At 72.6% G+C, this 56,666-nt stretch carries 50 protein-coding genes and 1 pseudogene (2 of these 51 running past the window's edge); 24 read left to right on the top strand and 27 right to left on the bottom strand.

Features of this window, described 5'->3' with window-relative positions:
* Both ettA and ACNF49_RS16270 read right to left on the bottom strand, forming a co-directional pair.
* Positions 1-971, bottom strand: partial view of an energy-dependent translational throttle protein EttA gene (gene ettA / locus ACNF49_RS16275; protein ID WP_357980678.1) — the 5' portion only. The gene continues 694 nt to the left of window position 1, outside the view; the window shows 971 of its 1,665 coding nt (coding positions 1-971); its start codon is at positions 969-971; its stop codon lies off the left edge, out of view.
* Positions 972-1,954: 983 nt separating this feature from the next.
* Complete coding sequence (locus ACNF49_RS16270; protein WP_482944228.1) at positions 1,955-2,572, bottom strand: TetR/AcrR family transcriptional regulator; 618 nt, start codon at positions 2,570-2,572, stop codon at positions 1,955-1,957.
* A gap of 129 nt (positions 2,573-2,701) precedes the next feature.
* Here ACNF49_RS16270 and ACNF49_RS16265 point away from each other — a divergent pair, with 129 nt between their 5' ends.
* Positions 2,702-3,181: a carboxymuconolactone decarboxylase family protein gene (locus ACNF49_RS16265; RefSeq protein ID WP_482944227.1), complete on the top strand. Its 480-nt coding sequence runs from the start codon at positions 2,702-2,704 to the stop codon at positions 3,179-3,181.
* Positions 3,178-3,390 carry a hypothetical protein gene (locus tag ACNF49_RS16260; RefSeq protein WP_357980686.1) on the top strand — a complete coding sequence of 71 codons (213 nt, stop codon included), beginning with the start codon at positions 3,178-3,180 and terminating at the stop codon, positions 3,388-3,390. Before ACNF49_RS16265 ends, ACNF49_RS16260 begins: the two co-directional genes overlap by 4 nt.
* 105 nt (positions 3,391-3,495) lie before the next feature.
* On the opposite strand, the gene ACNF49_RS16255 is transcribed toward ACNF49_RS16260, so the two are convergent.
* From ACNF49_RS16255 to ACNF49_RS16210, 10 genes are all read right to left on the bottom strand, one after another.
* Positions 3,496-4,545 carry a GGDEF domain-containing protein gene (locus ACNF49_RS16255; RefSeq protein ID WP_482944226.1) on the bottom strand — a complete coding sequence of 350 codons (1,050 nt, stop codon included), beginning with the start codon at positions 4,543-4,545 and terminating at the stop codon, positions 3,496-3,498.
* A 1,400-nt stretch (positions 4,546-5,945) separates the two neighbouring features.
* Entirely contained in the window at positions 5,946-6,746 is an 801-nt protein-coding gene (locus ACNF49_RS16250; protein ID WP_482944225.1) for a single-stranded DNA-binding protein, read from the bottom strand.
* A 164-nt stretch (positions 6,747-6,910) separates the two neighbouring features.
* Positions 6,911-8,536: a YfjP family GTPase gene (locus ACNF49_RS16245; protein ID WP_482944224.1), complete on the bottom strand. Its 1,626-nt coding sequence runs from the start codon at positions 8,534-8,536 to the stop codon at positions 6,911-6,913.
* Positions 8,533-11,463, bottom strand: coding sequence for a dynamin family protein (locus ACNF49_RS16240; protein ID WP_482944223.1), 2,931 nt, complete (start codon positions 11,461-11,463; stop codon positions 8,533-8,535). Before ACNF49_RS16240 ends, ACNF49_RS16245 begins: the two co-directional genes overlap by 4 nt.
* 233 nt (positions 11,464-11,696) lie before the next feature.
* A complete protein-coding gene (cobA, locus tag ACNF49_RS16235) occupies positions 11,697-12,929 on the bottom strand; it encodes a uroporphyrinogen-III C-methyltransferase (RefSeq protein WP_357980700.1) in 1,233 nt (410 codons plus the stop codon).
* 79 nt (positions 12,930-13,008) lie between these two features.
* Complete coding sequence (gene speB, locus ACNF49_RS16230; protein ID WP_482944222.1) at positions 13,009-13,974, bottom strand: agmatinase; 966 nt, start codon at positions 13,972-13,974, stop codon at positions 13,009-13,011.
* 85 nt (positions 13,975-14,059) lie between these two features.
* Positions 14,060-15,127, bottom strand: a complete 1,068-nt coding sequence (cobT, locus tag ACNF49_RS16225) for a nicotinate-nucleotide--dimethylbenzimidazole phosphoribosyltransferase (protein ID WP_482944221.1) — start codon at positions 15,125-15,127, stop codon at positions 14,060-14,062.
* A 12-nt stretch (positions 15,128-15,139) separates the two neighbouring features.
* Positions 15,140-15,985 (bottom strand): sirohydrochlorin chelatase, encoded by an 846-nt coding sequence (locus ACNF49_RS16220; RefSeq protein WP_357980709.1) that lies wholly within the window; start codon positions 15,983-15,985, stop codon positions 15,140-15,142.
* A gap of 67 nt (positions 15,986-16,052) precedes the next feature.
* Positions 16,053-17,228 (bottom strand): bifunctional cobalt-precorrin-7 (C(5))-methyltransferase/cobalt-precorrin-6B (C(15))-methyltransferase, encoded by a 1,176-nt coding sequence (locus ACNF49_RS16215; RefSeq protein ID WP_482944220.1) that lies wholly within the window; start codon positions 17,226-17,228, stop codon positions 16,053-16,055.
* An 81-nt stretch (positions 17,229-17,309) separates the two neighbouring features.
* The gene (locus tag ACNF49_RS16210; protein WP_482944219.1) at positions 17,310-18,398 is read right to left on the bottom strand and encodes a GNAT family N-acetyltransferase; all 1,089 of its coding nucleotides are present in this window, start codon (positions 18,396-18,398) and stop codon (positions 17,310-17,312) included.
* Positions 18,399-18,474: 76 nt separating this feature from the next.
* Here ACNF49_RS16210 and ACNF49_RS16205 point away from each other — a divergent pair, with 76 nt between their 5' ends.
* Positions 18,475-18,882 (top strand): DUF2795 domain-containing protein, encoded by a 408-nt coding sequence (locus ACNF49_RS16205; RefSeq protein ID WP_357980717.1) that lies wholly within the window; start codon positions 18,475-18,477, stop codon positions 18,880-18,882.
* Between the two features lie 3 nt (positions 18,883-18,885).
* Positions 18,886-19,896, top strand: a complete 1,011-nt coding sequence (locus tag ACNF49_RS16200; protein WP_357980720.1) for a baeRF2 domain-containing protein — start codon at positions 18,886-18,888, stop codon at positions 19,894-19,896.
* A 21-nt stretch (positions 19,897-19,917) separates the two neighbouring features.
* On the opposite strand, the gene ACNF49_RS16195 is transcribed toward ACNF49_RS16200, so the two are convergent.
* Genes ACNF49_RS16195 through ACNF49_RS16185 form a run of 3 tightly spaced genes read right to left on the bottom strand, consistent with a single transcriptional unit; the run spans position 19,918 to position 22,617 of the window.
* Entirely contained in the window at positions 19,918-20,505 is a 588-nt protein-coding gene (locus ACNF49_RS16195) for a LutC/YkgG family protein (protein ID WP_357980723.1), read from the bottom strand.
* Complete coding sequence (locus ACNF49_RS16190; protein ID WP_482944218.1) at positions 20,492-21,889, bottom strand: lactate utilization protein B; 1,398 nt, start codon at positions 21,887-21,889, stop codon at positions 20,492-20,494. Before ACNF49_RS16190 ends, ACNF49_RS16195 begins: the two co-directional genes overlap by 14 nt.
* Positions 21,886-22,617, bottom strand: coding sequence for a (Fe-S)-binding protein (locus ACNF49_RS16185; protein ID WP_357980728.1), 732 nt, complete (start codon positions 22,615-22,617; stop codon positions 21,886-21,888). Before ACNF49_RS16185 ends, ACNF49_RS16190 begins: the two co-directional genes overlap by 4 nt.
* A gap of 84 nt (positions 22,618-22,701) precedes the next feature.
* On the opposite strand from ACNF49_RS16185, the gene ACNF49_RS16180 reads away from it, so the two are divergent.
* Positions 22,702-23,382 (top strand): FadR/GntR family transcriptional regulator, encoded by a 681-nt coding sequence (locus tag ACNF49_RS16180; protein ID WP_482944217.1) that lies wholly within the window; start codon positions 22,702-22,704, stop codon positions 23,380-23,382.
* On the opposite strand, the gene ACNF49_RS16175 is transcribed toward ACNF49_RS16180, so the two are convergent.
* The gene (locus ACNF49_RS16175; RefSeq protein WP_482944216.1) at positions 23,376-24,806 is read right to left on the bottom strand and encodes a sulfatase family protein; all 1,431 of its coding nucleotides are present in this window, start codon (positions 24,804-24,806) and stop codon (positions 23,376-23,378) included. The two genes, ACNF49_RS16180 and ACNF49_RS16175, sit on opposite strands and share 7 nt — an antisense overlap.
* Before the next feature lie 74 nt (positions 24,807-24,880).
* On the opposite strand from ACNF49_RS16175, the gene ACNF49_RS16170 reads away from it, so the two are divergent.
* Entirely contained in the window at positions 24,881-25,882 is a 1,002-nt protein-coding gene (locus ACNF49_RS16170) for an LLM class F420-dependent oxidoreductase (RefSeq protein WP_357980736.1), read from the top strand.
* Between the two features lie 34 nt (positions 25,883-25,916).
* Here the strand turns inward: ACNF49_RS16170 and ACNF49_RS16165 are convergent, their stop codons facing one another.
* Positions 25,917-27,854, bottom strand: a complete 1,938-nt coding sequence (locus ACNF49_RS16165; RefSeq protein WP_482944215.1) for an FtsX-like permease family protein — start codon at positions 27,852-27,854, stop codon at positions 25,917-25,919.
* Positions 27,851-28,528: an ABC transporter ATP-binding protein gene (locus ACNF49_RS16160; RefSeq protein WP_357980742.1), complete on the bottom strand. Its 678-nt coding sequence runs from the start codon at positions 28,526-28,528 to the stop codon at positions 27,851-27,853. The genes ACNF49_RS16165 and ACNF49_RS16160 overlap by 4 nt, the downstream gene beginning before the upstream one ends.
* 91 nt (positions 28,529-28,619) lie before the next feature.
* On the opposite strand from ACNF49_RS16160, the gene ACNF49_RS16155 reads away from it, so the two are divergent.
* Positions 28,620-29,267 (top strand): response regulator, encoded by a 648-nt coding sequence (locus ACNF49_RS16155; protein ID WP_352323489.1) that lies wholly within the window; start codon positions 28,620-28,622, stop codon positions 29,265-29,267.
* 46 nt (positions 29,268-29,313) lie between these two features.
* Positions 29,314-29,871: pseudogene (locus ACNF49_RS16150) on the top strand (DUF4328 domain-containing protein); the annotation flags it as partial.
* 46 nt (positions 29,872-29,917) lie between these two features.
* On the opposite strand, the gene ACNF49_RS16145 reads toward ACNF49_RS16150, so the two are convergent.
* The 3 genes from ACNF49_RS16145 to ACNF49_RS16135 all read right to left on the bottom strand — a co-directional run bounded on the left by ACNF49_RS16145 (position 29,918) and on the right by ACNF49_RS16135 (position 34,825).
* Positions 29,918-33,733 carry a DNA polymerase III subunit alpha gene (locus tag ACNF49_RS16145; RefSeq protein ID WP_482944214.1) on the bottom strand — a complete coding sequence of 1,272 codons (3,816 nt, stop codon included), beginning with the start codon at positions 33,731-33,733 and terminating at the stop codon, positions 29,918-29,920.
* Positions 33,733-33,999 (bottom strand): DUF6504 family protein, encoded by a 267-nt coding sequence (locus ACNF49_RS16140; protein ID WP_357980751.1) that lies wholly within the window; start codon positions 33,997-33,999, stop codon positions 33,733-33,735. Before ACNF49_RS16140 ends, ACNF49_RS16145 begins: the two co-directional genes overlap by 1 nt.
* Positions 34,000-34,078: 79 nt before the next feature.
* Positions 34,079-34,825 carry a GntR family transcriptional regulator gene (locus ACNF49_RS16135; RefSeq protein ID WP_358294820.1) on the bottom strand — a complete coding sequence of 249 codons (747 nt, stop codon included), beginning with the start codon at positions 34,823-34,825 and terminating at the stop codon, positions 34,079-34,081.
* A 111-nt stretch (positions 34,826-34,936) separates the two neighbouring features.
* On the opposite strand from ACNF49_RS16135, the gene ACNF49_RS16130 reads away from it, so the two are divergent.
* Genes ACNF49_RS16130 through ACNF49_RS16095 form a run of 8 tightly spaced genes read left to right on the top strand, consistent with a single transcriptional unit; the run spans position 34,937 to position 42,285 of the window.
* Positions 34,937-36,091 (top strand): ABC transporter substrate-binding protein, encoded by a 1,155-nt coding sequence (locus ACNF49_RS16130; RefSeq protein ID WP_482944213.1) that lies wholly within the window; start codon positions 34,937-34,939, stop codon positions 36,089-36,091.
* Positions 36,088-36,912: an ABC transporter permease gene (locus ACNF49_RS16125; RefSeq protein WP_357980760.1), complete on the top strand. Its 825-nt coding sequence runs from the start codon at positions 36,088-36,090 to the stop codon at positions 36,910-36,912. Before ACNF49_RS16130 ends, ACNF49_RS16125 begins: the two co-directional genes overlap by 4 nt.
* Positions 36,900-37,754, top strand: coding sequence for an ABC transporter permease (locus ACNF49_RS16120; protein WP_357980763.1), 855 nt, complete (start codon positions 36,900-36,902; stop codon positions 37,752-37,754). Before ACNF49_RS16125 ends, ACNF49_RS16120 begins: the two co-directional genes overlap by 13 nt.
* A complete protein-coding gene (locus tag ACNF49_RS16115) occupies positions 37,751-38,785 on the top strand; it encodes an ABC transporter ATP-binding protein (protein WP_482944212.1) in 1,035 nt (344 codons plus the stop codon). The genes ACNF49_RS16120 and ACNF49_RS16115 overlap by 4 nt, the downstream gene beginning before the upstream one ends.
* 27 nt (positions 38,786-38,812) lie before the next feature.
* Positions 38,813-39,433: an HAD family hydrolase gene (locus tag ACNF49_RS16110; RefSeq protein ID WP_357980769.1), complete on the top strand. Its 621-nt coding sequence runs from the start codon at positions 38,813-38,815 to the stop codon at positions 39,431-39,433.
* Between the two features lie 54 nt (positions 39,434-39,487).
* Positions 39,488-40,438 carry a hypothetical protein gene (locus tag ACNF49_RS16105; RefSeq protein WP_482944211.1) on the top strand — a complete coding sequence of 317 codons (951 nt, stop codon included), beginning with the start codon at positions 39,488-39,490 and terminating at the stop codon, positions 40,436-40,438.
* Positions 40,439-40,463: 25 nt separating this feature from the next.
* Entirely contained in the window at positions 40,464-42,089 is a 1,626-nt protein-coding gene (locus ACNF49_RS16100) for a serine/threonine-protein kinase (protein ID WP_482944210.1), read from the top strand.
* 46 nt (positions 42,090-42,135) lie between these two features.
* Positions 42,136-42,285 carry a hypothetical protein gene (locus ACNF49_RS16095; protein ID WP_352360647.1) on the top strand — a complete coding sequence of 50 codons (150 nt, stop codon included), beginning with the start codon at positions 42,136-42,138 and terminating at the stop codon, positions 42,283-42,285.
* 161 nt (positions 42,286-42,446) lie between these two features.
* On the opposite strand, the gene ACNF49_RS16090 is transcribed toward ACNF49_RS16095, so the two are convergent.
* Positions 42,447-42,983: a TetR/AcrR family transcriptional regulator gene (locus tag ACNF49_RS16090; protein ID WP_357980779.1), complete on the bottom strand. Its 537-nt coding sequence runs from the start codon at positions 42,981-42,983 to the stop codon at positions 42,447-42,449.
* A gap of 122 nt (positions 42,984-43,105) precedes the next feature.
* On the opposite strand from ACNF49_RS16090, the gene ACNF49_RS16085 reads away from it, so the two are divergent.
* The 4 genes from ACNF49_RS16085 (at position 43,106) to ACNF49_RS16070 (ending at position 47,490) form a co-directional block, all read left to right on the top strand.
* Complete coding sequence (locus tag ACNF49_RS16085; RefSeq protein ID WP_482945535.1) at positions 43,106-44,776, top strand: ABC-F family ATP-binding cassette domain-containing protein; 1,671 nt, start codon at positions 43,106-43,108, stop codon at positions 44,774-44,776.
* Positions 44,770-45,708, top strand: a complete 939-nt coding sequence (locus ACNF49_RS16080) for a Vgb family protein (RefSeq protein WP_482944209.1) — start codon at positions 44,770-44,772, stop codon at positions 45,706-45,708. Before ACNF49_RS16085 ends, ACNF49_RS16080 begins: the two co-directional genes overlap by 7 nt.
* A gap of 196 nt (positions 45,709-45,904) precedes the next feature.
* The gene (locus ACNF49_RS16075; RefSeq protein WP_357980787.1) at positions 45,905-46,852 is read left to right on the top strand and encodes a quinone oxidoreductase family protein; all 948 of its coding nucleotides are present in this window, start codon (positions 45,905-45,907) and stop codon (positions 46,850-46,852) included.
* 17 nt (positions 46,853-46,869) lie between these two features.
* A complete protein-coding gene (locus tag ACNF49_RS16070; RefSeq protein WP_357980789.1) occupies positions 46,870-47,490 on the top strand; it encodes a LysE family translocator in 621 nt (206 codons plus the stop codon).
* Here the strand turns inward: ACNF49_RS16070 and ACNF49_RS16065 are convergent.
* Genes ACNF49_RS16065 through ACNF49_RS16055 form a run of 3 tightly spaced genes read right to left on the bottom strand, consistent with a single transcriptional unit; the run spans position 47,481 to position 50,174 of the window.
* The gene (locus tag ACNF49_RS16065; protein ID WP_357980792.1) at positions 47,481-48,494 is read right to left on the bottom strand and encodes a PucR family transcriptional regulator; all 1,014 of its coding nucleotides are present in this window, start codon (positions 48,492-48,494) and stop codon (positions 47,481-47,483) included. The genes ACNF49_RS16070 and ACNF49_RS16065 overlap by 10 nt on opposite strands.
* Positions 48,494-49,285: a DUF2705 family protein gene (locus ACNF49_RS16060; protein WP_482944208.1), complete on the bottom strand. Its 792-nt coding sequence runs from the start codon at positions 49,283-49,285 to the stop codon at positions 48,494-48,496. Before ACNF49_RS16060 ends, ACNF49_RS16065 begins: the two co-directional genes overlap by 1 nt.
* Positions 49,263-50,174, bottom strand: coding sequence for an ABC transporter ATP-binding protein (locus tag ACNF49_RS16055; protein ID WP_357980798.1), 912 nt, complete (start codon positions 50,172-50,174; stop codon positions 49,263-49,265). The genes ACNF49_RS16060 and ACNF49_RS16055 overlap by 23 nt, the downstream gene beginning before the upstream one ends.
* Before the next feature lie 90 nt (positions 50,175-50,264).
* On the opposite strand from ACNF49_RS16055, the gene ACNF49_RS16050 reads away from it, so the two are divergent.
* Both ACNF49_RS16050 and ACNF49_RS16045 read left to right on the top strand, forming a co-directional pair.
* Positions 50,265-51,095, top strand: a complete 831-nt coding sequence (locus tag ACNF49_RS16050; protein ID WP_482944207.1) for a patatin-like phospholipase family protein — start codon at positions 50,265-50,267, stop codon at positions 51,093-51,095.
* A gap of 40 nt (positions 51,096-51,135) precedes the next feature.
* Positions 51,136-52,185, top strand: a complete 1,050-nt coding sequence (locus tag ACNF49_RS16045) for a 1-acyl-sn-glycerol-3-phosphate acyltransferase (RefSeq protein ID WP_357980804.1) — start codon at positions 51,136-51,138, stop codon at positions 52,183-52,185.
* On the opposite strand, the gene ACNF49_RS16040 is transcribed toward ACNF49_RS16045, so the two are convergent.
* Positions 52,155-53,654: a cobyric acid synthase gene (locus tag ACNF49_RS16040; RefSeq protein WP_357980806.1), complete on the bottom strand. Its 1,500-nt coding sequence runs from the start codon at positions 53,652-53,654 to the stop codon at positions 52,155-52,157. The two genes, ACNF49_RS16045 and ACNF49_RS16040, sit on opposite strands and share 31 nt — an antisense overlap.
* A 135-nt stretch (positions 53,655-53,789) precedes the next feature.
* On the opposite strand from ACNF49_RS16040, the gene ACNF49_RS16035 reads away from it, so the two are divergent.
* The gene (locus ACNF49_RS16035) at positions 53,790-55,118 is read left to right on the top strand and encodes an MFS transporter (protein ID WP_482944206.1); all 1,329 of its coding nucleotides are present in this window, start codon (positions 53,790-53,792) and stop codon (positions 55,116-55,118) included.
* On the opposite strand, the gene ACNF49_RS16030 is transcribed toward ACNF49_RS16035, so the two are convergent.
* Complete coding sequence (locus tag ACNF49_RS16030; RefSeq protein WP_352323514.1) at positions 55,115-55,993, bottom strand: diacylglycerol/lipid kinase family protein; 879 nt, start codon at positions 55,991-55,993, stop codon at positions 55,115-55,117. The two genes, ACNF49_RS16035 and ACNF49_RS16030, sit on opposite strands and share 4 nt — an antisense overlap.
* Before the next feature lie 64 nt (positions 55,994-56,057).
* On the opposite strand from ACNF49_RS16030, the gene ACNF49_RS16025 reads away from it, so the two are divergent.
* Positions 56,058-56,666: the 5' end (the start) of a phospholipase D family protein gene (locus ACNF49_RS16025; protein ID WP_482944205.1), read on the top strand. The gene runs 951 nt beyond the window's last position; the window shows 609 of its 1,560 coding nt (coding positions 1-609); it begins with the start codon at positions 56,058-56,060; its stop codon lies off the right edge, out of view.

Here is a 56,666-nt window from a genome sequence, read left to right as displayed (position 1 = left end):
GACCTGATCACCGTGGTGCCCAGACGCGGGCCCGGCGGGATCTGGATCTCCTCGAAGTCCAGCTTGCGGAACTTGTCGGCCTCGGCGGCCATCTCCTCGTACCGCTGGAGACGGGCCTTGCTCTTGGTCTGGCGGGCCTTGGGGTTGGAGCGCACCCACTCCAGCTCGTCCTCCAGGCGCTTCTTGCGCTTGGCGTCCTTCTGGCCCTCGACCTTGAGGCGCTGGGCCTTCATGTCGAGGTAGGTGGAGTAGTTGCCCTCGTAGGGGTAGCAGCGACCGCGGTCGAGCTCCAGGATCCAGGTGGCCACGTTGTCCAGGAAGTACCGGTCGTGGGTGACGGCCAGCACCGTGCCGGCGTACTTCTCCAGGTGCGACTCCAGCCACTGCACGCTCTCGGCGTCGAGGTGGTTGGTGGGCTCGTCGAGCAGCAGCAGGTCGGGGGCCTCAAGCAGCAGCTTGCACAGCGCCACGCGGCGGCGCTCACCACCGGACAGCTTGCTCACCTCGGCGTCGGGCGGCGGGCAGCGCAGGGCGTCCATCGCCTGCTCGAGCTGGCTGTCGAGGTCCCATGCGTTGCGGTGCTCCAGCTGGTCCTGGAGCTTGCCCATCTCCGCCAGCAGCTCGTCGCTGTAGTCGGTGGCCATCTGCTCGGCGATCTGGTTGTAGCGCTCGAGCATCGCCATCGTCTCGGCGACACCCTCCTGCACGTTGCCCAGAACGGTCTTTTCCTCGTTGAGCGGCGGCTCCTGCTGGAGCATGCCGACCGTGAAGCCCGGCATCAGCTTGGCGTCGCCATTGGACGGCTGCTCCAGGCCGGCCATCATCCGGAGCAGCGTCGACTTCCCGGTGCCGTTCGGCCCCAGGACACCGATCTTGGCTCCGGGCAGGAACGACAGCGTGACGTCGTCAAGGACAACCTTGTCGCCGTGCGCCTTGCGCACGCGCTGCAGCGTGTAGATGTACTCCGGCATGCTCCCTAGCTTAGAGGCTGCGCACGCAGGCTTCCGCCGCCCAGCCCCATTCACCCCCACCCTTCACCGCTCGCCCTGCACCCCCACCCCTCCACCCCCATCTCCCCCGAACACCTTGACGCCCGCACGCCGCAACCCTTGACGCCCTCACACGCCGCAACACCCATGACGGCCCAGACCCGGGCCCACCTTGAGGACGGGGCCTGTTCCCACCACCGCCCTCAACCGACCGGCGATCTCCGTCACGCCCTCTTTGCCCCAGGCATCGGGCCCGCTTTGGGGGGCGGGGGCCGTTCGCACCCCGGACCTCGCCCGACCAGGATCTCCCTCACGCCCTCTTTGTCCCCGGCCCTGGGCCCGCTTTGAGGGCGGGGGCTGTTCGCACCACCGCCCTCAACCGACCGGGATCTCCGTCACGCCGTCCTTGGCCCCTTCGCCACGGCCCCCCTTCGTCGCGGCCCTGCGGTGGTCGCCGTCGCGGTCTCCGCCGCGATCTTCGGGATGGTCTCCGCGGCGGCGAGGAGAGTGGCGGCTGCGGGCCGCAACCCTTGACGCCCTCACACGCCGCGACACCCATGACGGCCCAGACCCGGGCCCACCTTGAGGACGGGGCCTGTTCCCACCACCGCCCTCAACCGACCCGCGATCTCCGTCACGCCCTCTTTGCCCCCGGCATCGGGCCCGCTTGGGGGGCCGTTCGCCCCCGGACCTCAACCGGCCGGGATCTCCGTCACGCCGTCCTTGGCCCCTTCGCCACGGCCCCCTTCGTCGCGGCCCTGTTCGTCGCGGCCCCTGCGGCGGTCGCCGTCGCGGTCTCCGCCGTGATCTCGGGATGGTCTCCGCCGTGGGGAGGAGAGCGGTGGCCGCGGGCGGCACCCCTTCATGCCCTCGCGCGCTGGAACGTCCATGACGGCCCAGGCCTCAGGCCCGCCTTGAGGGCGGAGGCTGTTCACACCCCGGACCTCAGCCGGCCAGGGTCCCCGTCACGCCCTCCTTGGCCCCGCCGCCGCGGCCTCCCTCGTCGCGGCCTCCGTCGTCGTGGCCCCTGTGGTGGTCTGCGTGGTGGTGAGGAGGGCGGTGGCTGCGGCGCGTGCCCGTTGTGCCGGGTGGGGCGAGCGCTCGCGTACCGCCGTGACGATGGCTCCGTCCACCAGCAGCACGAACAGGTGCGCCAGCTCGGCGGCATCGGCCCGCCCGTCCCGCTCGATCAGCTCCGAGACGTACGCCCGCACGCGCTCCTTGTGCTCGGCCGCCACCCGATGTGCCGTACTGTCGGGATCCGCCGTCTCGATCATGGTGTTGATGAAGGCGCAGCCACGGAAGTCCGCCCGCGCGAACCGTTCGGCCAGGGCGTCGAAGACGTCCAGCGGATGCCCGCCCAGAGCCTCCACGCGTTCGGCCAGCCAGGCCCGCCACCGCTCGTCCCGCCGCCGCAGTACGGCCACGACCAGGTCGTCCTTGCTCGGGAAGTGCCGGTAGAAGGAGGCGCGGCCCACCCCCGAGACACTCAGGATCCGCTCGACGCCCACCGCCCTGATCCCCTCCGCGTAGAAGAGGTCCTCGGCGGCGTCGAGCAGTCGTTCACGGGCACGCGTGGGCATACCGCCAAGCTATCCCGAACTTCCCCAAAACGGAACCGTTCGGTATCGTCTTGCCCAGATGGAACTGACCAGTACCGTTTTGGAGACATCATGCCCCGCCTTCCACAACTGACAGAAGACAATGACGGTTTGCTCGACCAGACCCGCCGCCAGCTCGGCAAGGTCCCCAACCTGTACGCCGCCCTCGCCAACGGCCCAGCCGCCCTGGCCGGCTACCTCGCGATGCGCGAACACCTCAGCTCGGGCGCCCTCACCCCGAGACTGAGGGAGCAGATCGCCCTGCTGGTCGCCCAGGAGAACCACTGCACCTACTGCGTGAGCGCCCACACCATGCGCGGACGCCGTATGGGCATGTCCGACGAGGAACTTCTCCAGACCCGCCAGGGCGCTGACGACGAGCCGCACGCGGCCGCCGTCCTGGCCATCACTCAGGCGATCATGCACACGGGCGGCGCAGTGAGCGACGACGACCTGGACGCCGCACGGGCCGCCGGCGTCTCGGACGCGGAGCTCGCCGAGATCGTGGGCCACATCGCCCTGAACACCTTGTCCAACTACTTCAACCACCTTGCCCAGCCCGAGCTGGACTTCCCGGAGGTGCAGGCATGAACCCCACCTGGAGAAACGGCACGGTCGAACTCCTCGACGGCTACACGCTGACGAACTCCGAGGGCCGCCGGGTGTCGACCGTGGAAGGAGTGCGGTTCGCCATAGAGGGCGGGTATCTCAACGTCGAGGTCCCCGGCGTACCGCACATCCAGATCGTCTCGGCTCCCGCCGTCCGCCTTGTCACCTGCGACAGCGTCACCACGTCCTGACGCCCCAAGACGCACAGGCCACAAACCAAGGGCAGGCTCCTGACCCATCCCCATCAGGGGCCTGCCCGCATTCGATGAACATCGCACCGCGCTTGTCACGACACGTCACACGGCTCGCTCCTCGGGCGACGGCGGTTGTGGAGGCTGGACGACGGGGATGCAGACACGGTCCCGGCCCAGTTCCTTGGCCCGATAGAGAGCCAGGTCGGCGGCGGCCAGCAGGTCGATCAGATCGTCGCCGTGCACGCACATCAACGCGACCCCGACCGAGATCGTGATCCGGATCAGAGCGTCGTCCACCGGGATGGCCATGTGCCCGATGTGCGTACGAAGTCGCTCGGCGACCTGCCGCGCCTCCTCGACGTCCGCCCCCGGCAGCAGGACGACGAACTCCTCGCCTCCGAACCGCCCCACCACGTCGGATTCCCGCAGCTCCCTGCGCAACATGGCCGCCACCCCGGCCAGCACCTCGTCGCCGACCAGATGCCCGTGGGCGTCGTTCACCCGCTTGAAGTGGTCGATGTCGATGATCAGCAGCGCCAGCGTGTCACCGCTGCGGCGCGCCCGGAGGATCTCGGTGTCGGCCTCCCGCTGCCAGGCCGCCGCGTTGAGCAGCCCCGTCTTCGAGTCGGTACGGGCGGCGGCCTGCAACTGCGCATGCAGCAGACTGCGTTGCAGCAGGACGACCGGCGGCAACGCGAGCACCAGCAGAGCCAGATTGAGCCCGCACCCGATCGAGACCGTGACCCCGAGGCACAGCTCGACCACGTCCAGCAGGACGCTCTCCCTGTTCCACAGCACCTCCTGCCACGACCCCTCAGGATCGGACGTGTGCGCCGCGACCGCGATGAGACCGATGTTGAGCAGGGAGAACAGCACGGCAGCCGCAACCGCGTAGGCGATCGGCGGCCCACTCCCCCGCGTCAGCACCCAGGGATCGGGGACGACCCAGTGGAAGGCGACCGACGCCGTGCAGCCGGCCAGGCCGATGGCCGCCGAGCTGAACACCCGACGGTAGAGAACTGTGGCGCGCACGCGTACCTGGAGAAGGATCTGCAGCACAATCGGCGCGAAGAGGGCGTAGACCGGCGGCAGGAGCAGGGCGACCGGCAGCCACCAGGCCGACAACAGGTCACGCGAGACTCCGGCGGGCATGCCCAGACGCCTGCTGGCCTCGATGCAGACCGCCCCACATGCCATGAGAGCGGCAAAAGTCAGCAAATCCGGCCAGTGGAAATCGGTAGATCTCGTGAACAAGGCAATCGCGACGGCATCTAGGGCGACAATGGCGCACAGATACGCCACAAGCGGGCGCCGTTGCCCGAGCAATGGCCAACGACCGGCCATTCTTGACACACCGTCGCGAGACTTGATCGTGGCGTGACTGGTCGCCGCCATCTCGTCTCCTCCCTGACTAACGATGTGTAACACAATAATTGCGGAGTGTGCGTTATGCGATGGGAACCGCTACGTTGAAACGACCACGCCTGCTCACTCCGCGAGCGGGCAGTGCCGGAAAGGAGCAACCATGGTGCGGGGCGTGACCTGGACATGACCAATGCTCTAGGTATCTGACGCGGACAAACACCCCATCGGCCCCCTTCGGGGTGACATCGGGGCCATCAGCCGATGCCCCTCTCCCTCCCTCTGGCCGTCCCCTGCGCGGGGCGCCGACCCATCGGCTGCTGCCCTCCGCCCCGATCGCTTGCCCCCTGTCCGACGGCTGGTGAACCATCGGTCGTACTCCTTCATCCCCTCCATGTCGGGGAATTCGATGACCGGCGAGTCTGGGCCCACGCCATCAAGGCGTGCATCACTCCCAGGACTGCTGTCACGTCGCGCTTGCCCGCCGGTGCCTGCGGGCGCGTCGCGTTGCCACCTGAGGACGCGGTATGGCTTTACACGGTGTCGTCCGTCTTGACGCCTGCGCGTGCCCGAATCCGAGCACCGCCGAGAGGTGAGCAGCGGGGGCGGAACCCTGCCTCGCTGTTGTGCCGGACCCACACTGGCCGCCCGCACATCCTGGCGTCACCGGTAGGCGACTCCCGTAGGCGACGCCTGTCAACAGGCGGCCCAGCAGGCGCCTGGCCACCAACTTGGCCCTCAACCGGGCAGCGCACCGCCGGGCGCAATGACCATCGCGAGGCGAACCGGGGCCACTGCGCCTTTGCATGCACACGCCTCCTTTGGGTGGATTGGCATTCGCGTTGGTGTCTCGTACAGGCGGGTGAGCAGCCCGTGCAGACAGGTGGGCGACCCGTGCAGCGTGCATGCAGTCCGTGTAGGCGGGTGGGGAGCCGGCAGGTTGGGCACCGTGCCGGAGCGTGGACTTGCGTTCGGGCGGCCGACCGCCCTGCTTCCTGGGAGGGCATCCCTGGCGAGTCTTCAGGAGTGTTGAGGCAGGTTGCTCGGTTCGGGGTGGTGTGAGGCGGGTGTCTTCATGGCGGATTGAGCAGGTCGCCATGAAGACACCCGCCTTCACGGGCAGCGCCGCGTATCCGTCACGACGGAAGCATCCAGAGGTGCAGGTGCTCAGCCGTCAGGTGACGATGGTGTCAGGCTGCGGCCTTCTCCGGTGCCTGCGTCTTCGTCCGGGGCTTGCTGGACGCGCCCAGGACGCGGACCGTGGCGGCCTTGGCTGACGAACCGCGGCCCGGATGCTCTCGGGTGACCATGCCAGGAGCGATGTCGTCTCCCAGGGCGGTGTCGGGCTGGGGCTCTGGGGTGACCTCAGGACCTGGGACTGGCTGCGGGGTGGCAGCGTCGGGGGCGGTGGCCGCTATGGCCAGCGCCGTGTGGTCGGTGTCCGGCTCGGCGTCCTCGTCGTGAGGCTGCGCGGGAGCGCTTCGGGGGGCGTCGGCGGCCACGGGGACCGACGGGTCGGCGGTCGAGTGGAGGGAGGACGGGCGGACGGGCTTGGTGCCCATCGCCCAGTCCTGGGTCTCCTCGTCGAGGCGTTCGCGCATCTCCTTGGTCATCGAGCCCAGGCCGCCCCCGCGCTCCGGCTTGGTGAAGACGCCGGTGCCCCAGCGCAGGTCGTGCCCGACCGCGCTGGCCTCGATCTCCGGCATGAACCGGCGGTCGCCTTCCGCGCCGAACTCGCGGATGCGGAGCTTGCCGGACACGACGACGGGTTGCCCCGCCCGTACGCAGTCGGCGACGTTGTCGCCCAGCGCACGCCAGCACCGGACCGTGAAGCAGACGCGCTCACCGTCGGTCCATTGCCCTGTCTTCCTGTCGAAGTAACGGTGTGAGGTGAACACCTTCAGCGACGTGACCCTGGTGCCGTCGTCGAAGCTGTACTGCCGTGGCTCTGCTGCGACGTTTCCGGTGAGCGTGATGTAGATGTCGTTCATCCGTGCCTCCCATGCGGCGGGCGGACTGCCCGCGACCTGGGAACACGGTGCCTGAAGCAGGCAGGGTGGGGCGGGGGCGAACGCCGTTCTGTGGATGAGGGGACGGCGAGGGAGGACGGCTGTGGATGACGTGTCGGCGTTCAGCCCGTACGAGGAGAGGGGTGTCAGGCCGAGAGGTCGCGCAGGGCCGTGTAGAAGGCGTGGTGGCGGCCGAGCTCACGTTCGACCGGCTCCACCACCATCTTCGCCGACACCGCCGACACCCTGCGGCGCATCTCCCGCTCCAGACGTTCCCGCTCCCGCGAGGCCCCCAGCTCCACGAAGTTGCGCGAGGCGATGCCCGACAACGCGCCCAGCCCCAGTACGGAGGCCATCATGAGCGCCACCCACGGCAGCGCCGCACCGTCGCCGACCAGTTGCAGGGTCGGAGGCAGTTGCCCGGGCACGGTCAGCCCGGCCACCAGCCACACCACCCCGGCCACGAACGCCGCCACCAGCAGGTACTGCCAGACCTTGAGCAGCCGCCACCAGCCGGGCACCCGGTCCAGGCGCGGCGCCACCTCCGTGAGCTCCTCGGTCAGCGCCTTGGGAAGCCGGGACGCGTGCGAGCGCGCGGCCTGTTGCACCGCGGTCCGCCACACCGGGTCCATCCCGGCCGCCAAGCCGTCGGTGAGCGCCTGCACGGCGTTGGCCACCTCGGCGGAATGCGCGCTCACCGAGCCGGTCGTGATGCCGCGGATCTCGTCGCCGACGTCTTCGAGACGCAGGCTCTTCAACGGATCCGGACGGAACTTGGCGAACCACCGCGGATACGGCCAGCCGACCCACTGGCTGGAACGCTCGGCGTAGACGTTCTCCATGGCCTCGCCGACGGCCGGGACGCCGATCGCGTCGCAGAGGGCATCGGTGAGCCCCATCCTGCGCGCCTCGTCGACCGACGACGGCACGAGCAGCGCGTCGCCGAGCGGCATGGCCTCACCGAGCCGCTGTTCCATCCGCTGGAGGTCCGCCTCAAGCTTCTGGATGGCGGCGCGGCGGCGGCCGACGGCGGTCGCGACCACGCTCTTGAGACTCTCGACGCCGCGCCCGGTGACGGCCGAGGTGGGTACGACGCTGGGATGCTCGACGCCTTCCCGGCGCAGCAGGTCGTTGAGGTCGATGACCAGCTCGGCCAGCTCCGCCGCGGAGAGCTTGTCGGCCTGGTTGAGCGCGAACACGGTCACCGCGTCGTGCCCGGCCAGCTCGGTCACGTAGCGCCGGTGGGTGGAGGCGTCGGCGTACTTCTGCGGGTCGAGCACCCACACCACCAGGTCGGCCAGCCCGATGAGCCGGTCGGCCTCGTTGTCGCTGAGCGCCCGGATCGAGTCGTGGTCGGGCAGGTCGAGCAGGATCAGCCCGTGGAGCTGGCTGTCGCCCTTGTCGAGCGCGCTGGTACGGGAGAAGCGGTGGCGCGGCTGGATCTGCAGCCAGTCGAGCAGCGGCGCCGAGCCCTCCAGACCCCACACGCAGGCGTGGGTACGGGCCGTCGTCGGGCGGCGTACGCCCGTGGGCGACAGTTCAAGCCCCGAAATGGCGTTGAACAGGGACGACTTGCCGCTGCCGGTGCCGCCCGCGAGGGCGACCACGGTGTGCTCGGACGACAGCTTGAGCCGGTCGCCGGCCCGCGTCAGCAGCGCACCGGCCTCGGTGAGCAGTTTCTGGTCGAGCCGCCCCGGACCGAGCTCCACCACCTTGTTGAGCGCGGACAACCTCGGCGCGAGGCCCGCCCTCGGGGGCGTGGTCGTCGTCATCGGGCGACCTCAAGGTTGTACGTCGCCTGGTAGAGGCGGGTCGCGACGGACTCGTCCGGGATGCCCGCCGAGTCGAGAGCGTGTACGTAACGCATGGATTCCTCGTCGAACAGCATGCCGATCCTGGCTCGCAGGTCACTGAGCGCCTTGGCGCCGATGCCGCGCAGCGACTCCGCGCCGAGCAGCGCGTTGACGAGCCGGTGCGGCACGCCCGACCCGTCGCCGCCGCTGAACATGGCGACCGTGAAGATCAGGGAGAGCGCGTCGGGATCGAACGAGACGAGCTTGGACACCGAGCGCTTGGTCACGCCCTCGGTGCGTACGAGCTCGTTCAGGTGGTCCTGCCAGGACGCGATGGCGCGCCCGGCGTGCCGCAGCAGGTTGTCCGACGGGCGGTCGAGCCCATCGGCGAGCTTGGCGCCCAGCTCCGAACGGTGCCGCCAGCGCGCGACCACCTCCTCGGCGGCGCGGTTGGCCGCGGCGACGATCACCGACTCCAGCCCGGCCCGGATCGCCGCCTTGAACGCCGTCACCCGCTCGGGCGTCTGCCTGCCCGCTTTGCCGCTCTTGCCGAACTGCAGCGAACGCATGAGGTCGCCGGAGCCCGCGAAGTCCTGCCAGCGAGCCAGCACCTCGCCGTGCAGCAGCGAGCCGTTCTTGGACGCCTTGTCGATCTCGGCCAGCGCGCCCAGATAGGCGGCCTCGACGTCGCTGCGCAGCTCGGCCCGGAACGCCGCCTGGCCCTCCAGATGCCTGGCCAGCGCGGGCACGCGGGTGCGGAAGCTGTTGAGCACCCCGTTCAGGGTCTCCTGCACGGCCTGCGCCCGGCGCGCCTCGTCGACCGAGAGCTCGGCCAGCCACAGGCGCAGGTCGGTGACCTCGCTGTCGGGCAGCCTGCCGTCGGTCACCGTCGCCTCGTGGATCACGAACCTGTCGATGTCGCCCAGGCCGTATTCGGTCAGCATGCGGACGAAGTGCTTGAGCACGACGTCGGCCGACCGGGGCTGCACCCGCGACAACACGATGGCCAGGCGGGCGCCGCGCTCCTTGGCCAGGCGCAGGAGGCTCCAGGCGGGCGCGTCGGCGTAGCGGGCGGCGGTGGTCACGAAGATCCACAGATCGGCGGCGTCGAGCATCCGGTGGGCGATCTCGTGGTGCTCCTCGACGACCGAGTCGATGTCGGGGGTGTCCAGCAGCGCGACGCCCTGCGGAAGCTTCTCGGTCGTCACGACGACCAGGCCGCTCGTGTCGCTGTCGGTCGAGGGCCGGTCCAGCCGTTCGAGGCCGCTGAGCAGCTCGCCCTCCGCGAACCACTTCCGGTCGTCGGGGTGGCAGGCCAGGATGGGGGTGCCGGTGGTGGGGCGGCGCACTCCGGTGCGCGAGATGTTCCGCTCGGCCAGGGAGTTGACCAGGGTCGACTTGCCCGCGCCGGTGGAGCCCGCGATCACGATCAGCGCGGGGGCCGTGTTGGTGCGCACCCGGGGCAGGACGTAGTTCTCCAGCTGGGCCAGCAGGTCGGCCCGCGCCTGCCTGGCCTCCTCGGCTCCCGGCAGGTCGAGGCTGAAGCGCAGGTCGGACACGCTTTCGCGCAACGCGCTCAGCGCCGACGTCATCGCCTCGACGACCTCGGCCGGCAGCTCCTCGACCCGCTGCCCTTCCCCTGGCGCTTCTTCCAGCTCCCGTACGGCGTCGGTGTCCGCGCCCGCCTCGACGTCGGCGTCGGTGTCCGCGTCCGCGTCGTCATCAGCGTCAGTGTCCGCGTCGATGTCACTGTCGGTGTCGGTGTCGGAGGGGTCGTCGGTTTCGGCGTCGATCTGGGTGTCGGCGTCCGGGTCGGCGTCCGCCTCGGCACCCGCGTCGGCGTCCGCTTCGGTGTCCGGGGCGGCGTTCGGGGCGGCGTCGGGGACGGTCTCGCCGCTGTCGCCGATGGCGTCGGCGCGGTCGTCCGCACCCGCTTCGGCGTCCTCGGTCTCTACGGTGAACGCGACGTCGTCGGCGTCGGCCTTGAAGTCGGGCTCCTCCTCCGCCAGGTCTCCTGGGTCGGTGGGGTAGTCGGCGCCGACGGGGACGTCGAAGGCCGGAGAGAAAGCGTCGAAGCCAGTGGTGGTCGTGGCGGTGGCGGTGTCGCTGGGGTCGGCGACGGCGCGGTTGTCGTCAGCGTCCACCGCCTCGTCGGCGTCCACCATCTCCTCGGGGTGGATCGCCTCGCGGGGGGCGTCGCCGCCTTCCGCGAAGAGCGCCGCTTCGGCATGAACGTTGTTCCCGGCATCGCCGTCGGCGTCCTCGTCAGCGGAGGCATCGGCCTCGTCGACAGGGTCCGTCGCGCCCGTGACCCCATCGGCGTCCACCACCTCGTCGGGGTGGATCGCCTCGTGGCGGTCGTCGTCGCCTTGCCCCACCAGCGCCGCTTCGGCTTCAGGGGCGGGGTCGTCATTGGGCCCGTGGGTGTCGTCGCTCTCCGAGTCGACGTCGCGGTTCCCGGCATCGCCGTCGGCGTCCTCGTCAGTGGAGGCATCGGCCTCGTCGAGGGCGTGTGTCTCGTCCGTGACCGCGTCGGAAGGTGCGTCCTCGGTAGCGTTCGGGGGCGCGGCCGTGGGCTCGGGCTCCGGTTGCGGGGCGGCGCCTGGTTCCTGGGGGGCTCGTTCCCAGAAGGCGGCGGGCCTCGGACGTGCTTCGTTCCCCTCACGCGGGTCGGCGGCGCGGGCCGGGGTGAACAGGCTCGGACGGTCCGCCGGACGGGACGGCGTGAAGAGGCTGGGCCCCGTGGACGGGCCGGGCTCGTCCGTACCGGCCGGAGGCTCCTGCGAGGCAGCCGGGAGCCGTGGAGCGGTGGGCTGCCGTGGACGGGCGGGCTCGTCGGCGCGCGGCGGCGGCTGGAAGAGCGAGGGCCGGGCAGCGGCGGACGACGGCTCGCCCGACGAACCCACAGACGGCGGACCCGACGAACCCACAGACGGCGGACCCGACGAACCCACAGACGGCGGACCCGCGGGGGAAGCGGGCGGCGGACCCGCGGGGGAAGCGGGCGGCGGGCCCGTGGGAGCGGCGGGCGGCGGAGGCGCGGGGGTACGGGGATCGGGCAGGTCGTCGTCCGTCACCGGGCGGAAGCTCAACGTCTGCTCCCCCAGCGACTCGTGCCGCCCGTCATCCATGGCGGTGTTCACGGCAAGCGCTCCGCTCGAACCATCTCGACCTCCTGGCCGACCCGCACGACGTCGCCGACGATGACGATCGCCGGAGGCCGTATCCCAGCCGCGGACACGCGGTCGGCCACGGTGGAAAGCGGTGCGATTACCGCCCGCTGGGTCGGAAGGGTACCGTCCTGTACCACCATTACGGGAGTCTCCGGCGCACGTCCGTCTCGAAGCAGCGCCTCGGCCACTTTCGGCAGCCGCTCGACGGCCATCATCAGCACCAGCGTGCCCTGGGATCGGGCCAGGCCGGGCCAGTCGACGGTGGAGGCCGGGTGGTCGGGCGCGACGTGCACGGAGATGACATGGAACTCCTGGCTCACCCCGCGGTGCGTCACCGGCACCCCGGCCGCGGCCGGGACCGCGACGGCGCTGGTGATTCCGGGGACGACGAGCACGGGGATGCCGGCCCGGGCGCAGGCGATCATCTCCTCGCCGCCGCGCCCGAACACGAACGGGTCGCCGCCCTTGAGCCGGACGACGAACTTGCCCTGCCTGGCCCGGTCGACCAGCAGCTCGTTGATCTTCTCCTGGGACAGCGACCTGCCGTAGGGCACCTTGGCGGCGTCGATCAGCTCGACGTCGGGGGCGAGCTCGTCGAGCAGCGCCCGGGGCGCGAGCCGGTCGGCGACCACGACGTCGGCCTGGGCGAGGAGCTGCCGCCCGCGCACGGTGATCAGGCCGGGGTCGCCGGGGCCGCCGCCGACCAGGGCCACGCCGACGGGCTTGGTGCGGTTGCGGCGGGCGTCGACCGTGCCGTCGCGCAGCGCGCCGACGACCGCGTCGCGGATGCCCGCGGCCCGGCGCGGGTCGCCGCCCGCGGTGACGGCCACGCTGATCTCGTCGACCCGGCCGGTGGCCGGGGTCCAGGCGGCGGAGGCGTCTCTGTCGTCGGCGCGCACGCACCACACCCGCTTGGCCTCGGCCTCGGCGGCGACGGCGGCGTTGACGGACCTGACGTCGGTGCAGGCCTGCACGAGCCAGGCGCCGTCGCAGTCGCCCACCTCGTACGGCCGCGCGTGCCAGGTGACCCGGCCCGTCGCGATCAGGTCGTCGAGGGCCGGTGTGACGGCCGGGGACACCACGGTGACCTCCGCACCGGCCTCGAGCAGCGCGGGGACACGCCGCTGCGCGACGCGGCCGCCGCCCACGACGAGCACCCGGCGGCCGGAAAGCCGCAGGCCGAGGAGGTAGGGACCCATGGGGGGAATCTCCCGTTCGCGAAGGTTGTGTTTGGAGGTAAACCTACCGGCTCACCGTGCGTCGTTCGCTGCGCATGGCTCAACGGCCGTCAAGAAGAGGCTGCGACGGGTCCCAGCGTGGCCCGCCCTGAGCGTCTTTGCGGCGTCTGGCCATGGCCGAGAGTGCCTCAAGAATAACGCGGTTCCCGAGGAACGCGGTGATGTCGGCGTGGTCGTACGGCGGCGAGACCTCGACCACCTCCATCCCGGCCACGGGCAGCTCGTAGCAGATCCGGCGCACGGCGTCGAGGAGCTGCCTGGCCGACAGGCCGCCGGGCTCGGGCGTGCCGGTGCCGGGGGCGTGCCCGGGGTCGCAGACGTCGATGTCCACGGACAGGAAGATCTGGTCGCACTCGTCGAGCGCGATCCCGAACGACTCCGTCAGGCACTCCTCCAGCCCGCGCGTCACGATCTCGGTCATCTCGTACGAGCGCATGCGCTGTGCCGCCATCCAGTCGAGCGTCTCGGGCTCCGGCCAGTAGCCGCGCAGCCCGATCTGCAGGAACCTGTCGCCCCGGATGGCGCCGGACTCGATGAGCCGCCGCATCGGCTGGCCGTGCCCGTGCAGGTGGCCGAACTCGATGTCGCCGGTGTCGGCGTGCGCGTCGAAGTGGATCATCGAGGTGCGGCCCGGCTGGTACGCCCTGGCGGTGCCCCGCGCGTCCGGCAGCGCGACGGTGTGGTCGCCGCCGAGCACCACCGGGACGGCCCCGGAGGAGGCGATCCGGTGCACCGCGTCCTCGATGGCGGCCAGCGAGCCCTCGACGTCGCCGGAGTAGCACTCGACGTCGCCCGCGTCGAGCACCCGCAGGTCGCGCAGGGCGTCGACGCGCAGGGCCAGGCTCGGACGGGACCCGTTGTGCGGCAGGTAGCAGGTCTGGCGCAGCGCCATCGGCCCGAACCTGGCGCCCGGCCGGTTGGAGGTGCCCCCGTCGAAGGGGGCACCGATGATCACCACGTCGGCTCCGGCGTAGCTGGCCGGGTCCGCGACGTCGCAGCGGTCCACGCCGAGGAACGTTATGTCAGGGCCGAACATGGGACCGTACCGGGACACTGCTCACCTCACGTGCTGTTTCGAGTGTCCCCCATCATCACACGGGCTTTTCGGTGACCCCCGCCGAGTCGAACGTCGCCACGTCGTGCATCACCCGTACGGCCGCGCACACCAGCGGGTGCGCGAGCAGGCCGCCGGTGCCCTCGCCGAGCCGCAGCTCCAGGTCAACCAGCGGGCGCAGCCCGAGGTGGTCGAGCGCGGCGGCGTGGCCGGGCTCGGCCGAGCGGTGGCCGGCCACGCAGTGACCGCTGACGTGGGGGTCGAGGGCGGCGGCGACCAGGGCGGCCGAGCCGGCGATGACGCCGTCGAGGATCACCGGCACCCGGTTCGCCGCGCCGCACAGCACGAAACCCGCGATGGCCGCGTGCTCGAAGCCGCCCACGGCGGCCAGCGCGCGCAGGGCGTCGCTCGGCCCGGTGCCGCCGGGCAGGCCGTTCACCCGCAGCGCCTCGCGGACGACCGCCACCTTGTGGTCGTAGGTCGCGTCGTCGATCCCGGTGCCCCTGCCGGTCACCTCGGCCGGGTCCTTGCCGGTGAACACGGAGATCAGCGCGGCCGAGGCGGTGGTGTTGGCGATGCCCATGTCGCCGGTGATCAGGCAGCGGGCGCCCCCGTCGATCAGCTCCTGCGCCACGGCGATGCCCGCCTCCAGCGCCCTGACGGCCTGGTCGACGCTCATGGCGGGGCCGCGCGACAGGTCGGCGGTGCCGTACGCGACCTTGCGCTTGACCAGGTCGGGGGCGTCGGGCAGGTCGGTGGCGACGCCGACGTCGACCACCGTCACGGACGCGCCCACCTGGGCGGCGAAGGCGTTGGCGACCGCGCCGCCGGCCAGGAAGTTGGCGACCATCTGCGTCGTGACCTCCTGCGGCCACGGGCTGACGCCGCGCGCGTGCACGCCGTGGTCGGCCGCGAAGATGGCCAGGGCGGCCGGCTCGGGCATGGGCGGCGGGCAGACGCCGGAGGCGCCCGCCAGGCGTACGGCCACCTCCTCCAGGGCTCCGAGCGCACCGCGCGGCTTGGTGAGCCGGTCCTGATGGGCGCGGGCCTCGGCGAGCGCCTCGGGGTCGGCGGGACGGATGGCTGCCAGGGTCTCGGCGAGCACGGACACCTCCACTTAGTGAACGAGCTGGAGCGCTTCCTCGTACCGGTCGATCACGACGTCGGCCAGCGTCTCGCAGTCGCCGATCACCTCGGCGCAGCGGATGTCGAGGTCGGGGTGGCCCGCGCCGTACGCCAGGGCCTGCGCCCACACGCGCTCCAGCAGACCGCCCGCGAACAGCAGGTACGGCACCACGATCACCCGCTTGGCGCCCAGCCGGCGGCAACGTTCGAGCCCGCCGGGCACGCCGGGCGGCGTCACCGAGACGAACGCGGTCTCGACCGTCATGTAGTCGTAGGCGTGCGTCTCCCAGAACAGCCGCGACACCCGGTGGATCTCGGCGTTCGCGGTGGCGTCGGTCGAGCCCTCGCCGACCAGCACGACCGCCGTCTCGCCCGGCTCGACCTGGCCGGGGACGTCGTCGAGGGCCGGGGTGTCGACGGCGCGCAGCCGGGGCCGGGCGCCGACCAGCTCCAGGGGGCGCGGCCTGGCCATCTCGGCGGCGGCCTCGCCGAGCCGGTCGGCCAGCAGCGCCAGCACGCGCGGGTCGGGGCCGAGGGGGCGGCCGTAGTCGTACATGAGGGTGGGGTGGCGCTGCTGTTCGAGCGCCATCGCGGCCGGGAACTCCTCCCCCACCCTGCTGAGACTGAGCGGCAGCGCGACGAGACGGTGGTGGCCGCGCGCCATCAGGGACGCCACGGAGTCGCTCAGGCGCGGCGTGGCGCGTTCCAGGTAGCCGCCGGAGACGTCGACGGCCGTGTGGTCGAGGCGGCAGCGCAGCCGGTGTACGAACCTGCCGAACTCCGCGGCGTAGGCGTCATCGTTCGAGCCCTGCCCGATCAGCAGGAGCGGCGGCTTCATTGAGGGATTCTCCGGTGCATAGACAAAGTCACGCGAGGATAACCGATACGTGCCCGTGGGGGACAGGTCACGCTGCGTGCGCGGGCCTGGCGTGCACGACGAAGACGGGGTCCGCGGCGGTCAGACGGTGGGAACCGCCCGCGCCGGGCCTCAGAGTGGACGCCTGGATCCGCGTGCCCTCGCCGCGGTATCCGAGCTCGCGCAGCAGCCCCAGCACGGCGACCGCCCGCTCGGCCGTGCCGAGCGCGCACACCAGGGCTCGGGGGCCGCGGGCGGCGCAGGCCGCGACCACGTCGTCGCCGCCCCCGCCGACGAAGACGGCGTCGGGGTCGGGCAGCGGTTCGAGCGCGGCCGGCGCCTGCCCCCTGGTCAGGGCGACCTTGACGCCGTGGGCCAGCACGTTGGCACGCAGCCGCGCGCAGGCGGACTGGTCGCGTTCGACCGCCACGACGGCCGCGCCCAGCCTGGCGCACTCGACGGCGATCTCGCCCTCGCCCGCGCCGACGTCCCAGACCAGGTCGCCGAGACGGGGACCCAGCTTGGCCAGGACGAACGCCCGCACCTCGGCAGGCAGCCCGTTCTCCCACGGCAGCGCCCACTCCACCGGGCCCGGCTGCGCGCCGGCCACCCAGCCCGGCTGTCCGGGCCGGTGCAGCGGGTCGATGACGAGGACCACGTCGGGGTCCTTCCACGGCCGGGTGGTGGCCTCGCCCATGCGGCTGTGCGTGACGCGCTGTCCGGGGCCGCCGAGGTCCTCGAAGACGATCAGGGCGCGCGGCGTGGTCGGCGCCAGCTCCCTGGCGATCTCGGCGGGACCGACGCCGGGCGCGACGAGCAGCGCGACCTTGGGGTGGGCGCGGCAGGCGTTCACCACGCGGGCGAGCCGGCCGGGGCCGGAGGGGGCGACGACGAGGGCGTCCTCCCAGTTGAGCCCGGCGCAGGCGAAGGCGCGGCTGATCAACGAGGTGGCCGGCAGGACGTCCGGGCGAAGGCCGTGCGCCCGTAGTGCGCGGACGACGCCGAAGAAGCCGGGATCGCCCTCGGCGACCACGACGGCCGGGCCCCGGTCCTGCCCGAGATGGCCGTCGAGGGCCTGGAGCACGTCGCCGTCGTTCGCGGCCCGTCCGTCGACGCCGAGCCGGCCGAGAATGGCGGCGGGGCCCACGACGAGCTCCGCCTCACGCAGCCTGCCCGCGGCCCCGGCCGGCAGCTCGACCCCGTCCCAGCCGACAACCGTGATCATTCAGCCTCACCGTCCTCATCCCCAGGGTGACGGTTCCCGCCGGGTTTCACCATGGGCCGGCGGGGCCAGTCCGCTGTGCCCTCAGGCCAGGTCGGACGGGACCAGGCTGTAGACGACCAGGTCCTCGCCGTCGAGCGCGGCGCGGGCCACGCCCTCGCGGGCGAAGCCGGCCTTCTCCGCCACGCGTTGCGAGGCCGGGTTCGACACCGCGGCCCGCAGTTGCAGCCGGCGGAAGCCGTGGCGCTCGAACAGCCAGCGCGCGATGGCGGTCACGGCCTCGCCCGCGTAGCCCCGGCCGCGGGCCCACGGCGCGGTCATGTAGCCGACCTCGGCCGTACGGTTGCGCCAGTCGAGGTCCCTGAGGTCCACGTTGGCCACGAAACGGGTGGTGGTGAACTCCTCCGCGGTGAACGCGATGCCCGCGCCCCTCATCCGCATCCGTTCGCAGATGTCGACGAACGCGCGGGCGTGCTCCTCGGTGTAGTCGCGGGGGACGCCGGTCCTGGCCTGGGTGAGCGGGTCGGCGCCGGTGGCGGCCAGGCCGGGCACGTCGGCGGGGACGGGCTGCCGCAGCAGCAGCCGGGGCGTGCGCAGCTCGGTCTTCGGCAGGGCGGGCGCGGGCTCGCCGGAGTCCTCCCGCAGCAGGCCGAGGACGACCAGGTCGTGCGGGCCGTCCTCCTCCAGCACGGCGGCGCGCAGCACGCCTTCCCAGGTGAAGCCCGCTTTCAGCGCGACGCGCAGGGAGGCCGGGTTGTCCAGGTTCGCGGTGAGGTCCACCCTGCGCAGGGCGGTGGTGGCGAACACCCAGGCGGTCAGGGCGCGTACGGCCTCGGTGGCGTAGCCGCGGCCCCGGTACATCGGGTGGACGCCGTAGCCGACCTCGGTCGTGCCCGCCGTCCACGACGTCCTGAACAGGCTGATGGCGCCCACGATGCGGTCGTCGGCCTCGGTCATGGCCAGGTGCAGGCCCTGCTGCGAGCGATACAGCTCGTGCACGCCGTGCGCGAGCCACTGGCCGACGCCGGAGGCGTGGACGGGCGCGCCCGGCGGGAGGAAACGGTCGCCGGGTTCCACCGTCTCCACCACCGACCGCACACGGGCGGCGTCACGGGGGTCGAACGGCCGCAGCACGAGCCGTCCGGCGGCGATGCGCGCATCGGGATCGAACACGTGCGCACCCTACACACTCACGATGTTTGCCCACGAAAGCGGGGGTAGGGGCCGCTTTGAGAGGAGTGAGGGAACTATGGAACGTGGGAGCGACAAGCACGGTCCGCGCCTGGACGATCAGCAGAAGCACGAGACCGAGGGCATGGTCCGCGGCGGCGGCAGCACGCACGCCGAGGAGTGGAAGGAGACCGAGTCCATGCCCGGGCCCGGCGAGGAGTCAGGGCAGTCGTACCCCCCGGGACACGAGCCCGGCACCCCCCAGGGCATCACCCAGCGCGGCGTCGACATCCGCAGCGACCTGGCCAAATGGCTCAGCGACACCCCTTGGCCCGCCTCCAAGGACGACCTGGTCCAGCACGCCGAGGACGTGGACGCCCCCGACCAGGTGGCCGACATGGTGCGATCCCTTCCCGACCGCCGGTTTGTGAACATCGCCGACGTGGCCAAGGCCCTGGGCCTCGGCATCGAAGAGCGGAGGTGGTGACCTGTGCGTCTCGACTTCATCAGGCCGCTGTACGAGCGGCGCGGCCCGTACGCCTCGGTCTATCTGGGCGCGCTCACCGAGCCGCAGCGGGAGACGCACTGGCACAGCGTGCGTGACCAGCTCGACGGGACCGACCCCGCGACCATCGACGCCCTGGAGGTGGCCGCCAACCGGCCGGCGCCCGGCCAGGCGCTGTTCGCCACGCACGGCGCGGTGGTGCTGGCCGAGCCGCTGGCGCGGGCGCCGTACGAGCTGGCGACCGTGTCGCCGCTGCCGCACGTCACGCCGATGCTGAGGCAGCGCGGCGAGAACGTGCCGCACCTGCGGGTCATCGTGGACCACGCCGGGGCCGAGCTGTCGGTGTTCGGCGGCGGCGCGCCGCGCACGACCACCGTGGCGGCGGCCGACTGGCCGCTGCAGAAGACCGCCCAGGGCGGCTGGTCGCAGAAGCGGTACGAGCGGGGCGCCGAGGAGACATGGGAGAAGAACGCGGTCGCCGTCGCCCGCGAGATCGATGAGCAGGTACGCAGGATCGGCGCCGAGCTGATCATCGTGGCCGGCGAGCCGAAGTCGCGCTCCTACCTGCTGCAACATCTCAGCACCAAGTCCGCCGACCGGGTGATGATGGTCGAGCACGGCAGCCGCGCCGACCACGGCCAGTTCGAGGCCGACGTCGAGCGCGCGCTGGACGACTGGCTCGAACGCCGCCGCGCCGAGCTGCTCGACCGCCACCGCGAGTCATCGGGCCCGGCGGGCCTGTCCCAGGTCGCGCACGCCCTGCGCGAGGGCAGGGTGCACGCGGTGCTCATGCCCGCCCAGCTCGACCGGACCGTGTGGACCGGTGAAGGCGGCACCCAGCTCTCCACCGACCAGGGCGAGCTGCGGCGCTGGGGCGTTGAGCAGCCCGTCGAGGAGCGCGCGGACTCGGCAGTGGTCCGGGCCGCCGCCATGACCGACGCCGAACTGTGGTTCACCGACGACGTGCAGGACGTGGCGGCCGTCCTCAGGTACTGACGACCCTGGACGTGCCGGCGTTCAGGTGCTGATGATCACTTCGAGGGTCCGGGGGCCGTGCACGCCCTCGACCCGGTTCAGCTCGATGTCGCTGGTCGCCGACGGGCCGCTGATCCAGGTGAGCGGACGGGCCGGGTCGAGCCTGGCCACCGCCTCGGGCACGCCCGCCACGATCTGGTCGGCGCGCACCACGCACACGTGGTGGTCGGGGACCAGCGTCTGCGCCCTGGCGCCCTGGCCGGGCCCGTGGTCGAGGACGATGGTCCCGGTCTCGGCGACGGCCACCGCGCAGGCGGTGATCACCCCGTCGGCGGCGTCGAGCGTGTCCCAGCGCCGGTCGGCCCCGGCTTCCGGGCTGCTCGGCGCCGCCCAGGCGAAGCCGTCCGGGACGATCATGCGGCGGCCGGCGGCCAGCTCGGCCAGCTTGCCGGGCACGTCCGCGTCGGGCAGCACGTGCACGACGGCCCGGTAGTCGCGCACCCGCTCGGCGAACAGGCCCACCACGTCGTCCACGTCCGGGCGGGTCCGGTAGTGCCGGGCGACCTCCACCTCGGGCGCGTCCGCGACCGCCTTCCTGACCTTGGCCAGGATCTCCTCACGCGCGCCCATCGTTCCGCTCCCACCACTCTCTGAAGGATTCTTCCGGGATGTCGGGCACGTCCCGGGTGTCGGTCCAGGCCGCCAGCGGGCCGGGCAGCCGCCGCCTGGGCACCAGCCGGCGCAGCCGGCCGGCCAGCCGCTGCGCCCTGGCCAGCCGGGCCTGGTCGGCCAGCACCCAGCCGGCGGCCTTCATGCCCGCGCGCTCGGCCGCCGCGTGCGGCGCCTTGGCCCGCAGGTCCACCAGCACCTCGGGGATGTCGATGGCCACCGGGCAGACCTCCAGGCACGCCCCGCACAGGCTGGAGGCGAACGGCAGTGAGGCGTCCAGGTCGGAGGACATGCCCCTGAGCTGCGGGGTGAGGATGGCCCCGATCGGCCCTGGATAGACCGAGCCGTACGCGTGGCCGCCCGCGCGTTCGTAGACCGGGCACACGTTCAGGCAGGCCGAGCAGCGGATGCAGCGCAGCGCCTGGCGGCCCACCTCGTCGGCGAGCACGTCGGTGCGGCCGTTGTCGAGCAGCACCAGGTGGAAGTCCTGGCCCTCGGTGGCGCCGGTCCACGTGCTGGTGTACGGATTCATCCGCTCACCTGTGGAGCTGCGCGGAAGAAGCTGGAGGAAGACCTCCAGATCCCGCCAGGTCGGCAGGAGCTTCTCGATGCCGACGACGCTGATGAGCGTCTCGGGGAGGGTCAGGCACATGCGGCCGTTGCCCTCCGACTCCAGCACGACCAGCGTGCCGGTCTCGGCGATCATGAAGTTCGCGCCGGAGACGGCGACCTTGCTCCTGAGGAAACGTTCGCGCAGGTGCAGCCGGGCGGCCTCGGCCAGGGCGGGCGGCTCGTCGGTGAGGCCGTCGGGCACGCCGGGCATGCGGTCGAGGAAGATCTTGCGGATCTCCGACCGGTTGCGGTGGATCGCGGGGACCAGGATGTGGCTGGGGAAGTCGTCCCCGAGCTGCACGATCAGCTCGGCCAGGTCCGTCTCGTACGCGGTGATGCCGCGCCGGGCCAGCGCCTCGTTGAGCCCGATCTCCTGGGTGGCCATCGACTTGACCTTGACCACCTCGGTCTCGCCGGTGGCCGCGACCAGGTCGCCGACGATGCGGTTGGCCTCGTCGGCGTCCCTGGCCCAGTGGACGGTGCCGCCCGCCCGCCGGACGGCCTCCTCCAGCTGGAGGAGGTAGCGGTCGAGGTGGCGGAGCGTGTGATCCTTGACGGCCTTGCCGGCCGCGCGCAGCTCGGCCCAGTCGGGCAGCTCGCCGACGACGCCGGCGCGCTTGCCGCGAATGGTGTGGGTGGCTTTCCGGAGGTTGAACCGCAGTTGCGAGTCCTCCACGGCTTTCGCCGCATTTTTCGGGAAATTTCCAGGCATGCCGAGGAATGTCGCGCTCATCGGGTCTCCTCCGTGGCTGCGAGGATCTCCGCCAGGTGCATCGTCCTGACTCCCGTCTTCTGGCGGCTCAGGGTGCCGCCGATGTGCATCAGGCACGAGTTGTCGGCCGCGCAGATCACCTCGGCGCCCGTGTCGAGGATGCCGCGCACCTTGTCGGCCCCCATGGCGGCCGACACCGCCGGGTTCTTGACCGCGAACGTGCCGCCGAAGCCGCAGCACTCCTCCGCGCCGGGCAGCGGCACGAGCTCCAGACCTCGGACCTTCCGCAGCAGCCGGGTGGGCCGGTCGCCCAGGTGCAGCCCGCGCAGCGAATGGCACGTCGGGTGATATGTCACCCGGTGCGGGAAATATGCGCCAACGTCGTCGACTTTCAGGACGTCCAGCAGGAACTCGCTCAGCTCGTACACCCTGGGCACGACCTCGGCCACGGCCGCCGCGCCCCTGCTGCCCGGCCGCACCAGCTTCGGGTACTGCTCGCGCACCATGGCCGCGCACGACCCGGACGGCGCCACGACGGCGTCGTACCCGGCGAACACCTCGGTGAACTTCCTGGCCAGCCGCACGCCCTCCGCCCGGTAACCGGTGTTGACGTGCATCTGCCCGCAGCACGTCTGGGCGACGGGGAAGTCCACGTCGCAGCCCAGCCTGCGCAGCAGCGACACGACGGCCTTGCCGGTGCCCGGGAAGAGCGTGTCGTTCACGCACGTGATGAACAGGGCGACTCGCACGACTCTCCCAACGAATGGTCCGACCACTGTATGGTCAGACCATACCTAACCACACTGTTCCGGGCCAGCACCGGGGAGGCATCGGTGAAACGCACACGGGCGTTCGAGGACGTGCTCGCCCAGATCGAACGGCGCATCGCCGAGGACGGCCTGACCGTGGGCGACCGGCTGCCCGGCGAACGCCAGCTCGCCGAGCAACTGGGCGTCGGCCGCTCGTCCGTACGGGAGGCGCTGCGCGTCCTGGAGACCCTGGGCGTGGTGTCCTCGCAGGTGGGACGAGGCCCGGACGCGGGAGCCGTGCTGACCTCGCGGCCCGACACGGCGCTCACCGACCTGCTCCGGCTCAACCTGGGCCTGGCCACCCTGGAGCAGCGCGAGGTCGTCGACGCCCGGCTGATGATCGAACGCTGGTCGGCCGCGCACGCGGCGGCGACCAGGGCCGGCGTCGCGGAGCTGGCCGCCGCGATCGAGGGCATGAACCGGGCGGCCACGGCCGAGGAGTTCGTGGAGCACGACACGGCCTTCCACTGCGCGATCGCGGACGCCTCGGGCAACCGGCTCATCGCCGCCATCATGCGCTCACTCCGGGACGCGATGCGCAGGAACGCCATCGAAGCGGTCGAACGCCTCGGCGACCCGTCCGTGCTGCACGCCGACCACGAGCGCATCCGCGCGGCCATCGCGGCGGGCGACCCGGAGGAGGCCCAGCAGGCGGTGACCGACCACCTGGCGCACGCCTACCCCGCCCTGTTCCCCGGTCACTGACGCGCGTCGGCCTCCCGGCAGCCCGCCCCCGAGCAGGCCCGCATCGCCTGGAGCCGGGCGTCGAGGCCGGCCAGCAGCGCCGGGTCGGCGGTGGCCGCGAGGTTGTCGAGCTGGTACGGGTCGGCGGCCAGGTCGTAGAGCTGCCGCTCCCCCGTGTCGTACCTGACGTAGGTGTAGCGCTCGGTGCGCAGCGCCTGGTAGGAGGGCACCGGGGTCTGGGCCGCCGACGACCGGTTGACCGGCCTGTTGAACTCGACCAGCACGTTCTTGCGCCACTGGGCGGGCGGGCTGCCGCGCAGCAGCGGCACCAGCGAGCGCCCCTCGCTGAACGACGGCACGGCGGCCCCGCCCAGCTCGGCGATCGTCGGCGCGATGTCGACGGTCGCGCCGAGCTGTCCGATCGTGGCCCCCGGCCGGATCCCCGGCCCGCGCACCACGAACGGAACCTTGATCGCCTCCTCGAACGGCGTCGTCTTGCCCTGGGTGAGCCGGTGCGTGCCGAGATGGAAGCCGTTGTCGGAGGTGAAGATGATGTAGGTGTTGTCGAGCTTGCCGGACGCCTGCAGCGCCTCGATGACCGAGCGGACCAGGTCGTCGACCCCCAGCATCGACCGCAGCCTCCTGCGGTGGCGCTCGTCCACCCGGTCGATGTCCTCCTGCGTCAGCGAGGGCAGGGAGCTCAGCCACAGCGGCTCCTTGCTCACGTCGGCCTGGTTGAACGACGGCGTGCGCGGCGCGGTGACCTCGGGAAGGTCGTCGACGTGCCGGACCGCCGGGTTTGCCGGGTTGTGCGGGCCGATGGGCGTCAGGTACAGGAAGAACGGCTCGTCGGCGCCGGTGATGAAGTCACGTGCCTTGTCGGCCAGCACGTCGGACAGGTAGTCCTCCTCCGACCAGCCGTAGTCGTACAGGTCGCCGTTCTCGTTGAGGCGGTAGCCGTACTCCTCGTAGAGCTTGCGGACCGGGACGTCCCATTCGTCCCAGCCGGGCGGCACGTAGGCGGCGTCGGCGGTGGCGCCGGGATAGTGATTGAGGAACTTGCCCATCAACGCGGTGCGGTAGCCGGCCTGCTGCATCCAGGTGCCGATCGTGGAACGTTCCAGATCAAGGGAATGGAAGCGGTCGAACCCCCCTTCGGGGGCGGTGTTGGTCAGAACGCCGTGGCTGTGGACGTACTGGGAGCGCAGGATCGACGTGCGCGAGGGGCAGCACCAGGAGTTCGTCACGAAGAAGCGGCTGAAGGAGGTGCCCTTCGCCACCAGCTCGGAGTTGATGGCCGGGAAGTAGGGCAGCGTGCCGCTCTCCAGGTCGTCGGCCATCACGAACACGATGTTCGGCCGCGAGGCACTCACGGCCAGCGTCGGCTCGGCCGCCGGCGACAGCAGGAGCAGCAGGCAGAAGAGACGGCAGAGACTCTTGAGCACAATGTCTGATCTCCCCGGCAGATCACGCATTGACACTGCGGCCTCGGTAATGGAACTTTATTCCGGAGGTGCGTATGAAGCTCGGCCTGAACCTCGGCTACTGGCAGCGCGACGCCGACGACGCCACGGAGACCGTCCTCGCCGCCGAACGCCTCGGCTACGACTCGGTGTGGACCGCCGAGGCGTACGGCAGCGACGTGTTCACCCCGCTGGCCTGGTACGGGGCGCGTACGAGCCGGATCAAGCTGGGCACGTCGGTGGCGCAGATCTCGGCCCGCCCGCCGGTCACGACCGCGATGACCGCGATGACGCTCGACCACCTGACGGGCGGTCGGCTGCTGCTCGGCATCGGCGCCTCCGGCCCGCAGGTCGTCGAGGGCTGGTACGGGCAGCCGTTCGCCAGGCCCCTGGCCAGGACCCGCGAGTACGTCGAGATCATGCGCCGCGTGTGGCGCCGCGAGGAGCCCGTGACCAGCGACGGCGACCACTACCCGCTGCCCCTGGCGGGCGGCCTGGGCAAGCCGCTCAAGCTCATCACCCACCCGCTGCGCCGCGACATCCCCGTCTACCTCGGCGCGGAGGGCCCCAAGAACGTCGCCCTGGCCGCCGAGGTGGCGCAGGGCTGGCTGCCGCTGTTCGCCTTCCCCGGCAGGATCGAGGAGATGTACGGCGACGCGCTGGCGGGCCGCGACCCCGGCTTCGAGATCGCCGCCATGGTGATGGTCGTCATCTCCGACGACGTCAGGGCCGCCCTCGACGGCGTCAAGATGATGCTCACGCTCTACATTGGCGGCATGGGCGCAAAGCAGCGCAACTTCCACGCCGACATCATCGGCCGCATGGGCTTCGCCGAGGCGGCCGAGCACATCCAGGCGCTCTACCTGGCCGGCCGCAAGGACGAGGCGTTCCGGGCGATCCCCGACGAGCTGGCCGACGGCATCTCGCTCGTCGGCCCGCCCGGCCGGATCAGGGAACGGCTCGAACTGTGGCACAAGAGCCCGGTCACCAGCCTGCTGGTGATGGGACCGCGCGACGAGCAGTCGCTGCGCACGGTCCGCGACCTCGTGCTGGGCTGACCCGTGCCCGGCTGATCCGTGCCCGGCCGGGCGGTCAGTCCGGCCGGGGCGCCGGGTCGTCGGTCACCGAGCGCAGCAGCGGCCTGCTCAGCGCGCCCGCGCCGATCACGCCCGCGAAGCCGGCGCCCACGCAGACCAGCAGCGTGACCACGCCGCTCGTGCTCACTCCGCCGATCATGAACGGCATCGCGCAGAACGCGCCCACCAGGATCGCGCCGCCGCCCATCACGGCCATCGGGATCAGCGTCTCGGCCCGCCGGGCCCGGTCCAGGACCTCCAGGGGCGTGCCCGCCAGCCGCAGCAGCGCGTAGGTCTGCCGCCGGTCCAGCACCGACGAGGCCGCGGTGATGCCCGCGCTGGCGATCGCCACCAGGAACGACACCGACAGCACCACGATCGTGCCCACCCGCACGTCGGCCAGGAGCAGCAGGCCGAAGCGCTGGTCGTCGGCCTTCGTCGTCGGGGTGCGCCCCGGCACGAGGTCGCTCAGCGCGGTGCGCGCCCGGTCGACCACGACGTCGTCGGCGCCGCTGCCGAGCGCCGCGACCACGGTGTGCTTGACGGTCTTCACCGTGGCCGTGATGCCCGCCCGCCCGAGCCGGTCGCGGGCCTGGTCGGCCACCTTCGACGCCTCGCCCACCGGCGCCACGACGCTGAGCTGGGCGGGCCCGGCGTCCCCGCCGAACGCGCCGGGGCTGAGCAGGCCGAGGAATCCGGCCACGAAGCCGGTCAGGGCCACGCCGCTGACGGTCCGCCAGGCCGAGCGCGGATCGTCCACCAGCCTGCGGGCCGCCAGCAGCCGCGCGGGCCGGCGCGCGGTCCCGGCCGCGACCTTGCCGATGAGGCCGACCACCCACGGTCCGGCCAGGTTCAGGCACAGGAACGCCAGCCCGAGCGCCACGGCCACGAGCGCCACGCTGGTCCCCCTGGTGAGCAGCGGGAACACGGCCAGCACCGCGAGCAGCGCGAGCACGCGGACGAACCGCATGCCGGGCGGCGTCTCCCGCTTGGCCACGCCGAGCGGGCTGACCACGACCCGGCGCAGCCCGACCACCGCCGACAGCCCCACCAGCAGCGGCACCGCGACCAGCACGCCGGCCAGGACCAGCAGGTTCGGGAACAGGTCGGCGACGAACCAGGTGCCGCCCTGGATCGGGATGCGCGCCAGCAGCGGCACGGCCGCCCCGAACGCGACGGCCCCGGCCAGGGCCCCGGCGAAGGTCACCAGCACGGCCTCGGCCACCGTCATGCCGACCACCTGGCCCGGCGTCGCGCCGATCAGCCTGAGCGCGGCCAGCCGCTGGTCGCGCCGGGCGACGGTGAGCCTGGCCGCGGCGCCGCCGAACACCAGCAGCGGCACCACCATGAGCACGCTGGCGATCAGCGCCAGCACCTGGTACGCCTCGGCGTCCTCGCTGGGGGTGCCGGCCAGGGTCGCGACCTTGACCGGCGGCTTGCCGAGGATCCAGTCGTCGCTGCGCTCGGCGGTCATCGCGGGCGAGTCCGGCGCGTGGCCGACCACCGCGACGAGTTCCTCGGGCTGGACCAGCGCCTCGTCGCCCAGCACGCCCTTCGGCGCCGGGTAGCGCTTGGCCAGCCGGTCGGCGGGCAACCTGGCGGCCAGCTCGGACAGGGCAGGCGACAGCCACACCTCGCCGGGGGCCGGGAAGCGCGGCATGCCGGGCGGGGCGGGCGCCCCCGGCGTGAGCGCGGCCAGGTCGACGACGGTGATCGTCTGGTCGCCCACGTAGTCGAAGCGGGTCGCCTCGACGGCCACCGCGTCCTTCTGGGCCGCCGCCACGGGGTTGCGCCAGGCGCTGCGGTCGGCCCTGGCGTCGAAGGCGACGTTCGCGGCGACGGCGAACAGCAGCAGCCCCGTGGCCACCGCGACCGCGCCGAAGGTGAGCCAGGTGCCCAGCATGCCCCTGCGGCCGCCGCCCTTGAGCAGCCGCCAGGTCAGGTCGAGGTTCACGCGGTCACCCCGTGGGCGAGCAGGCGGCCGTCGCGGACCTCGACCGTGCGGTCGCACCAGGCGGCCACGTTGGGGTCGTGCGTGACGACGATCAGGCAGGCCCCGTTGTGCCTGGTCGCCTCGGTGAGCAGGCGCATGGTGTCCTGGCCGGTCTGCTGGTCGAGCGCACCGGTCGGCTCGTCGGCGAAGACGACGGCGGGCTTGCTCACCAGCGCCCTGGCGATGGCCACGCGCTGGGCCTGGCCGCCGGACAGCTCGCCGGGCCGCCGGGTCTCCATCTGGTGCAGGCCGAGCAGCGGGAACCACTCGCGGGCCTGCCGTACGGCCTGGGCGCGCGGCACGCCGCCCAGCATGAGCGGGAGCGCCACGTTCTCCTCGGCGGGCAGCTCCGGCAGGAGCTGGCCGAACTGGAAGACGAAGCCGAAGCGGGTGCGGCGCAGGGCGCTGCGCTGGCGCTCGCCCATGGCGTCGATGCGCTGGCCCATCAGGTGGACCTCGCCGTCATCCGGCTTCATGATCCCGGCCAGGCAGTGGAGGAGGGTCGACTTGCCGGAACCGCTCGGGCCCATGATGGCCACGGCCTCTGCCGCCCGTACCGTGATGTCCACGCCGCCCAGGGCGACCGTCTGCCCGAACCGCTTGGCCAGGGCTCGTCCAACAAGCACGTCGTTCATGGCCTCCACCCTTCCGCGGCGGGGGGTGGCGGCGGATCGGCCGTGCGTCCATTTCGGCCTCGGCCGAACGGCTGATCCTTAGAGTTGAGCCGTGACTATTCGGGTTCTCATCGCCGACGACCAGCAGCTGGTGCGCACCGGCTTCCAAATGATCTTGGACGCTCAACCGGACATGGAGGTCGTGGCCGCCGTGGCCGACGGCGCCGAGGCCGTGGCCGAGGCCAGGCGGCTACGGCCTGACGTGTGCCTGCTCGACATCAGGATGCCCAAGCTCGACGGGCTGGAGGTGACCCGCGTGCTGGCCGGGCCGGGCGTGGAGAACCCGATGCGGGTGGTCATCGTCACCACCTTCGACCTCGACGAGTACGTCTACGGCGCGCTGCGCGCCGGGGCCACCGGCTTCCTGCTCAAGGACAGCGGCCCCACGCTGCTCATCGAGGCGGTCAGGGCCGCCGCCGGGGGCGACGCGCTGGTGTCGCCGTCGGTCACCGTACGGCTGCTGCAGCACCTGACCCAGCCCAGGCGGGCGGCCGAGCCGCCGAACGGCCCGCTGACCGACCGCGAGCTCGACGTCGTGCGCCTGGTCGCCAGGGGACGCACCAACCAGGAGGTGGCCGCCGAGCTGTTCGTGTCGCTGTCGACGGTGAAGACGCACCTGGGCAGCATCCAGGCGAAACTCGGTGTCCGCAATCGAGTGGGAATTGCGGCTTGGGCGTGGGAATCCGGCGTGGTGAGCTGATTAACAGCGGTGCTCACGGGATACAAGTGAGTCAGAACCTCAGCGCATGGCCCGGGGGGAGAACATCGTGCGCTACGCCCAGGCACCGCCAACCAAAGCAGCTTCCGCCGTATATGTGACGCTTGCCGCGCAGGTCCTCTCCCTGGGCGCCCTCGTGGTCTTCGAGCAGTCCCGCGGCCGTCATCTCGCCGTCCAGCTCGCCGCGTTCGGCGGCCGTCCCCAGGGGGCGCAGGCGGAGGCGGTCGTGGGGGCGGTGACGATGTTCGCGGTGCTGATGATGCTGGTCGCGGGCACCTCCGTCGCCGCCGGGGCCGCCTACGTCACCTGGATCGTGCGGGCCCGTCAGGTGAAGGACCGTTCCAGCCCCACCGGGCCGGTCGCGGCCGCCTGGCTGATCCCCGTCGTCAACCTGGTCGCGCCCGCGCTGCTGGTCGACGACGTGTGGCGGCGGGCCAAGCCGCCGGCCGGGCGGCGCGGGCGGTGGCTCGTGCTGCTGGCGGCGTGGTGGCTGAGCTGGCTGGCCATGCTGACGCTGGTCACGGTCCGCCTCCCGCTGGAGTCCTCCTCCGACGGGCTGACCGGGGTGGGAGTGCTGGAGCTGGGCGGCGCGGCGGTGGCGGCCCTGCTGTGCGCCGCCACCGTCCGCGAGGTCACCCGCGTCCAGCGGCTCGACGTGGCCGGGCGGCTGCGCGAGGCGGTCGCCGAGTCCGCGCCCGGCCCCGAGGTCGTGACCCGGCTGACCACCCGGCCCGCCCAGGGCTCGGCCCCGTTCGGCCACACCGGCTAGCGACCGCCGGGGGGCCGGGCACAGGGTCAGGCCGCCGTCGGGCCGGAGCTGCCGGGGCTGGCGTGCCAGAGCTGCCGGGGCGGGGTGGCGATGGCGGGGCCGAGGTCGGAGTAGGGCGAGAGCCGGAAGCCGTTGGCGTACTCGATCCTGCGTCCGCCGACGCCGGGCCGCTCTTCGGGGGCCCGGTCGAGCAGGGCGCGGACGGCCTCGACGCCCTCCGCGCGCCACAGCGCGTCCAGGTCGGTGAGGTTCCAGCAGTCGACGGCGCGCATGGAGACCGCGCGGGCCCCCGTACGGCGGACCACCCCCTGGCCAGCATGAGCCACGAGCCGAACACCGTCGCCGCGCACCTGCCCTGCACCGACTCGAAGAACGTCAGGTCGACCGGCCCCGTCGAGTCGTCGAGAGTGGTGAAGATGACCCGCTGCCCCGAACGCACGGCGGGCGTCTGGGTGGCCACCTTCACCCCGGCGACCAGCACCTCCGCGCCGTTGCGCTGGGCGAGCAGGTCCTTGGAGCGCACCACCCCGAGCGCGTCGAGCAGCTCGTCGTGGAAGCTGATGACGTGCCGGCTGACGTCGATGCCGAGGATCTCCAGCTCGGCCTCGACCATCTCCGTCTCCGTCATCTCGGGCAGCTCGCCGGGCGGCAGGTGCTCGCCGAAGCCGAGCGGCAGCTGCGTGGACGGCTGCTCGGCCCTGGGACGCGGCGGCGCCGCGGTGTAGCGCCTGGACCGGGGCGCGGCCGAGCGCACGCCGATCGACGACGCCCGCTCCAGCGCCCCCACCTGGGCGATCAGGTCGCGCCGGGTCAGCTCGCCCGGACGCCAGCGAGGGCCGCCGGGACGCAGGCCGTGCAGCGCGTCGAGCCCGCCGACCTGGACGATGCGCTCGATGGTCGGGCGCGAGGGCCTGGCCCGGTCCCAGAAGTCGGCCAGCGACGTGTACGGCTGCCCGGCCACCATGCGCTCGACCTCGGCCTCGCTCACCCCCTTGATCGCCGAGAACGGCACCCGCAGCGCGTAACCGCGGCCGATCTCCCCGATCCTGAACTCCTGCCGCACCGGACGCCGCTCCTCCCCCAGCTCCGACGGGCTCACCCGCAGCCGCAGCGGCGGGCGCGGGCCGAGCCGTTCCACCCGCCAGTCCTTGCCGGACCCGTTGACGTCGAGCGGCAGGATCTCGACCCCGCACTGCCGGGCCTCGTCGATGATGACCCGCGACGGGTACATGCCGGGGTCGTGGGTGAGCACCCCGGCGAAGAACGCCGCCGTGTGGTGCCGCTTGAGCCAGGCCGACTGGTAGGTGGGCAGCGCGAACGCCGCCGCGTGCGCCTTGCAGAACCCGAAGGCGCCGAACGCGTCGAGCACCTTCCAGGCCCGCTCCACCGCCGCGTCACCGAACCCGTTGGCCCTGGCCAGCGGCACGAACGCCTTGCGCACCCGCTCCCGGCCCTCCGGCGTGCCGAGGGTGCGCCGCAGGGTCTCGGCGAAGGACAGGTCGCGTCCCGTCATCACCGAGATGATCTTCAGCACCTGCTCGTGGAAGACGACCACGCCGTGCGTCTCCTTCAGCGCCTCGCGCAGCCGGGCGTGCGGGTAGTACGGCTGCCGCCACCCGTGCCTGGCCTCCAGGTACGGGGTGACCATGTCGGAGTTGACCGGCCCCGGCCGGAACAGGGAGATGTCCACGATCAGGTCGTGCATCCGGCGCGGCTCCAGCTTGGCCACCAGCTCCCGCTGGCCCGGCGACTCGATCTGGAAACAGCCGAGCGTGCGGCTGGCGCAGATCATGTCGTAGGTCTCCCGGTCGTCGTGCGGGACGTACTCGACGCCTGGGTCGTCGCCGGCCTGCTCGTCCAGCCTGACCTCGATGTCGTCCACGCGTTTGACCTCGCTCAGCGCGTACGCCATGGCCGACTGCATCCGCACGCCCAGCACGTCCAGCTTGAGCAGGCCGGCCTCCTCCACGTCGTCCTTGTCGAACTGGGACATCGGGAACTCCAGCAGGCTGCGTTCCACCGGCGTCCTGTCGCGCAGGCCCGAGTTGCCGACCAGCACGCCGCACGGGTGCAGCGCGATGTGCCTGGGCAGGCCGTCGAGCTTCTCGGCCAGCCGGAACACCCGGTCGAGCCCGGCCTCGCCGAGCCGGCTCTCGCGCAGCTCGGGCAGGTCGGCCAGGGACGCGGTGATCTGCCTGGCCCTGATGTGCGGGAACGCCTTGGCGATGGCGTCGATCTCGTGCGGCGGCAGGCCCATCGCGCCGGCGACGTCCCTGATGGCGCTGCGCGCCCGGTAGGTCTCCATCATGGACACGCAGGCCACCCGGGCCTCGCCGTAGCGTTCGAAGATGGCCTTGTAGCAGTCGAGCCGGCGGGCCGACTCCACGTCCACGTCGATGTCGGGCAGGCCGACGCGGCCCTCCGACAGGAAACGCTCCATGAGCAGGCCGTGGTCGAGCGGGTTCACCTCGCCGATGCCGATGAGGTAGTTGACCAGGCTGCCGGCGCCCGAGCCGCGGACGGCGCAGCGGATGTCCATGCCGCGGATCATGTCGGTGATGCCGGCCACGGCGATGAAGTACCCGGACAGGCGCTTGCGCTCGATGACGTCCAGCTCGGCCCGCAGGCGTTCCCTGGCCTCCGCCGAGCGGTCGAGGCCGCGCCTGACCAGGCCGTCCTCGACGCGGTTGCGCAGCAGCGGCACCGGATCGCTGCCGACCTCGGGCAGGTTGAGGTCAGGCGGGTCGTTCCTGAGCGCGAGCAGCCGCAGCGGGTCCATCGAGCACGCCTCGGCCAGGCGCCTGGTGGTGAACAGCAGCCGGGCCACCCGCTCCCGGTCGGCGCCGCAGACCTTGGCCGCCACCTGCCACATCTCCTTGGTGCTCTTGAGGTAGGCGTGCGAGGTGCTGCTCTCCAGGTGCCTGGGGTGCAGCGGGACGAGCCGGCGGGCCGCGTCGAGCACGTCGCCGACCTGGTGGTCGGCCGGGTCGAGGTAGCGGGCGGCATTGGTCAGCACGGCCGGCACGCCGGCGGACTCGGCCAGGCCGAGCATGCGGACGGCCGTGGTGGCGTCGCGGAAGCCGTACTGGTCGACCAGTTCGATCACCACGCCGGGGACGGCGGCGCGCCACCGGCCGAGCAGCGTCCTGGCCTGCTCGTCGCGGCGTTCGGCGATCGCGCGGCCGACGTCGGAGCGTGGCCCGAGCAGCACCACGAGCCCGTCCTCGGCGCCGAACCCGTGATCGCCGCCCGCCGCCCCGGCCCAGGCGCCGACCAGCTCGCGGGTCACCTTGGGCGCGCCGCGCTCGCCGGCGGCGTGCGCGGCGGTGACCAGGCGGCACAGCCGCGACCAGCCGCCGGAGCGGGCCAGCACGGTGACCCGGTCCTCGGCGCCGGGCCCGCTCCTGGGCCCGGTCGCGGGCCGCGGCGCGCGCAGGCCCGGCGCGGGCGTGACGGCCGGGACGTCGAGCGCCAGGTTCACGCCGACCACGGGGGCGATCCCGGCGTCCGCGCACGCCTGGACGTGCTTGACCGCGCCGTAGAGCCCGTCGCGGTCGGTCAGCGCGAGGATGTCCATGCCGTGTTCGGCGGCCCGTTCCACCAGGGCGTGCGGGAAGGCGGTGCCGTACCTCATGGAGTAGGCCGAGGCCACGTCGAGGTGCGGGAACGGGGGCGCCATCAGTCCCACGCCCGCAGCAGCAGCCAGCCGTCGCCGGCGGTGTCGTAGCGCAGCTCGTACGAGCCGACCTGGCGCCCCGGGCTCGCCTCCACCCGCCAGAAGCGGCGCTCGCCGGGATCGCCCTCGCCGGTCTTCCACCACTCGCGCGCCACGACCCAGTGGTCGAGCACGTCGCGGACGAGATAGAGCCGGTCGCGCCAGACGAACTGGGTCGGCTCGCCGTCTCTGGTCCACACCTCTATCGGATCGCCATAGAGTCTGCTCAAGACGCTTCTCCCCGCGGCTCTGGTTCCTTTGCTGAGCCACCCGGGGGAAGACGGGCGCTTATGTATCGAACATATGTTCTTACGGCCCGAAGCGCAAGTCGCCCGCCCGCCGCGTCAGGGGGTTGGCGCCGATCGAGTTGCGGATGCTGAAGGTGACGCTGCCCGCCCGGTACCGGTCGTCGGAGGACTCCACCGGGCGGCCCTCGTGCGTGGTGGTGACGCGGCGCTGGCGCAGGAGCGGGCTGCCGCGCCGCACGCCCAGCAGCCGGGCGTCCCCGGCGCCGGCGGGCACGGCGTCAATGAGGTGCTCGCCGTAGGCGAAGATCAGGCCGACGGACTCGTACAGGGCCTCGGTGACGGACGCGCAGTCGGCGGGCAGCGCCTCGACGGCGGGGGCCACCCACTCGGCGTAGACGGTCCGCTCGACCAGGACGGGCTCGCCCTCCAGCGAGCGCAGGCGCAGCACCTCCAGCACCTCGCCCCCGCCGAACCTGGCGGACTCGGGCGCGGTGGCGGCCCGGCGGCGCTGGGAGATCACCTGGCCGCCGATGCGGTAGCCGTTGGCCCTGGCCCACTGGGCGAAGCTGTGCAGCTCGGCGAAGCTCTGGCTGCGCGCGTTGCCGAGCACGATGCGCCTGGCGCCCTGCCTCGACCCCACCAGCCCCTCGGCGACCAGCACGGCCACCGCCTGCCGCACGGTCCCGCGCGCCGCCCGGTGCCGGGTGGCCAGCTCGGCCTCGCTCGGGAGCTGGGAGCCGACCGGGTACGCGCCCGCCAGGATGTCATCACGCAGCTCAGCGGCTATCCGTTCATAGCGCGCAACCATTCGCGACCTTCTCCATTCACGAAAGAGCAATGTTTATGCGACTTACTGGTGCTCGCTTGTTTGTACAAGTTCCCTTAAGTTCTTTCCACACCCCCGGAGAGTGGAGGCGACGTGTTCACACCTCGCGCCCGTACGGCCGGCGTCATCGCGGCCCTTACCGTTGTCACCGCGGCGTGTGGCGCCGCCCCGAGCAGCCAGCAGACCACCAAGACGGCCGAAGGCGGGGCGAACGCGGCGACCGCCGCCTCCGCCGCCGACTTCGGCGGCTTCGACAAGCTCGTCGAGGCCGCCAAGAAGGAGGGCAACCTCCACGTCATCGCGCTCCCGCCCGACTGGGCCAACTACGGCGAGATCATCAAGTCGTTCGAGGCCAAGTACGGCATCAAGATCGAGAGCGAGACGCCCGACGCGGCCAGCGCGGACGAGATCAACGCCGTCAAGACCCGCAAGGGCCAGGACCGCGCCCCCGACGTGCTCGACCTCGGCCAGTCGTTCGCGATCAGCGGCGCCAAGGAAGGGCTGTTCGCGCCGTACAAGGTGCAGTCGTTCGACAAGATCCCCGAGGGTCAGAAGGAGCCGACCGGGCTCTGGACCAACGACTACGGCGGCTACGTCTCGATCGGCTGCGACGCCAAGAAGATCGCCAAGTGCCCGACCAGCTACGCCGACCTGCTCAAGCCCGAGTACAAGGGCAAGGTCGCGATGAACGGCAACCCGACCAAGTCGGGCTCGGCCTTCGCCGGCGTGTACGCCGCCGCGATCGCCAACGGCGGCTCCTTCGACGACATCCAGCCCGGCATCGACTTCTTCAAGAAGCTCAAGGACGCCGGCAACTACAACCCGGTCGAGACGACCCCGGCGACCATCGAGAAGGGCGAGACCCAGATCAGCATCGACTGGGACTACAACAACGCCGCCTACGCCCCCCAGATGGCCGCCAAGGGCCTCGACTGGAAGGTGAACGTGCCGACCGACGGCAAGTACTTCCAGATGTACGCCCAGGCCGTCAACAAGGACGCCCCGCACCCGGCGGCGGCCAGGCTGTGGCAGGAGTACCTCTACAGCGCCGAGGGCCAGAACCTCTACCTCAAGGGCTTCGCCCGTCCGGTGCTGCTGCCGTCCATGACCTCCGACGGCACGGTGGACAAGGCGCTGGCCGCGAAGCTGCCCCAGGTCGAGGGCACGCCCGAGTTCCCCACGCCCGAGCAGGTCGACGCGGCCAAGGCCAAGCTGGCCAGCGGCTGGGACGCCGCGATCTCGGGATGACCCGCCCGCGTTCCAGGGGCTGGGCCGGCGCCCTGCCCCTGCTGGCCTTCTTCGCCCTCGTCTTCGGGGTCCCGGCGGTCGCGCTGGTGGCGGGGGCCTTCACCGTCCAGGGACGGCCGAGCCTGGCCAACGTCGCGCAGAGCCTCCAGGGCGGCTACCTCGTCGCCATGGCCGGGAGCGTCAAGCTGTCGGCCGTGGTGGCGCTGGCCGGGGCCGTCCTCGGCACGTTCCTCGCCTACGCCGTGGTGACCTCGCGCTTCACGCTGCTGCGCGAGGCCGTGCTGACCGCCTCGGGCGTGCTGGCCAACTTCGGCGGGGTGCCGCTTGCGTTCTTCTGGATCGCCACGCTGGGCAACTCGGGCGTGATCAGCGGCCTGGTGGGGCTGCCCTCGGGGTCGTTGTACACGTTCTGGGGGCTGGTGATCGTCTACCTGTACTTCGCGATCCCGCTGATGGTGCTGGTCATGGCGCCCGCGCTGGACGGGCTGCGGCCCCAGTGGCGCGAGGCCGCCGCCAACAGCGGCGCGACCGCCTGGCACTACTGGCGCCTCGTCGCGCTGCCGGTGCTCGCGCCCGCGATGCTGGGCGGGGTGGTGCTGCTGTTCGGGTCGGCGTTCTCGGCGTACGCGACCGCGAACGCCATGGTGGGCACCGTCGTGCCGCTGGTCACCCTGAAGATCGCCAGCGCGCTGACCGGTGACGTGCTGGTCGGCTACGAGAACATCGCGCTGGCGCTCAGTCTCGACATGATCGTGGTGGCCGGGCTGGTGATGGCGATCTACCTGCCGCTGCAGAGGAGGAGCTCCCGATGGCTGCGCTGACCGGGCTGGAGCCCGTCGCCGCGGCGGCGGCGAAACCGCCCGCCCGGCCCCGCTGGTGGCGCGGCCTGGTGTTCGCCCTGGCCGCGGCCTACTTCCTGATCCCGCTCGGGGCCTCGCTCTGGTACACGGTCCACAACCCGGCCACCGGGGTGTCGTTCTCCGCCTACGGCGAGCTGCTGACGGCCGAGGGCTTCGCGCGTTCGCTGCTGCTGTCGCTGTCGCTGGCCGCCGCGACGATCGTGCTGGTCCTGCTGCTGGCGTTGCCGGCGATGCTGGCCGTACGGCTGTTCGCGCCGCGGCTGCGGCCGGTGATGGAGGTGCTGTGCACGCTGCCGCTGGTGGTGCCGCCGATCACGTTCGTGGCCGGGCTGACGACGTCGTTGCGTGACGGGGCCGACATCCTGGCGCCGACGCCGTTCTGGGGCACGCTGATCGCGATCCAGGACCCGGGGTTCCCGGTCGTGCTCGTGCTCGCGTACGTCGTGCTGGTGCTGCCGTTCGTCTACCGCTCGCTGGACGCCGGGCTGCGCACCATGGACGTGCGCACGCTGGTCGAGGCCGCCCGGAACCTGGGCGCGTCCTGGCCGCACGTGCTGCTGCGAGTGGTGGTGCCGAACCTGCGCTCGGCCCTGGCCAGCGCGTCGTTCCTGACGCTCGCGCTGGTGCTGGGCGAGTACACGGTGGCCAGCCTGCTCGGCTACGAGCCGTTCGCGGTCTGGATCGTGACCGTGTCCGGCTCCAAGGGGCAGCTGTCCGTCGCCGTCTCCATCCTCAGCCTGCTGCTCATCTGGGTGTTGCTGCTCGCCGTCTCCACCGTCTTCAGTGGAAGGAAGAAATCATGACCGCTGCGGTGGAGTTCCGCGGGCTGCGCCGGGTGTTCGGCAGGACGGTCGCGCTCGACGGGTTCGACCTGACCATCGCCCCCGGCGAGTTCGTGGCGCTGCTGGGGCCGTCGGGCTGCGGCAAGACGACGGCGCTGCGCTGCGTGGCCGGGTTCGAGCGGCCCGACTCCGGCGCGGTGCTGCTGGACGGCAAGGACATCACGAACGTGCCCGCCAACAAGCGCGACGCCGGGATGGTCTTCCAGTCCTACTCGCTCTTCCCCAACCTCAACGCCCGCGACAACGTGGCCTTCGGCCTGCGCGTACGCAAGGCGCCCGCGGCCGTCCGGCACGCCAGGGCCGCCGAGCTGCTCGAACTCGTCGGCCTCCCCACGCACGCCGACCGTTTCCCGCACCAGCTCTCCGGCGGCCAGCAGCAGCGCGTCGCCCTGGCCCGCGCGCTCGCGCTCGAACCGCGCGTGCTGCTGCTCGACGAGCCGCTGTCGGCGCTCGACGCCAAGGTGCGGGTGACGTTGCGCGAGGAGATCCGCCGGTTGCAGCTCGACCTCGGCATCACCACCGTCTTCGTCACCCACGACCAGGAGGAGGCCCTGTCGATCGCCGACCGGGTCGCGGTGCTGCGCGAGGGACGGCTGGAGCAGTGCGGGCCGCCCGCCGAGGTCTACGACCGGCCGGCCACGCCGTTCGTCGCCGAGTTCGTCGGGGCCATGAACCACCTGGCCGGGCGGCTGTCCGGGGACGGCGTCACCGTGCTCGGCCAGCTCCTTCCCGTGGACGGCCCGGCGCCCGCCGAGCCCGACGTGGACGTGCTGATCCGGCCCGAGGCCGTCCGGGTCACGCCCGACCCGGACGGCGGCGCCGAGGTGCTGGCCGCGTCCTTCCGGGGGCCTCGGTGCGGCTGCGGCTGTCGCTGGAGGGCGGCGAGGTGCTGGCCGACGTGCCGGGGCACGAGGCGGCCCGGCTGGGGCCGGGGGCCCGCGTCACGGTCCGGCTGGTGGAGCGCCCGGTGCTGGTGGCCGCCCGTACGGTGACGGCGCCGGCGCCGGTGTTGTCGGCCGATGCCTGAGAGGCCGGCCGACGCGGTCCTGTTCGACATGGACGGCACGCTGGTGGACACCGAAGGGCTCTGGTGGCAGGCCGCGGCTTCGGTGGCCGGGTCGCTGGGCCGTGCGCTGACGGCCGCCGACGCGCCGCACGTGACGGGCCGCACGGTGGGCGACACGGCCGCGTACCTGGTGGACGGGGCCGGCGGGGTGAGCGCGGACGGGGTGGCGAGCGCGCTCACGGAGGCGTTCGCCGAGCGCGTCAGGACGGGGCTGACGGTCGTGCCGGGGGCGCCGGAGCTGCTGGCCGAGCTGGCCGCGGCGGGCGTCCCGACCGCACTGGTGACCGCCTCCCCCCGCAGCATCGTGGAGCTGGTGCTGCCGAGGCTCGGGCACGCGTTCGACCTGGTGATCGCCGACGAGGACACCGCCCGGGGCAAGCCGCACCCGGACCCGTACCTGGAGGCGGCCCGCAGGCTGCGGGTGGCGCCGGCGCGGTGCGTGGCCGTCGAGGACAGCCCGGCGGGCGTCGCCGCGGCCACCGCCGCGGGCTGCCGCGTGCTGGTGGTGGACCCCGTACGCGGGCTGGCCCAGGTGCGGGCCGGGCTGCGCGGCGCTCCCCCGCACGGGGGATGAGCCCGCCTCCCGCAGGGGAGGGACGGGCCCGCGGGTGTCGGCAGGATTCCGGTCATGAGCCCGGAGATGAAAGTTGTCAGGACGCCCGCCGTCGCGCTCGCGCTGGTCGTCCTCTACGGCGGCCTGCGCGTCTACTGGGAGCTCGGCCACATGCCGGAGCGCATGTCGCCGATCGGGTCCGACCTGATCGTGTTCACCGGCTGGGCGGCGGTGGGCCTGTGCGCGGCGGCCGCGGCGGCGCTGGTCGTCATGATGGCCGTGCGCCCCGACGGCCCGCTGGGGTGGGCGCCGCCGGCGCTGGCGTGGGCGGTGGGCGGTGCGCTCATCGTGTCGGGGGCGCTGCTGCTGCTCGACGTGGTGTCCATGGTCGTGCCGGGGCTCGGCATCCCGTTCTCGTGGGCGGGGGCGCTCAGCAAGGCGGCCTGCGTGGGCTCGGGGGTGCTGCTCTGGCGGTCCGCGGCGGCCTACCGGCGGCGGGCCGCGGGGGCCTGCGCGGCGTGCGGGCGGCGGTCGTCCCGGGTGCTCGCCCGTACGCCGGGGTGGGCCTTCGCCGCGGCCTACGTCTCCGTGGCCGGCTGCCTGGCGCGGATCGCGGCGCAGGCGGCCGTCGGGTTCGACGTCGTGCCGTACCGTGCCGGGGTGGTGGCGTTCGAGGTGGGGTTCCTGCTCGCCGGGACGCTGCTGCCGCTGGCGCTCGTCCACCGGTTCGGGCGGGTGTGGCCGGGATGGGTGCCGTGGCTGGCCGGGCGTCCGGTGCCGCGCCGGCTGGTGTTGTGGCCGGGGGTGGGGGTGTCCGGCGGACTGCTGGCCTACTTCGGGGTGGCGCTCGGGCAGATGGCCGCCGAACGGCTCAGCGGGGGCGTGCCGTTCTCCGGGGGTGATCTGCCCGAGGCGTTCTTCTGGGTGGCCGTGCCCGGGTACGTGGTGTGGGGCGCCGGGATGGCCGTGGCGGCCTGGTCGTACGCGCGGCGTACGCGCATCGCGTGCGAGTTCTGCGGCGGATAGCCGCGAATCGGTAAGCTGGGCCGCCGTGAGCGGTGATATATCCCAGATCGGGCGCTACCGGCTGCTGAGCGTGCTCGGGCGGGGCGGCATGGGCACGGTCCATCTCGCCGAGGATCCCGCCGGGCAGCGGGTCGCCATCAAGGTGATCAATCCGGAGCTCAGCCAGCACGAGCAGTTCCGGATGCGCTTCCGCCGGGAGGCCGACGCCGCTCGCCGCGTCCGCAGGTTCTGCACCGCCGCGGTGCTCGAGGCCGCGCTCGACGGCGACCTGCTCTACGTGGTCACCGAGTACGTGCCCGGCCCCAATCTGGAGGAGGCCGTACGCCAGTCGGGGCCGCTGCGCGGGTCGAGCCTCGACGCGCTGGCCGTCAGCGTGGCCACCGCGCTCACCGCCATCCACGGCGCCGGGGTGGTCCACCGAGACCTCAAGCCGTCGAACGTGCTGCTGTCCCCCGTCGGGCCGCGCGTGATCGACTTCGGCATCGCGCGGGCGCTCGACACGCTGGGCGGCGTCACCGGCACCGGCGAGCTGGTCGGCACGCCCCGGTACATGGCCCCCGAGGTGCTGCGCGGCGAGCCGGTCTCGCCCGCCTGCGACGTGTTCTCGTGGGGCTGCCTGGTCGCGTTCGCGGCGAGCGGGCGGGCGCCGTTCGGCGGCGACACGCTGCCCGCCATCGTCTACCAGGTGCTCAACGCCGAGCCCGGCCTCGACGACGTCGATCCCGGCCTGCGCGAGCTGGTCGGGGCCGCGCTGCGCAAGGACCCGGCCGCGCGGCCCACCGCGCAGCAGCTCCTCGACCACCTCGTGGGCCGCTCGGCCGCGCCCGAGCAGGCCGCGCACACCGTGCAGGTGGCCTGGCAGCACGCCACCACCCCGTTCACCGAGGCCAGGCCCACGGCGGCGAAGCGGCGCGGCAGGCTGCTCGGGATCGGCGCGGCCGCCGCGGCGGTGCTCGTGGCCGGCTCGGTGGCCGCCTGGGCGATGCTCACCCCGGGCGGGCCGCCCGACGACCTGGGCGTCCTGTACCGCGAGGACTTCACGCAGACCTCCGGCGGCTGGCTCGGCACGTACGACCCCGACGCCACGGGCAGCAAGGGCTACCGCACGGACGGCACGTACGGCCTCGACGTGGCGGACGGCCGCGAGGAGCAGCGGGCCAAGGCCCCCATCCCGTTCCTCGTCGCCACGCCCACCAACACCCCCGACCCCTCGGCCACGCCCACGCCGATGTTGCCGTCGTCGGTGGTCGTCGGCGTCACCGCCGAGGTCGGGGAGTACGCGGGCAACGGCGAGTACGGCCTCTACTGCCACAACTCCGACGATGACGACACCTACTACGAGTTCGGCCTCGACACCGAGGGGAACGCGCGGATCCGCCGCGTGTACGACGGCGCGGGCGGCACGCTGACCCAGCCCGCCAAGGTGGCCAAGCCGGAGGGACGGATGCGCATCGTGGCCTCGTGCGAGCAGCGCGGCGCCGGGGTGCGGCTGACGATGTGGGTGAACGACAAGCGGGTGCAGCAGGCCGACGACCCCAACGGGCTCGGCAACGGGTACGTCGGGGTGTTCGCGCGTACGCCCAAGGACACCCAGTCGTTGCTGAAGATGACGTTCGACGACTTCGAGCTGCGGGGGCAGAAGGAGCCTTAGACGGGCGGGCCCGCGTTCCCGGCGGCCATCGGGGTAGGGGGTGTGGATGGCGAAGCTCATGGACCGGGTGCGCGCGTACCTGCGCAGCCCTGAAGGCAGGCAGACCGTCGAGAAGGCCAAGCGCATGGCCCGAGACCCGCAGAACCAGGAGAAGGCCCGGCGTTTCCTCGACCGGTTCCGCACCCGGCGCCACTGACGAGCCCCGCGACCGCCTCTTCCGGGCGGCCGCTTCCGTCGGCCGCCTCACCGTGGCCGCTTCCGTCGGTGGCCGCTTCCGTCGGTGGCCTCTCTGCGGCTGCTTCTTCGCGGCCGCTTTCGTCGGTCGCTTCTTCGCGGCCGCCGCTCTGATCGGGGTTCTCAGAGGATCCCGGCGCGGGCGGCGGCCAGGGCGGCGTCGGCGGCGCGGTCGGCGTCCCGCTCGCTCACCGGCTCGTGCGCGACGAACAGCCGGTAGTAGACCGGGGCGACGGCCACCCTGATCACCTCCTGCACGTCGACGACGTCGGGCAGCTCACCGCGGGCGATCGCGCGCCGCACCACCTCGGCCGACTGGTCGTGCCGGGCGGTGAAGAACTCGTGCAGGGCCCGCGCCGCCTCCGGGTTCTGGACGGCCGCCGCCACGAACGCCGACGACACCGGCCCCATCTCCGGGTCGGCGAACCCGCCCCGGACGAGCTGGACGATCGCCCGCAGGTCGCCCTCGACGCTGCCGGTGTCGGGAATCGGCCACGGCTCGTCCTTGGCCAGCTCCAGGGCGTCGGAGATCAGGCCCTCCACACTGCCCCACCGCCGGTAGACGGTGGTCTTGTGCACGCCCGACCGCTCGGCCACGTTCTCGACCGTCAGGCCGCGGAAGCCATGGGCCGCCAGCTCGGCCAGGGTCGCCTGGCGCACGGCATCGCGAACTCGCGCGCTGCGCCCTCCCGGACGTCTGTTAGGTTCCAAAAACTACTCCAGTTGCGTTTGCGGGTTCACCTGTGCCAAACTAACGCTACAACAGTTGCGATTGGAGTTCCATCCTGATCAACGTTCGAGGGCTCAGCAAGTCGTACGGCGACCGCTCCGTGCTCACCGACGTGTCCCTGTCCGTGGGCCCCGGCGAGCGCGTGGGCGTCGTCGGCGAGAACGGCTCCGGCAAGTCCACCCTGCTCCGGCTACTGGCGGGCGTCGAACAGCCCGACGACGGCGAGATCACCGTCACCGGCGGCGCCCCAGGGCGGGTCCCAGGCGAAGTCGCCGGTGACGTCGCTACCGATGTCTCCGGTGACGTCGGCCACCTCGGCCAGACGCTCGGCCTGCCGCCCGGTCACACCGTCCAGCAGGCGGTCGACCACGCGCTCGCCGGCCTGCGGGCCATGGAGCGAAGGCTGCGCGAGCTGGAGTCGGCGCTCACCGACGACGTCATGGGCGAATACGGCGAGCTGCTGACCGCCTACGAGGCCCGCGGCGGATACCAGGCCGACGCGCGCATCGACAAGGCCCTCCACGGCCTCGGCCTGGCGCATGTCGCCCGCAACCGGGTGTTGTCGAGCCTGTCGGGCGGCGAGCGCGCCCGGCTGGGCCTGGCCTGCGTGCTGGCCGCCGACCCCGCCACGCTGCTGCTCGACGAGCCGACCAACCACCTCGACGAGCCCGCGCTGACCTGGCTCGAAGAGCGGCTGCGCGGGCACCGCGGCCCGGTGGTCGTGGTCTCCCACGACCGGGTCTTCCTCGACCGGGTGGCCACCGCCGTCCTGGAGGTCGAGGAGGGCGCCGTCACCCGGTTCGGCGGCGGGTACAGCGGCTACCTGGCCGCCAAGGCGGCAGCGCGGGCGCGGTGGGAGCAGGCGTACACGGCCTGGCGCGAGGAGGTCCGGCAGGTGCGCGAGCACGCCGCCACCACCGCCCACCGCGTGGCGGCCGGGCGGGCCATGAAGGACAACAACAAGATGGCCTACGACCGCAACGCGGGCCGCGTCCAGAGCTCGGTGGCCACCCGCGTGCGCAACGCCCACGAACGCCTGCGCCGCCTGGAGGACGACCCGGTCCCCCGCCCACCGACCCCGCTCCGCTTCCGGGCGGCCTTCCGCACTCCCGCTCCGGCGGGCGACGCTTCGGTAAGCGACGGTCCGGTGGGCGACGGTCCGGTGGGCGACGGTCCGGCCACGCCTGCGGTCCTGGTGGAGCTGCGTGACGTCCACGTCGGCGACCGGCTCCACGTCGGGTCGCTGACCGTCCGGGCGGGCGAGCGGGTGCTGGTGAGCGGGCCCAACGGGGCGGGCAAGTCCACGTTGCTGCGGGTCCTGGCCGAGCGCGCCGGGTGCCGGGCCGGCCACCTCGCCCAGGACGACGACCTCGACCCCGGCCTGGCCGTGCTCGCCGCGTTCGGGCACGACGGCTACGCCGACGAGCGGCGCGCGGCCCTGCTGGACACCGGCCTGTTCCCCGCGCACGTGCTCGGCCGGCGGGTGGGCGAGCTCTCGGTCGGCCAGCGGCGCCGGCTGTCGCTGGCCAGGCTGCTCATCGGGGAGCACGACCTGCTGCTGCTCGACGAGCCGACCAACCATCTGTCGCCCGTCCTGGCCGACGAGCTCGACCACGCGCTCGCCGCCTACCGGGGGGCGGTGGTCATGGTCACGCACGACCGCGCGCTGAGGCGCCGTTTCACGGGCACCGAGATCCGACTGACAGGGGGACACATATGTTGACCATGATTTCCGCAGGCTCGCCCTACGGCGTGGCCACCGCCGCCGACGGCGCGCTCTGGTTCACGCTCGTCCACCAGGGCCGCGTCGGCAGGCTGGTGCCGGGGCACGAGCCGGTGATCCACCAGCTCGACCCGGCCGACGGGCAGCCCGGCGTGATCGTGCCCGGCCACGACGGCGCGATGTGGTTCACCGAGGGCAAGGGCGGCCGGGTCTGCCGCATCACCGGCGACGGCCAGGTCACCGCGTACGCGGCCGACTCGCCGTACGGGATCGTCGCCGGGCCAGACGGGGCGATGTGGTTCACCCAGATGGGCAGCGGACGCATCGGGCGCATCGGCGCCGACGGCGAGCGCTCCGACTTCGACGTGCCGGTGGAGGGCGGCATGCCCGCCTTCATCACGGTGGGCGGCGACGACGCGCTCTGGTTCTCGATCAACCAGGGCCACGCCGTCGGCCGGATCTCGCTGTCCGGGGAGGTCACCGTGCATCCGCTGCCCACCGAAGGGGCCGCCCCCGTGGGCATCACGCTCGGGCCCGACGGGGCGGTGTGGTTCGTGGAAATCGGCGCGGGGCAGGTCGGCCGGATCGATCCGGCCGGGAAGATCACCGAGTTTCCGCTGCCCGATCGGGCCTGCCGTCCGCACGCCATCGTGGCCGGTCCCGACGGCGCGCTCTGGTTCACCGAGTGGGCTGCCGGGCGCCTCGGCCGCATCACGGTCGACGGCGCGATCGAGGAGCACCAACTGCCCTCGGTGCCGGTGCCGTCGTCCTCGGTGCCGTCGTCCGCTACCGCCGGGCAGGGCGGGCCGGGCGCCGCCGGCGGCAGCGAGCCGCACGGGCTGACGGTCGGTGCCGACGGAGCGATCTGGGTAGCCCTGGAAGCCGGCGCCCTGGCCCGCATCCTGCCCCCCTCGCCCACCCCCGACCAGTGACGACCGCCCCCAACCGGTGACGACCGCCCCCAACCGGTGACGACCACACCCGATCGGTGACGGCCGCACCTGGCCGATGAGCCGCGAGCGGCGGGGCTCCGGCGACCGTGGCAGGTACTGACGGCCTCCGGATCCCCTCGGCGGCGCGGTGGGGGCGGGGTGGCGGTGGGGGGCTGGGGCGGAGTTGACTGGGGGGATGCATGCCATCATCGTCTCCGCCCAGGGCGGTCCAGAGGTTCTCGAATACGTCGAGCGTCCCGATCCGGCGCCGGGTGACGGGGAGGTCGTGGTCGACGTCGCGGCCGGCGGGGTCAACTTCATCGACATCTACCACCGTTCCGGCGCCTACCCGCTCCCGGTGCCGACCCCGATCGGGTCCGAGGGGGCCGGCGTGGTCTCGGCCCTCGGCGCCGGGGTGGAGGGGTTGGCCGTCGGCGACACCGTGGCCTGGGCCGGTGTGCTGGGGAGCTACGCGGAGAAGGCCGTGGTGCCGGCCGACCGGCTGGTGCCGGTGCCCGACGGCGTGTCCGCCGAGCTGGCGGCGGCGGCGATGCTCCAGGGCATGACCGCCCACTACCTCACCCACTCGACGTACGAGGTCAAGGAGGGTGACCAGGTGCTGGTGCACGCCGGCGCCGGCGGCATGGGCCAGTTGCTGATCCAGGTCGCCAAGCTGCGCGGCGCCAAGGTCTACAGCACGGTCTCCACGCCGGAGAAGGAGAAGCTGGCCCGCGCGGCCGGGGCCGACGAGGTGCTGGGCTACGACGAGTTCGCCGAGGCGTTGCGCGGCCGGATCCACGTCGTCTACGACGGCGTCGGCAGGACGACGTTCGACGGCGGCCTGGAGGCGCTGCGCCCGCGCGGGCTCATGGCCCTCTACGGCGCGGCCAGCGGCCCGGTCCCGCCGTTCGATCCGCAGGTGCTCAACCGCGCCGGCTCGCTCTTCCTGACCAGGCCCACGCTCGTCCATTACGTCGCCGAGCGCGAGGAGCTGCTCTGGCGGGCCGCCGACCTGTTCGGCTGGATCTCCTCGGGGCAGCTCAGGATCAACGTGTCCGAGCGCTACCCGCTGGCCGAGGCGCGACGGGCCCACGAGGACCTGGCCGCCCGGCGTACGACCGGAAAGTTGCTGTTGATTCCCTAGCGCTACGCTCGCCCCTTGTGGACATCAATGCGGCAGTCTGGTCGTTCGCTGCCGTCGTCGCGCTCCTGACGATCACGCCGGGGCTCGACACGGCTCTCACCCTGCGCACGTCGCTGCTCACAGGCAGGCGGGCGGCCTGGGGGGTGGTGCTGGGCATCCAGCTCGGCACGCTGGTCTGGGGCGTGCTCACCGCGGCGGGGCTGTCGGCGCTGCTGGCGGCCTCGCGGTTCGCCTACGACGTGCTGCGCTGGGCGGGGGCGGCGTACCTGGTGTGGATGGGGTTGCGCATGCTCCTCGCCAGGGCGCGGGCCGGCGAGGAGGAGGACGGGCAGCGGGCGTTCGGCTTCGGCAAGGGGTTCCGGCGCGGACTGCTCACGAACCTGCTCAACCCCAAGGTCGGGGCGTTCTACGTGGCGATGTTGCCGCACTTCATCCCGGCCGGCGCGCCGCACGCGGCGATGGGGCTGCTGCTGGCCGGGGTGCACGTGGCCGAGGGGCTGGCGTGGAGCGCGGTGCTGATCGGGTTCGCCTCGCTGATGAGCGACGTCCTGCGGTCGGCCCGTGTGCGGCGGATCCTCGACCGGGTGACCGGCGTGGTCATCGTCGGGTTCGGGCTCCGGCTCGCCCTTCACGACTGATCCCACGGCCAGTCCAGCAGGCGCGCGCCCAGGACCGCGGTCTCCAGGGTGAAGCGCTGGGTGGGGTCGTCGGGCGAGAAGCCGGTCAGCCGGCGGATGCGTTCCAGCCGGTACGTCACCGCCCGCGGGCTGATCCGCAGCCTGCGGGCCGCCGCCGCCTGGTTGCCGTGCGCGGCGAAGACCGCCTCCAGCGTCTCGACCAGCGGCTCGTGCCCGCCCCTGGCGTGCAGCAGCGGGCTGAGCACGCTGGTCACCAGGTCCTCGATCGCTCCGCGGTCGCGCAGCAGCACGGGGAAGACCAGCAGGTCGGCGGCCTTGACCACGTCGAGCGTGAGCCGCAGCGCGTCGGCCAGCTCCAGTGCGCCGGCCGCCTCCCTGAAGGAGGTCACGACGCCGCCCGGCCCGCGGTGCGGCCGTCCCACGCCGACCCGCCACCCGGCCGGGAAGCGGGCGCGTACGTGATGGGTGAACTCCCCCACGGCGGCGGGCAGCGTGGCGGGCACGACGCACACCAGCAGCCCTTCGCGGACGGCCACCAGCACGTTGTGCGAGCCGAACCGGGCGACCAGATCGCGCTCGATGCGGTCCTGGTCCCCGTCGCGCAGCCCGCGGGCGGCGGCCACCACGTACGACTCGGCCAGCCGGAGGCCGAAGTGCTCGGCCCGTTCGGCCAGCCGCTCGGCCCGTCCCTGGAGCAGGTCGTCCACGAACTCCCTGCGGGCCGTCTCCTCGCCCCTGAGGGCGGCGAGCTGGGCCAGCTCGTACCCCTCCATGAGCGCCGAGACGGCCCTGCGCAGCGCGGGCAGCACGTCCGGCAGCCCCTCGGCGGCGGCGAGCGCGCCGTCGACCAGCGTCCGCAGCGGGACGCCCTGCTCGGCGGCGCGGGTGCCGTCGGCGCGGCAGGCGTCGAGCGCCTCCCGCGAGGGCGGGCGGCCCGCGGCGGCCCCGGCCAGCACCTGACGATGCCCGCCGAGCAGGTCGGCGGGCATCCTGGAGAGCACCATCACACTCCTACGTCACGCCTGTCGAAGGACAGGATCGCGGTGAGCGCGAGCACTGCCGTCGCTCCCGCCAGCACAAGGTAGTCCCCGACCGGCAGGCCCTCATAGAGCGGCCGGCCCTCGGCGTAGTAGTGGAACGGCGAGAGCCACTTCAGCCAGGCGATGGCCGCCACACCGCGGCCGAGCGTGACGACGATGTACCCGGCCGCCACCCACACGCCGACGACGGACGAGGCGATCATCCTGCGGCCGGTCACGGCGCCCACGGTCAGGGCCACGGTGCCGAAGAACAGCGCGAGCAGCAGCACCCCGACGTGCGCGGCCAGGACACGGTCGAACGGCACCCCGAGCTCCGCCGCGCCCCCGGCCGCCCACGCCACGGCCAGCGTCACGGCGAACACCGACAGCAGCGCGATCGCCAGCGCGCAGAACCGCTGGAGCACCAGCCGCTTGCGGTCCACCGGCAGCGTGACGACGAGCTCCAGCGTCCCTGCCTCCTCCGGCTGGGCGATCGCCCGGTTGGCCAGCATGGTGGCGAGCACGACGAACAACATCGGGACGAAGAGCTGGTAGACGACCGTCTGCAGGAAGTTGACGCCGAGGGCCAGGTCGGGCATGCCGCCCATGAGGTCCCTGAGCGGGCCGGGGTACTTGGCCAGGGCCTGCTGGTTGAACGTCCTCGGGTCCTGGCTGACGCTCCGGAAGATGCTGATGTAGAGGGCCATGAACGCGCTGATGCCGACGGTCCACCAGATGAGGGCCCGGCGGTGGTCACGCAGACTCTTGGCGATCATGGTGCCGTTCCTCCTCGCTGTAGTAGGTCAGGAAGATCTCTTCGAGGTCGGGCTCGGCGCTGACCAGGTGCACGACGGTGAACCGGGCGGCGGCCTTGACCAGGGCGTCCGGACGGCCGTCGATCGTGCACCGGACGCTGGCGCCCTCCACGCGCAGGTCGCGCACCCCCGGCAGGCCCTCGAACGCCGACGGCGGAACCGGGGCGTCGAAGTGCAGCTCCATCCGGCGTACGGCCTTCTCGCGCAGCGCGGCCACGTTCTCCACGGTCACCAGGCGGCCCGCGCGGACGATGCCGACCCGGTCGGAGACGCTCTCCACCTCGGCCAGCACGTGCGAGGACATGAGCACGGTCCGGCCGGACGCCCGCACCTCCCGGACCATGGCCAGGAACTCCTGCTGGACGAGCGGGTCGAGCCCGCTGGTCGGCTCGTCGAGGATGAGGAACTCCGGCTCGTGCATGAACGCCTGGATCAGCCCGACCTTCTGCTTGTTGCCCTTGGAGAGCTTGCGCATCGGCACCGACAGGTCGGCGTCGAACCGTTCGGCCAGCTCCTCGATGCGGCTGCCCGGCACCCCGCCGCGCACGCGGCCGAGGAAGCCCAGGTAGTCGCGGGCCCGGTCGCGGCCTTCGAGGGCCAGCTCGCCGGGCAGGTAGCCGATGCGGGCGCGGGTGGCGGCGGCGCGCGGGTCGTGGCCGAACACGCGGACCGTGCCGCGGGTGGGCCTGATCACGTCGAGGAGCAGCCTGATCGTGGTGGTCTTGCCGGCGCCGTTGGGCCCGAGGTAGCCGAAGATCTCGCCGGGCCGGATCTCCAGCGTGAGGTCTTCGAGCCCGCGCCGCCCGCCGTAGTACTTGGTCAGCCCTTCGGCCTGAACCACTGCTGTCATGCCGGAATCGTCCCGCCGGGGCGGCGCCGGGGTCACTGGCCGAAGTCGGCAGCGTCATGGGCGGTTTTCTGCCGGGACACGGCAACGAGAATGGGCAGGGTGAGGAACGTGGAGACGGCGTTCGTGCTCGGTGGCGGTGGCGTGCTCGGTGCTCACGAGGTGGGCATGCTTCAGGCGCTCGACGACTTCGGCATCCGGCCCGACGTGGTCGTCGGCACGTCGGTGGGCGCGCTCAACGGCGCGCTCATCGCCGCCGACCCCGCGCGGGCGGTCGACCGGCTGACCTCGTTGTGGCGGTCCGACGTCGTGCGTACGGCGTTCGCCGGGTCGTGGGTGACCCGGCTGTCCACGCTGGCCAGGACCGGCACCCACCTGCATCCCAACGGTCCCCTGCGGGAGGTGCTGGCCGGGACGGTGCGCACGGAGCTGATCGAGGAGCTGGAGGTGCCGTTCCAGTGCGTGGCGGCCTCGGTCGAGCGGGCCGCGGCCCACTGGTTCGCCAGCGGGCCGCTGGTGGAGGCGGTGCTGGCGTCGTGCGCGGTGCCGGGGCTGCTGCCGCCCGTGCAGATCGGCGGGGAGCACTTCTTCGACGGCGGGCTGGTGCACAGCATCCCCGTCGGCCGGGCCGTGCAGCTCGGGGCCAGGCGGGTCTACGTGCTGCACGTCGGCCGGATCGAGCGCCCGCTGACCGCACCCCGGCGGTTCTGGGAGGTGGGGATGGTGGCGTTCGAGATCGCGCGCCGCTACCGGTTCGCCGAGGAGATGGCCACGTTGCCGCCCGGGGTGGAGGTGCACGTGCTGCCCGCCGGGGTCGCCGCGCCGCTGTCGAACCTGCGCTACCGCGACCTGTCCCAGATCTCCACCTACATCGAGCGGGCGTACCAGGCTTCTTCCCGCTACCTGCGGACAAGAGGAGGATGAAGGTAGGACCTCAGGGAAGGCAGACCTCGGGGAGGCGCCGTTGTTCCCACCGCGTATCGTGCGCCGGATCGTCCTGGCACCGCTCGTCGTCGTGGTCACCGTGGTGGTGCTGGTGACGCTGCCGTTGTGGCTGCTGATCACGTTCGGGGCGTCCTTGCGGCTGCCGCCGCCGCAGCGCAGGGGGTTGCGGTTCGTCTGGTTCGGCGCGGCCTGGCTGACGCTGGAGTCGGCGGTGCTCATCGCCTGCCTCGGGCTGTGGGTGTCGGGGGCGTTCGGGCGGGCCCGGCACCAGGAGCGGCACTACGCGCTGATCCGCTGGTTCCTGGCCAAGGTGTACGGGGCGGCGGTGCGCATCTTCCGGCTGACCGTGGACGTCGAGGAGCCCGCGCCGACCCCGCAGGAGCGCGCCGCCCGGCTGAGCCGCCCGATCGTGGTGCTCTCCCGGCACGCCGGGCCGGGCGACTCCTTCCTGCTGATCTATCACCTGCTGTCGGTGTACCGGCGGCACCCGCGGATCGTCATGAAGGCCGCCCTCCAGTACGACCCGTCGCTCGACGTCGTGGTCAACCGCCTGCCGAACGCCTTCGTGCCCCGGCGGTCCGGCCGCGAGCGGGTGATCGAGGAGATCCGGCGGCTGTCGGCGACCATGGACGACCGCGACGCGCTGGTGATCTTCCCCGAGGGCGGCAACTTCACCCCGCGCCGGCGGCGGCTGGCGATCCGCCGGCTGGAGGACAAGGGGCTGGCCGAGGAGGCGGAGCGGGCGCGTGGCATGACCCACCTGCTGCCGCCCCGGCCGAACGGGGCCATCGCCGCGATCACCGCCTGCCCGGAGGCCGACGTGGTCTTCGTCGCGCACACCGGCCTGGACGACCTCGTCACGATCGGCGACGTGTGGCGCAGGCTGCCGTACGCGGCGCGGATCACGGCCAGGTGGTGGCGGGTACCGGCGGCCGAGGTGCCCAGGGACGACCGGGAGAGCCAAGTCCGCTGGCTGTACTCCCACTGGGAGGAGATCGACGCCTGGATCACCGCCCAGCGCGAGCGTTCCCCGCGGGATCAGGCCGAGGGGGCGCCCGGCGGCAGGTAGGGCACGGGGGCGGGGCCGTCGCGCAGGAGCCCCAGCAGGGCGTCGGTGTCCAGGTGCTGCTCGATCAGGTCGCCCAGGGCGTCCAGGCGGGCCTCGCGCAGGCGGCCGAAGTCGGTGTCCGGGGCGGGGACGAAGGCACGCCCGGCCCGTTCGGCCACGTCGGCCAGGAAGGCCCGGCGGAAGGCGTCGTTCTCCAGGGCGCCGTGCCAGGTGGTGCCCCACACGTCGCCGGCGCGGCAGCCGTCCAGGAAGGGCTCGCCGCCCTCGACCGTCGCCCGCCCGTGGTGGATCTCGTACGCGCTGACCGGCTGCCCGTAGGCCCTTCCGACCGGCCGGGCGAGCCGCTTGTCCGGCGCGAACTCGACGCGGACCGGCAGCAGCCCGAGCCCGTCCACCCGGCCCGCCCGCGACTCGACCTCGTCCACGATCTCCCGGCCGAGCATCTGGAACCCGCCGCAGATCCCGAGGACGGGCCCGCGCCGCGCGAGCAGGGCGTCGGCCAGGCCGGTGCGCCGCAGCCAGGCCAGGTCCTCGACCGTGGCCCGCGAGCCCGGCAGCACCACCAGGTCGGCGTCGTCCAGCTCGACCGGGTCGGTCACGAAGCGCACTACCACGCCGGGCTCGGCGGCCAGCGCGTCCAGGTCGGTGAAGTTGGAGATCCGGGGCAGCCGGACGACCGCCACGCGCAACGTCTGCCTGCCCAGCGGCCGGCCGGTCACGACCCGGCGGGAGTCCAGCGCGAGTGAGTCCTCGACGTCCAGCCAGAGGCCGTCGAGCCAGGGCAGCACGCCGTACACCGACCGGCCGGTGAGCTTCCTGAGCATGTCGAGGCCGGGTTCGAGCAGCTCGCGGGCGCCCCGGAACTTGTTCACCACGAACCCCGAGACGAGGGCCTGGTCGGCCGCGTCCAGCAGCGCGACCGTGCCGTGGAAGGCGGCGAACACGCCGCCCCTGTCGATGTCGCCGACCACGACGACGGGCAGCCCGGCGGCCCTGGCCAGGCCCATGTTCGCGATGTCGCCGCGGCGCAGGTTGATCTCCGCGGGGCTGCCGGCGCCCTCGCAGATCACCACGTCGTACTGGGCGCGCAGCCGGTCCAGGGACGCCAGGGCGGTGGTCCGCAGGAGGTCCTTCAGCGCGCCGTACTCCATGGCGTCCACGTCGGCGACGGGCTCGCCCAGGAGCACGACCTGGCTGCGGCGGTCGCTGCCCGGCTTGAGCAGGACGGGGTTCATGTCGGCGACCGGTTCCAGCCCGGCGGCCTGGGCCTGCATGGCCTGGGCGCGGCCGATCTCGGCGCCGCCGGCGGTGACGTAGGAGTTGAGCGACATGTTCTGGGCCTTGAAGGGCGCCACGCGCACGCCCTGGCGGGCCAGCCAGCGGCAGATCCCGGCGGTCACGACGCTCTTGCCCGCGTCGGAGGTGGTGCCGGCGACCAGCATCGCGCCGGTGACCTGCGCAGTGTTCATGCGATCACCGTACATGAGCCCCAAACTGCGAAATTTCCCAGAAAACGCCCATTTACGAATCGTGTGACTTCTGCCACTCTTGCTAGAACGTTCGCCTAGAACAGCATTCTAGATTTTCCTACTGGAAGGGTGGGCATGGTCAGGACGTTGGGTTCGCCGCGTACCGGCGTCATCGACGCGCGGACCAGGGCGCCGTTCGGCTGGGCGCCGCTGGTCGTGCTCTTCGTCGTCGGGCTCGTGGACCGCATGGAGTACAACCTGCTGTCGGGGGTGCTGCCGCTCGTCCAGAAGGAGTGGGGCTTCAGCGACACCGCCGCGGGCTCGATCCCGACCGCCGCGGCGCTGGCCGCCGCGATCGTCTCCCTGCCCGCGGGCTTCCTGGCCGACCGGTTCAGCCGTACGCGGATCATCGCGGTGGTCGTCCTGCTGTGGGCCGTCGCCACGCTCGGCTCGGGCCTGGCCACCGGCTTCGTGATGTTCTACCTGATGCGGGTGCTGCTCGCGGCGGCCGAGAACATCGACAACCCGGCGGCCGGCAGCCTGCTGGCCGACTACTACCCGCCGGTCAGCCGGGCCAAGGCGTACGGGCTGACCCGCGTCACGACCTACCTCGGCGGCATCGGAACGCTGCTGGGCGGCGTGCTGGCCGAGGTGTTCTCCTGGCGCACCGCGTTCCTGGTCATGGTGGTGCCCGGCGTGCTCACGGCGGTGCTCGTCTGGTTCCTGCGCGAGCCGGGCCGCGGCGACCTGGACCGGATGGTCGCCGGGGCCCCCGTGGAAAGCGCCGGATCGTCCCAGGGCACCGCGTCCCCCAAGGCGCCCTTCTGGCAGCAGTTCGGGCAGGTCATCCGCATCCCGACGCTGCTGTTCGTCTGCGTCGGGCTGGGCCTGCTCACCCTCGGCCTGGCCGGGATCTTCTACTGGCTGCCCACGCTCATGGTCCGCGAGTACGGCGTCGGCGTCGGCGCCGCCGGCTCGCTGAGCGGCCTGATCACCATCGCCGGGACGCTGGCCGGCACCCTGGTCGGCTCCTGGCTGGGCCGCAGGTGGCACGGCACCCGCAAGGGCGGCAGGCTGCTGGCCGGCGGCGGCGGCATCACGGCGGGCGCGGCCGTCCTGGCCGGCGCGCTGGCCATGGACTCGATCGGCCCGATGGCCGCGCTGGTCCTGCTGGCCTGCTCGCTCATGTCGATCGCGATCCCGAACATGACGGCCTGCCTGGCCGACGTCGTCCCGGCCGCCGCGCGCGGTCTCGGCTTCGCCGTCCTGCAGCTGCTCATCACGGCGGCCGGGGCGTTCGGCTCGCTCGTCGTCGGCATCGCCTCCGACCGGTTCGGCTCGCTGATCGGCGGCATGTACCTGCTGGTCGTCCCCATGATCGTGGGCGGCCTGGTGACGCTCGGCGCCCGCGCCTCCTTCGAGCGCGACGCCGGGCGGGTCATGGACGCCGCCCGCGCCGGCTAGGACGGCAGGCAGACGGTCAGCGCGCCCGGGGCCACCTTCGCCTTGATCTTGGTGGTGGCCTCGCGGTCGCCGCCGTCCAGCTCGTACGTCATCGGCGACCCGAACCGGGCCGACACCTTGCGCGCCCGGGTGATGCGCACGAACGGCGAGTCCTCCGACCGTCCGGCGGCCATCTTGCCCATCACCCGGGCCCACTGGATCGGCCCCTTGGCCGTGGACAGCCCGACCTCCAGCCAGCCGTCGTCGGGCCGGGCGTCGTCGAACGCCTCGACCCCGCCGGCGATCGTGCCCACGTTGCCGAGCAGCAGGCAGCTCGCCTCGCCCTCGAACCAGGTGGACCCGTCGACCTTGACCGTCATCGGCACCAGGGGCCCGCCGACGTGCCGGACGGCGGCCTTGACGTAGCTCAGCTTGCCGAACTTCCGCTTGGCCTTGCCGTCGGCCTCGGCGATCATCTCGGCCTCGAACCCGGCGCCGGCCATGACCGCGAAGTGCTCGCCGTTGAGCACCCCGAGGTCCAGCTCGGCACGGCGGCCCTCGAAGCCGATCCGTACGGACTCCTCCAGGTCGGTGGGGATGCCCAGGTTGCCGGCGAACAGGTTGGCCGTCCCGGCGGGCAGGATCGCCATCGGCACGCCGGAGCCGGCCATGGCGTCGGCGCAGCGTTGCACCATGCCGTCACCGCCCCAGACGAACACCAGCTCCGCACCCGCCTTGAGCGCCTTGCGCACCTTCTTGGGCGCCTTCTTGCTCTTGGGCACCTCGTGCCAGATCAGCTCGCCGACGTCCCGCTCGGTGAGCAGCACGCGCAGCCGGTCCAGGCCGGCGCCGAGGATCTTCTTCTGATGTGCGACAACCGCGATAGTGGGGGACACTCCTCCCTCACTACCCGGCCTTTACCGGGTTATTAATGGGTTTCGTGCGGGTAGCGGTGGCCGAATGCGCATCCAGGACTGGTTCCTCACCGAGGAGGAACGCGACAACCGGGCGACCGGCCTCGACGCGTGGTCCAGCGGCAACGACGTACGACCGCTGATCCACGGCGCCACGTACTTCGCCGAGCTGAAGACCTGTCTGGACGCACTGCGCAAGGACGACCTGCTGCTGTTCGCCGACTGGCGGGGCGACCCCGACGAGCGGCTGACCGACGACGGCCCCACGGTGGGCACCGCCCTCGGGGCCGCGGCCGAGCGCGGCGCCGTCGTCAGGGGCCTCATCTGGCGCTCCCACCTGGACCGCCTGCGGTTCAGCGCGGCCGAGAACCGGCACCTGGGCGAGAAGATCGAGAACGCGCACGGGCAGGCGCTGCTGGACACCCGGACCAAACCGGGCGGCTCGCACCACCAGAAGTTCGTCATCCTCCGCCACGACCGCGACCCCTCGGCGGACGTGGCCTTCGTCGGCGGCATCGACCTGTGCCACAGCCGCCGCGACGACGCCGAGCACCTGGGCGACCCGCAGTCCTGCCCGATGCCCGACGTGTACGGCCCCCGCCCGCCCTGGCACGACATCCAGCTCGCCATCCACGGGCCGGCGGTCGCCGAGGTG

It is taken from the genome of Actinomadura sp. ATCC 39365 (genome assembly GCF_054392275.1).
The sequence above is the reverse complement of the archived record's forward strand: the minus strand, read 5'-3'. Positions and strand labels throughout refer to the sequence as shown.

Coding starts and splice junctions, on each gene's coding strand:
- ACNF49_RS16190 (WP_482944218.1), bottom strand. CDS start 21,889: ATGAGCGCGACATTCCTCGGCATGCCTGGAAATTTCCCGAAAAATGCG.
- ACNF49_RS16105 (WP_482944211.1), top strand. CDS start 39,488: ATGAGCCCGGAGATGAAAGTTGTCAGGACGCCCGCCGTCGCGCTCGCG.
- ACNF49_RS16245 (WP_482944224.1), bottom strand. CDS start 8,536: ATGACGACGACCACGCCCCCGAGGGCGGGCCTCGCGCCGAGGTTGTCC.
- ACNF49_RS16195 (WP_357980723.1), bottom strand. CDS start 20,505: ATGGGCGCGCGTGAGGAGATCCTGGCCAAGGTCAGGAAGGCGGTCGCG.
- ACNF49_RS16260 (WP_357980686.1), top strand. CDS start 3,178: ATGAACCCCACCTGGAGAAACGGCACGGTCGAACTCCTCGACGGCTAC.
- ACNF49_RS16075 (WP_357980787.1), top strand. CDS start 45,905: ATGCATGCCATCATCGTCTCCGCCCAGGGCGGTCCAGAGGTTCTCGAA.
- ACNF49_RS16250 (WP_482944225.1), bottom strand. CDS start 6,746: ATGAACGACATCTACATCACGCTCACCGGAAACGTCGCAGCAGAGCCA.
- ACNF49_RS16115 (WP_482944212.1), top strand. CDS start 37,751: ATGACCGCTGCGGTGGAGTTCCGCGGGCTGCGCCGGGTGTTCGGCAGG.
- ACNF49_RS16035 (WP_482944206.1), top strand. CDS start 53,790: ATGGTCAGGACGTTGGGTTCGCCGCGTACCGGCGTCATCGACGCGCGG.
- ACNF49_RS16040 (WP_357980806.1), bottom strand. CDS start 53,654: ATGAACACTGCGCAGGTCACCGGCGCGATGCTGGTCGCCGGCACCACC.
- ACNF49_RS16170 (WP_357980736.1), top strand. CDS start 24,881: ATGAAGCTCGGCCTGAACCTCGGCTACTGGCAGCGCGACGCCGACGAC.
- ACNF49_RS16205 (WP_357980717.1), top strand. CDS start 18,475: ATGGAACGTGGGAGCGACAAGCACGGTCCGCGCCTGGACGATCAGCAG.
- ACNF49_RS16125 (WP_357980760.1), top strand. CDS start 36,088: ATGACCCGCCCGCGTTCCAGGGGCTGGGCCGGCGCCCTGCCCCTGCTG.
- cobA (WP_357980700.1), bottom strand. CDS start 12,929: ATGGGTCCCTACCTCCTCGGCCTGCGGCTTTCCGGCCGCCGGGTGCTC.
- ACNF49_RS16135 (WP_358294820.1), bottom strand. CDS start 34,825: ATGGTTGCGCGCTATGAACGGATAGCCGCTGAGCTGCGTGATGACATC.
- ACNF49_RS16095 (WP_352360647.1), top strand. CDS start 42,136: ATGGCGAAGCTCATGGACCGGGTGCGCGCGTACCTGCGCAGCCCTGAA.
- ACNF49_RS16080 (WP_482944209.1), top strand. CDS start 44,770: ATGTTGACCATGATTTCCGCAGGCTCGCCCTACGGCGTGGCCACCGCC.
- ACNF49_RS16160 (WP_357980742.1), bottom strand. CDS start 28,528: ATGAACGACGTGCTTGTTGGACGAGCCCTGGCCAAGCGGTTCGGGCAG.
- ACNF49_RS16220 (WP_357980709.1), bottom strand. CDS start 15,985: ATGAAGCCGCCGCTCCTGCTGATCGGGCAGGGCTCGAACGATGACGCC.
- ACNF49_RS16270 (WP_482944228.1), bottom strand. CDS start 2,572: ATGCCCACGCGTGCCCGTGAACGACTGCTCGACGCCGCCGAGGACCTC.
- ACNF49_RS16120 (WP_357980763.1), top strand. CDS start 36,900: ATGGCTGCGCTGACCGGGCTGGAGCCCGTCGCCGCGGCGGCGGCGAAA.
- ACNF49_RS16255 (WP_482944226.1), bottom strand. CDS start 4,545: ATGCCCGCCGGAGTCTCGCGTGACCTGTTGTCGGCCTGGTGGCTGCCG.
- ACNF49_RS16050 (WP_482944207.1), top strand. CDS start 50,265: ATGGGCAGGGTGAGGAACGTGGAGACGGCGTTCGTGCTCGGTGGCGGT.
- ACNF49_RS16215 (WP_482944220.1), bottom strand. CDS start 17,228: ATGATCACGGTTGTCGGCTGGGACGGGGTCGAGCTGCCGGCCGGGGCC.
- ACNF49_RS16110 (WP_357980769.1), top strand. CDS start 38,813: ATGCCTGAGAGGCCGGCCGACGCGGTCCTGTTCGACATGGACGGCACG.
- ACNF49_RS16055 (WP_357980798.1), bottom strand. CDS start 50,174: ATGACAGCAGTGGTTCAGGCCGAAGGGCTGACCAAGTACTACGGCGGG.
- ACNF49_RS16060 (WP_482944208.1), bottom strand. CDS start 49,285: ATGATCGCCAAGAGTCTGCGTGACCACCGCCGGGCCCTCATCTGGTGG.
- ACNF49_RS16145 (WP_482944214.1), bottom strand. CDS start 33,733: ATGGCGCCCCCGTTCCCGCACCTCGACGTGGCCTCGGCCTACTCCATG.
- ACNF49_RS16065 (WP_357980792.1), bottom strand. CDS start 48,494: ATGGTGCTCTCCAGGATGCCCGCCGACCTGCTCGGCGGGCATCGTCAG.